We start from the raw sequence: 57,671 nt of genomic DNA on the forward strand, positions 1-57,671 counted from the left end.
GCAGCATTGTGCGTGGACTCCGATTCGGAAACGCTGCGCAAGCTGGTCGAGGGCGTTGATGCTTGTGCCGATCTCGCTGAGATGATTGAGACCGTCATCGTTGAGGAGCCGCCGGTTTCTGTCAGGGAAGGCGGCTTGATCCGCGCAGGCTACGACAGCTATTTGGATGAGCTGCGCGAAGCGAGCGTGAACGGCAAGAAGTGGCTTGCTGAGCTCGAACGTCGTGAGCGTGAGGCGACCGGCATCAAGTCGTTGAAGATTGGCTACAACAAAGTGTTCGGATACTACTTGGAAGTGTCCAAAGCGAACATCGGCATGCTGCCGGAAGGGCGCTATGAGCGAAAACAAACGCTGACGAATGCAGAGCGTTACGTTACGCCGGAGCTCAAGGAGAAAGAGACGCTCATTCTCGAAGCAGAGGACAAAATGGTCGATCTCGAGTATGCCAAGTTCGTCGAGCTGCGGGAGCATTTGACTGCGCATCTGCACCGATTGCAGAAGCTGGCAGAAGTCATTGCAGCGCTTGACGTGTATCAATCGCTTGCAACGGTCAGTGGCGAGCAGCGCTATGTGAAGCCAATTGTGACCGATGAATATAGCTTCGTCGTGCGTGAGGGTCGCCATCCGGTTGTTGAAGCGGTGATGGAGGGCTCGGCATTTATCGCGAACGACACGACGCTCGTGAAGGACGATAGCAATGCTTCGATGCTGCTCATCACAGGTCCGAATATGGCAGGTAAAAGCACGTACATGCGCCAAGTTGCATTAATCAGCATCATGGCACAGATCGGCTGCTTCGTTCCGGCGAAGCATGCGGAGGTGCCGCTAATTGACCGTATCTTCACGCGGATCGGCGCGGCGGATGACCTTATCGGCGGTCAAAGTACGTTCATGGTAGAGATGAAGGATATTCAAATCATGACGGACAAAGCAACGGCGCAAAGCTTGGTCATCATCGACGAGTTGGGCCGAGGCACATCGACAGGTGAAGGAATGGCGATCGCGCAAGCGGTCATTGAATTCGTCCATCACGAGGTTGGCTGCAAAGCACTAGTGTCGACGCACTTCCATGAGCTGGCCCACTTAAGCGAGACGCTGCCGCATCTGGCGAATGCTTGTATGGCGGTACAGGAAACGGGCGATAATGTCACGTTCCTGCGCAAGCTCGTGCCAGGAGCAGCGGGAAGCAGCTACGGCATCTATTGCGCTCAGCTGGCCGGATTGCCTGGCAGCATTATCGAGCGCGCTTATTCGCTGCTTGAGCTGCATACATCGCAAGAGGATGCCGCAGCGGTTGCAGCAGCAGCTGTCGCGTGGAAATCGCCGGCACAGCCGCAGCACGCGGATCAAGCTGCCGAGTCGGCAGCGAAGTACGTCGCGCCAGCGCTGGAGCAAGTGACTATCGCGCCTGCACCTGTACTTGTTGCCGAGGAACCGGCTGAACTTCCGTTGACTTCAGGAGCTGGCGGAGTCGTGCAGCTCTCGATCTTCGAAGAGCCAGTCGTTGCTGATGCGGGCAAACACCGCAAGGGGAATTCTCGCGCCGAGCAGGTAGCAGAGCAGCTGCGCAAGCTCGATCTATTTAATATGACGCCGATGCAGGCGATGCAATTCTTGAATGACATGAAATTAAAGCTTCACGAAGACAAGTAGGAGGTGCTGCGTAAGATGAGCAAAATCCGCGTATTGGACGAGCAGCTTGCCAACCAAATTGCTGCCGGTGAGGTAGTTGAACGGCCGTCTTCCGTTGTGAAAGAGCTTGTCGAGAACGCAGTCGATGCGGGAAGTACGACGATTGATATCGTCATTGAAGACGGCGGTCTTGCGCTCGTGCGCGTCACAGATAACGGTTCCGGCATCGAAGGTGACGATATCGAGACTGCGTTCTACCGTCATGCGACAAGCAAGCTCTCTTCCAGTAAAGATTTGTTCCGAATTGCAAGCCTCGGCTTTAGAGGCGAAGCGCTGCCGAGTATCGCGGCTGTGGCGCGAGTGGAATGCGTATCCTCGCCGGATAATTCGGGTCTTGGGCGCAAGCTGGTTATCGAAGGCGGCACCATTACCGCGAACGAAGAAACGAACGCTCCGCAAGGAACGGACATTAGCGTCCGCGAGCTGTTTTATAATACGCCTGCCAGGCTTAAGTATATGAAGACGATCCAGACCGAGATCGGTCACATTGCCGATTATGTCAACCGGCTGGCGCTAGCTCATCCGGGCATCGCATTCACGTTGAAGCATAACGGCAGCCTGCTGCTGCGTACGCTTGGCAGCGGCGATCGGCTTCAAGCCTTCGCCGCGATTTATGGCACGGCAACAGCAAAGGCGATGCTACCCGTCCAGGGCGAGCATCCAGACTATGAACTGCGCGGCTACATCTCGAAGCCGGAGCAGACACGCTCGAACCGTAATGGCATCACGATCGTAGTCAACGGTCGCTATATTAAGAGCTTCATCATTAATCAAGCGATCATGCAGGCATATCACACGCTGTTGCCGATCAATCGATTCCCGCTTGTTGTCTTGGAGCTTGGCATGCATCCGAGCTTGCTCGATGTGAACGTTCATCCTTCCAAGATGGAAGTCCGTTTCAGCAAGGAAGCGGAGCTGCGAGAGTTCATCGAAGAGGCGGTGAAGCGGGCCCTCGGCAAGCAGCGGCACATCCCAGGTCCTGCGCAGCCGACTGAACGTTCGAAGCCGGTCTATATTCAGGACCGTATCTCATTCCATCAGCCTGAAGCCAGCTTCGGCACAGGCGTAACCGGTTCGCCGGAGACGGCATTCGTGAAGCCGGAGCAGGAACAAGCAGGGTCGACGCGGCCAGCACTGCCCGTTACGGGGAAGGAGATTGCAGCAGCGCTCGAAGTTGCTGAGCAATCATTTGCCGCAGCGCAATCGGATACTACGGCAAGCAGCAGCTATACAGCTGCTCCCCAGCGTCCATCAAGCACTTCGGCTCCAGCTCCCGCGACAACGCTAGGCTCGTCAAACACATTCGGCAATGCTGCAGCAAGCAACCGCGGAACCGCGAACGACTGGCAAGCGCAAGCGATGAGTCGCCAAGCTGTACCGCGGGATGCGACAGAGCGGCTATATGCGCCGCCGAGCGTTCAGCGCGAAGAGCCTGTCGTTCGCGAGTCTGCCGCAGCGGGAACAGCCTATGATGCAGGCGGTAAGCAGATGAGCGATCGCGGTGACGCTCCCGTCTTCCCGGAGCTGTACTGGATCGGCCAGCTGCACGGCACGTACATCATCGCGCAGAATGAGGAAGGGCTCTTCCTCATCGACCAGCATGCTGCGCATGAGCGAATCAATTATGAGTACTATTTTGACAAATTCGCAAGACCGGAGCAGGCTAGCCAGCAGCTGCTTGTGCCGCTGACGCTGGAATTTACAGCTACCGAAGCGAATGCGCTGAAGAACAAGCTTCATCACTTGCTTGAAGCCGGTGTCGAGCTTGAACCGTTCGGCGCACACACCTTCCTGGTGCGCTCTTATCCGGAGTGGCTGCCGGCAGGCGAAGAGCATAATGTCATCGAAGAGATGGCGGAATGGCTGATCAGCGAGCGCGGAGCTGTCGATATCGGCAAGATGCGCGAGAAATCCGCCATTATGTGCTCCTGCAAAGCGTCCATTAAAGCGAATGACAGGCTGACGCGCGAGGAAGGCGAAGGGCTGTTGAAGCGACTCGCGGCTTGCATTCAGCCGTATACATGCCCGCATGGCAGACCGATTGTCGTCCATATGACAACCTATCAGCTGGAAAAAATGTTTAAGCGGGTGATGTCATGATCGTCACCACAACTCATAAACCTACGCAAGAGCAGCTTGCTTACGCGCAGAAGATTGCAGCAGAGCTTGGCGGCAGACTTGTGCCGCGTAAGCAAGACTCGCTAACGCTCCTTCGGGAGAAGTACGGCGATAACCGCCTTCTTGTTGCAGATGAGAAGGGCTTGCGCTATTATGAGGAATCGGAGGAGCCGCTGTATTTTCATCCCAGTATGGCTTATGTCCGGGTGAAACGAATGCGCAAGGGCGAGCGTGATCCGCTCATGACGTTGACAGGCTGCGAGCCTGGCGATGTCGTCGTCGATTGTACGGCTGGGCTTGGATCGGATTCGATCGTATTCTCCTATGCAGTCGGCGCGGCAGGCTCGGTGACGGCAATCGAGAGCGAACCTATGCTCTTTACTGTCGTAAGAGAAGGGCTGCAATCCTATTCCACGGAGCATGCAGACGTGAACGAAGCCTTTCGCCGGATCCAGATGCGCAACACGAATCATCTCGAATATCTGAAGCAGCTTCCAGACAAGAGTGTCGATATCGTCTATTTCGACCCGATGTTCCGCAAGCCGATGCACGATTCGTCTGCGCTTCAGCCGTTAAGAGGACTAGCGAATAACGAGGCGCTTAGCGAACAATCGGTTCGGGAGGCGTTGCGCGTTGCTCGCAAAGCCGTTGTGCTCAAGGAGCATGCAGCAAGCGGCGAGTTCGAGCGGCTCGGCTTCAAGCGCCAGCATATAAACAAAATTGCTTACGGAGTGATCCTGCCAACATGAGCTCAGCATCCAATGATAGCGGCAAACCAAAGCTGCTCGTGCTCATCGGCCCGACAGCAGTCGGCAAAACGAGAATGAGTCTAGATATTGCGAAAACTTGGAACGCCGAGATCATCTCGGGCGATTCCATACAAGTGTATAAAGGAATGGATATTGGCACTGCGAAGATCAAGCCAGAGGAGCGGGAAGGCATTCCCCATCATCTGATTGATATTTGCGAACCGGAGCATCCGTTCTCTGTTGCAGAATTTCAGGAGCGCTGCGGGGCGCTTATTCCGGACATTACGAGCCGAGGCAAACTGCCATTCATCGTAGGCGGAACCGGTCTCTACGTGGAGTCGGTCTGTTATGGCTACGACTTCGCTGATGTCGGCGGGGATGACGAGTTCCGCGAGGAGATGCGTCTCTTCACGCTCTCCCACGGCACCGAAGCGCTTCACGAGCGTCTTCGCGCGGTCGATCCTGTTGCTGCGGAGCGACTGCATCCGAATGATCAGCGGCGCGTCATTCGTGCGCTTGAAGTGCATCATTTGACTGGCGGCACCGTATCCGAGCAGCTCGAAGGACAGAAAAAAGAATCGCCCTTCGAACTGTGTATTATCGGACTTACCATGGACCGCGCAGTTCTGTATGAGCGGATTAATCAGCGCGTCGATGCGATGATCGAAGAGGGGCTGGTTGAAGAGGTGCGCGGGCTGCTCGCCAGAGGGGTGCCCTCGAATGCAGTGTCCATGCATGGACTCGGCTACAAAGAAATCGTTCTCTACCTGGAAGGACATCTGACGCTAGAGGAAGCAGTCGAGATGCTAAAGCGGGACACGCGCAGGTTCGCCAAGCGTCAACTCTCGTGGTTCCGGCATATGAAGGATATTCACTGGATCGACAGTTCGGAAAACTTTAACAAGAATTTGAAATTGATTCATGCTATAATAGCAGGAAAGTTTAGGATGAATCTTGAATATACTTTTAACCAACCTTTTGACGATGGGGGTAAAATACAATGAACAAATCAATCAATATTCAGGATACATTTCTGAATCAACTTCGCAAAGACAGTGTGCCGGTGACTGTTTACCTGACGAATGGCTTCCAAATCCGCGGTGTCATCAAGGCGTTCGACAACTTTACGATCGTCATTGACAGCGAAGGACGTCAGCAAATGGTGTACAAGCATGCGATCTCGACCTTTACCCCACAACGCAACGTTTCGCTAATGCAGATTCAAGAGAACAACGAAGCTTAATTGTTAATGAAAGCAAGATTGAAACTTTTTCAAACCATGTTACGTTTAATTGGATAGCGGCAAGAAAGAGCAACCCTTGCGCTCATGCGGGGTTGTTTCTTTTTGTCACGGCCGAACGCTGCAGTCGTTTCAATATGGACCGTTGCCGTTTACACATATAGGGTATAAATAGAGAGAGAGGATATCTCACGGAAGAACTGGAGGGGACCTTACAGATGACTGAAGGACCACGCAGCACGAGGAGCAGTAAGGCGGAGAAGAAGGGGAAGCCCGGCAAGAAAGGCAAGAAGCGCGTCAATCGCCGGAAGGCAGCGATTTGGTTGTTCTTCACAGGCGCGATAGCAGTCGTTTGCGGCATTATAGGGTATTTGTTAATTATTCTGAACGGTGAACGCATTCTCGCCGAGAATCAAGATAAATTCGTACTTCCGGAAGCGTCCACGATCTATGATTCGCAAGGCAAAGAGGTTACGAAGCTTTATCAGGCGGGCGGTAATCGCGAGAACGTGGAATTCGCTGAGATTCCGGAGCTGATGCGCGAAGCTGTAATCGCGACAGAGGATCGGCGGTTCGAGGAGCACTCCGGCATTGACCTATGGTCCATCGGACGTGCGATTGTAAGAGACGTTGTAGCGCGCAGCGCCGTTGAAGGCGGCAGTACGATTACGCAGCAGCTCGCGAAGAACTTGTTCCTGACGCAAGACAAGACGTTCTTCCGTAAAGCGACGGAAGCCTCTATCGCAGTCGCGTTAGAGCATAAGAAGACGAAAGATGAGATTATTACGATGTACCTGAACCGGATTTATTTCGGCAAAGGGGTATACGGGATTAAATCTGCAGCCAAGTACTACTTCAATACCGACTTGAAAGACTTGCAACTGTGGCAGATGGCGACGCTTGCGGGTATTCCGAAGGCGCCTGGAAACTACAACCCGATTAACAATCCAGAGGATTCGATGGAGCGGCGCGGCGTTGTTCTGAAGCTGATGCTTGATCAGGAGTACATTACGCAGGCGCAGTATGATGAAGCGAAGGCGGTTAAGTACGTTCCGGTTGAGCATCCGAAGACGTCGAGCGATACGTACCCGGCATTCCTCGACTTCGTCATTAACGAAGCTGAGCGCGTCAGCGGTTTGACGGAAGAGCAGCTCCGCAGCGGCGGCTATAACATCTACACGACGCTGAATACGCAGGCTCAATCCGCGGCTGAGAAACAGTTCGAGGACGACGACAACTTCGAGAAGAGTGTCGATGAGCAGCAGGAGCAAGCCGCGATGATTATCGTTGACCATCGGAATGGCGAGATTCAAGGACTTGTCGGCGGTCGCGATTATGTGAAGAAAGGGTTGAACCGCGTACTTGTGCCGCGTCAGCCGGGTTCTTCGTTTAAGCCAATCACCGTGTATGGTCCAGCAATTGACTCAGGTGACTGGTTCCCATGGTCGATCTTGCAGGATACGAAGGCTTGCTATGGCTCCTACTGTCCGACCGATTCGAATAAGATCAAGTACGTCGGTCCGATCCAAATGAAGCAGTCGCTCAAGGAATCGCGTAATGCATCTGCAGTATGGCTTCTGAATGAAATTGGAGTGAAGACCGGACTGAGATTCGCGGACAAAATGGGCTTTACACTCGATAGCACGCAAGACCGCAACTTGGCGATTGGTCTCGGCGGTTTGACGAACGGGGTAACGCCATTCGAGATGGCGAAGGCGTATAGCGCTTTTGCGAATGAAGGCAAATCGGTTGATCCGCATTCCTTGGTCAAGATTACAGATAGTGAAGGCGATCCGCTGTACCAATATAGTGAGCCGAAGTCGGAGCAGTTAATGAAGACGGATACGGCCTACTATATGACGGAAATGATGCAGGCTGTCTTGGAGAAGGGCGGAACAGGTGTTAATGCCCGCCTCGACCGTCCGGTAGCAGGCAAGACCGGTACGACGCAGAACGGTATTCCAGGTCTCGTGAATGGATACAACCGTGATGCCTGGTTTGCCGGTTTTACGCCGGAATGGACGGCCGTTGTGTGGATGGGCTATGATCATACCGATAAGGACCATATGATTAAGAAGAGCAGTTCTCAAGCCGCAGCATTGTTCGGCAAAGTTATGAAAGAAGCGATGAAAGGCGTGCCGAAGGGAAGCTTCGCGAAGCCAAGCGATGTTCAAGAAGAGAAGCCGCCGGTTGGCATTACGAACTTCAACGCCGTCTACGACGAGCAAGCGGCTCTTGTGAAGCTGGCTTGGTCGCCAGTTGAAGGCACAGGCATGACCTACCGAATCTATCGTAAAGAAGCGAGCGATGCTCAGTTCACGAAGCTGATGGATGCGCTCGATGCGACTGGCGTGGACGATATGAGCGTTATGCCAGGAATGAGCTATCAGTACTATGTCACAGCCTATGATCCGTCGAAGGAGATGGAAGGTACGCCATCTGAGACAATCAAGGTGGATATTCCTGAGGTAGAGATTAATCCTCCTCCAACGGATGGCACGCCTGGCAATGGCAATGAGGGCAACCCAGGCAATGGCAACGATGGAACACAGCCTGGCGATCCGGGGAACGGTAATGAGACGCCAGGTAATGGCGGTCAAACGCCAGGAGACGGTGGTCAAACACCGGGCGATGGCGATACGGGAACACCTGGAAACGGCGGTACTCCTGGTGACGGTGGTAACAATGGTCAGACGCCGGGTAACGGAGGCACCGACACGCCAGGTAATGGTGGCGATCAGCCGACTCAGCCAGGAACAGGTGGCGGCAATACCGGTACTAACAATGGTACAGGAGGCACGCCAGGTTCAGGCACGGGTACTGGAGACGGCAATTCTACGGGCGGCGGTCAGAATAACGGCACATTGCCGGTCGATACCCAGCCTGATCAGCCTGGCTCGAACGACCAGAGCGGCGGCACGACGAATCAAACAACGACTACGAATCCTTAATAAGCAGGATACATGGAGGCACATCCGAACATGATGAATCGAACTGCGCTAGTACTCATTCTATCAGCTATGCTAATTGTGGTAGCTGGCTGCGGCAATAAACCGGATAACAATGCGATTCAGAACAATCAAAGCACGGTTAGTGATAACACGAACAATTCGACAACAGGAGGTTCGTCGGACACGGCAAAAACACCAAAACAATGGAAGAAGATGCCGGAGATGTCCATTGATACCGCGAAGACTTACAGTGCGGTCTTCAAGACGAACAAAGGCGAGTTCACGGTTGACCTATACGCCAAAGATGCACCGCAAACGGTTAACAGCTTCGTCTTCTTGTCTAAGGAGAAGTATTATGACGGTGTTCCGTTCCACCGCATCATTCAGGATTTCATGATTCAAGGCGGCGATCCGACTGGTACTGGCATGGGCGGTCCGGGCTATAATGTTCCGGATGAGTTCAATAATGGCCATAAGTTCGAGGATGGCGTTCTTGCGATGGCAAACACGGGCCAGAAGAACACAGGCGGCAGCCAATTCTTTATTTGCACTGGCGCTGGTGCCGATTTCTTGAATCAACAGCCGAACTACACGATATTCGGTAAAGTTTCCGCAGGGATGGATGTTGTACAGAAAATCGCTGCGACGCCGGTTGGTCCAGGCAATGGCGAACAGACAGATAGCAAACCGACGGAAGATGTCCATATCGAGACGATTACCATTACAGAGAAATAAGCTTGGATTTAAGGAGGGGGGCAGCGGATGCTGCTCTCCTTTTGCATTTTGAGGCAAGCAGGGGTTGGTTTATTTTCCTGCTTCGCTGGAATATGGACGTTAAGATGTGGTAAGCTTTTTTTAATAAGGGAAATCTACCCTTCTGCAGCGTTCTGACTGTGGTGTCAGGTCTGCAGGTGTGCTTCCGCGCTGTCCCATTTGGCGCGATCCTAACGGAAAGGTCGTTCCGTATGAAACGAAAATTTTCTGACCGAGCCAATTGGCGCCGCATCCTGCGAAGAAGCTATACGTGCCTTTCGATGGACGCAGACGAGTTCAGAGGACTTGTCACGTTCTACCGCATCCATGAATTGCGTGAACCGCTTTGGAAAGAATACAACGGGCGCAGATTATGCCTCGCTGACCGCGGATATTTGTGGATGCAGCACTTCCCGCGTGGTGAACATTTTGTTGTGACGACGATGTTTGATGATAAGAACCGGGTCGTTCAATGGTATATCGATATTTGCAAGACGCAAGGTCTGACGGACCAGCAGGTACCGTGGTTTGACGATTTGTATCTGGATGTCGTTGTACTGCCGACCGGGGAAGTGTTCCTTCTTGATGAAGATGAGCTTGAGGAAGCAGTAAGTCAAGGCACCGTTACGAACAAGGATGCTGCGCTTGCTCGCAAGACTGCGGGAAGGTTGTTGTCCACGATTCGCAACGGACGGTTCCGATATTTCACGCTTAGCCTCAAGCATCGCAAAGCACTTGCTCAGAATGGAGAACTTAGCGAATCATGAAATCAGTTCCAACTACAAAGAAGCCTAGAAAGCGCAGCGTCCGCAGTCGGTACCGGTTTATTCGGTTCCTGCTGCGGATCGTCGCTTTCGGTGCCGCAATCGGTGTATTCTGGTGTGCCTATTTGCTCTATATCATTAATGGCTACGAGGCACCGAAGACGATTCCGAAGGCGGACGCAGCGATCATTCTCGGTGCAGCCCTATGGTCTGACGTGCCAAGCCCCGGCCTGAAAGAACGGCTTGATTACGGATTCAATTTGTACAAGCAGGGGAAATTCGCGAATTTCATATTGTCCGGCGGACATGATCATAACGGTTCTACCTTATCGGAAGCGGAAGGCATGCGCAATTATTTGGCAGCGAAGGGCGTTCCTGCTGAAGCGATGGTGCTTGAAGCGGATTCGCGCAGTACATATGAGAATTTGCTGTTCAGCAAGCCGCTGGCGCGTAAGCAGGGGTGGAACCATCTGCTTATCGTGACGCATGATTACCATGCGCCGCGTGCTCTGGACATTGCGCAGTATTTGGATTATTCGAATGATGTGGTGGCGATTGGCTTCAAGTCGCAAGTACTATCCGTTGCGAAGAATTATTCGCGTGAAGTGCTTGCTTTCACGAAGTGGAAGCTTGATGAGCTGCTGCTGCGGATGGGCGTACAGCTGCCGAATTCGTTCTGAATAGGGTTCTGTAAGCCTGGCTTCGAAAACTGTTAATATGGCTGAAATCACTAGAATACAATGGATTATACGTGCAACTGATGCCGATGATCCAGCGAAGGATAGGTGATGAAGCAGATGGACGATCGAGTCGTATCAACAGGAGGGGGCGGCAGCGGCAGACCTTCGCGGCAGATTAATGTGGTGCTTCGCAGCAGTGAGTCTTTTGCAGCATCGACGAGCAGCTCGGCGCAAGCGCTTGATAGCGAGCCGGTAGCTGCGGCAAGGCCATTATCCGCGAATGATCCATACCTCGAGATCCAGCGGGAGCTTGACCCGATGGTTGGTTTGGAAAGCGTCAAGCTGCTTATTTATGAGATTTATGCGCTGCTGCAGATTAGCCGAATGCGTTCAGACGCAGGCTTGTCAGGCGGCTCGCATGTGTATCATATGATCTTTACAGGCAATCCGGGGACAGGCAAGACTTCAATTGCGCGGATTGTCGCGAAGCTGTTTAACAAGATGGGCGTCCTCTCGAAGGGGCATATGATCGAGGTCGAACGAGCAGATCTGGTTGGCGAGTATATCGGTCACACCGCTCAGAAGACGCGTGATCTTGTGCGCAAAGCGCTTGGCGGCGTTCTGTTTGTGGACGAAGCATACAGCTTGGCCAGAGGCGGGGAGAAGGATTTTGGCAAGGAAGCGATCGATACGCTCGTGAAGGCGATGGAGGATTACCGGAATCAGTTCGTTCTCATCTTGGCCGGCTATCCGCTTGAGATTGAGAATTTCCTGCTGACGAATCCCGGCCTGCCTTCCAGGTTCCCGATCCAGATTGATTTCCCGGATTACTCGATTGATCAGCTCATTCAGATCGCGGAGCTCATGGCGAAGGATCGGGATTACACGCTAATGCCACAGACGATCTTCAAGCTGAGGCAGCATCTTATGCAGGAGAAAGCGATGTCGATGTTTTCTTTCAGCAACGCAAGGTATGTACGCAATATTATTGAGAAAGCGTTCAGGCATCAAGCCGTGCGCCTCTTGAATCAATACTCGAGCAGCTCGCCTGGGAAGCAGGAGCTGATGACTGTTCGACCGGAAGATTTGAAGTGGGAGAAGTAAAAGGCAAGTAGAGAAGGAGTTGCATGGCAAGTATGCGGCAAAGTACGTACGATACAGAAAATGAGCTTCAGGATCGGGCGGTCCTCGTCAGTCTGGTAACGCCAGATATCAAGCGGGGCACCGGCGATCCTGAGCATTCCTTGCAGGAGCTTGTCAGCTTGGCCGAGACGGCGGGAGTTGAAGTGCTCTCTACGCTGACACAGAACAAGGAATCAGTCGATACCAAATGGTTTATCGGCAAAGGGAAGGTCGAGGAGCTGCGTGCGGTTGCTGAGGAGCTAGGGGCTACGACCGCAATCTTCGATCAGGAGTTATCCGGAGCGCAGGTGCGCAATCTGGAAGAGGCACTCGATTTGAAGATTATTGATCGGACGCAGCTCATTCTTGATATCTTTGCTCAGCGGGCGAAGACTCGCGAGGGAATTATTCAGGTGGAGCTGGCACAGCTGAGCTATTTGCTCCCGCGTCTGTCTGGTCACGGAAAGAATCTATCCCGTCTAGGCGGGGGAATCGGAACGAGAGGTCCCGGTGAATCGAAGCTGGAGACGGATCGCCGTCATATCCGGGATCGGATCTCCGATCTGAAGCATGTGCTAGACGAGGTTGTCCGCCATCGGACGCTGCACCGTGAACGTAGGAAGAAGTCTGGCGTACAGCAGGTTGCATTGGTTGGTTATACGAATGCCGGCAAATCGACGCTGCTTCGTGAGCTGACAGCCGCGGATGTTTACGTTGAGAACCAATTGTTCGCAACTTTGGACCCAACCTCGAGAACGCTGGAGCTGCCAAGTGGCAAAGAAGTGATTCTTACCGATACGGTTGGATTTATTCAGAACTTGCCTCATGACTTGGTCGCGGCATTCCGGGCAACACTGGAAGAGGTATGCGAAGCGGATCTCGTTCTGCATGTCATTGATAGCTCATCCATTATGCGCGAGGAGCAAATCCGCGTAGTAGAGCGGATTCTAAGCGATCTCGGAGCGGCCGGCAAGCCGACGCTGATGATCTATAACAAGATTGATATGTGCGAGGATATCGAATCGCAGCTGCTGCCTGCGAACGGACAAGATACGCTCGTCATGAGCGCGTTCAACAAAGATGAATTGCTCCGTTTGAAGCAGACGATTCAAGATCGGTTGACTGGGGATACGAAGACCTTTATGCTGCCGGCTGAACGCGGTGATCTCATCGCTCTTGTGTACCGGACCGGTGATGTCATCGAACAGTCCGTAGATGGCGATAATATGCGGCTGACTGTGCAGCTAAGCAAGCAAGATTATGAAGTACACGGGCATAAGCTGGAAGCTTTCGTGGAACAGGTATAACGAAGGAACTATTGAGGAGAGACATCTATCGTGAGGCAGCATGAAAGTGAAAGTTGGCTGGAATTAACCAAGTGGGCGGAGGCTGCGGAGACGCAGGCCGCCCCTGTTTTTCGTTCTATTGATGGCATCGCTGAGCGCAATCAGTGGAAAGTCATCGCAGCGTTTCAGAAGCACAAAGTAAGTGATTTTCATTTTAATGGATCTACTGGATATGGATACAATGATACGGGTAGAGAAATACTCGATCTTGTTTATGCGGATGTGATGGGCGCGGAAGCTGCTCTGGTTCGGCCGCATTTTGTTTCGGGTACACATACAATAAGCTGCGCGTTGTTCGGCCTGCTGCGCCCAGGGGACGAGCTTCTCTACATTACCGGCAGACCGTACGACACCTTGCATAAGGTCATTGGCAAGCCAGGTGACGGCAAAGGCTCTTTGCAGGATTTCGGCATCGGATATGGGGAAGTGGCGCCGCTCGCTGATGGGGAGATTGATTGGGAGACGGTAGCGGCACGCATGAATGAACGCACGAAAGTGATCGGCATTCAGCGTTCACGCGGCTATGACTGGCGCTCCTCCTACACGGTGGCTCAGATCGGGGACATGGTAAAGCGGATTAAAGCATTGAAGCCGGATGTATACGTGTTCGTCGATAACTGCTATGGAGAATTTACAGAAGAGCTTGAGCCGACTGAAGTAGGCGTTGACCTTATGGCTGGCTCGCTGATTAAGAATCCGGGCGGTGGACTTGCGCCGACTGGGGGCTATGTGGCTGGTACGCAGAAAGCGGTGGACTTAACCGCTTATCGGCTTACAGCACCTGGGATCGGAGGCGAGGTTGGGGCAACGCTCGGCACGCTTCGGGCAATGTATCAAGGATTCTTCTTGGCGCCGCATCTTGTGGGACAAGCGATTAAGGGAAGCGTATTTGGCGCTGCGATGTTCGAGATGCTTGGATTCGAGAGCAATCCTCGTTATGATGCGCCGCGTACGGATCTCATTCAAGCAATCCGATTCGACCGCGCGGAGCAATTAATCGCTTTCGTACAAGGCGTGCAGCGCGCATCCGCTGTAGATGCACATGTCGTGCCAGAGCCATGGGATATGCCTGGCTATGAACATCCTGTCATCATGGCGGCAGGTACCTTCATGCAGGGTGGCAGCTTGGAGTTATCTGCGGACGCTCCTATTCGCGAGCCATATATTGCGTATATGCAAGGCGGACTCACGTATGCCCACGTCAAATATGGTGTTCTGAATGCTTTAACTGTGCTCGCCGAACGAGAATTAGTTGTAATTAAACCTTACACAACTTGACACGTTTTTGGCATGGCGGTACAATGTAAGTATATATCAGATACTGGAAGGTTGATGCGACATGGGTGACGAAATACGCAGAAATATGGCGCTGTTTCCAATCGGCATCGTGATGAAGTTGACTGACTTGACCGCTAGGCAGATCCGTTACTATGAGCAGCATGAATTGATTGTTCCAGCTCGGACAGGCGGGAACCAACGGCTCTTCTCGTTCAACGACGTAGAGCGGCTATTGGAGATCAAATCATTGATTGAGAAGGGCGTTAACATTGCAGGCATTAAGCAAGTGATGAACCCCGTTTCGAAGGAATCCGAAGACGCGACAGTCGTCAGCGAGCTGTCTGAAGTGAAGCGACGCGAGCTGTCAGATGCACAGCTGCACCGTTTGCTGAAACAACAGCTGCTTGAGAAGAGACCGGGCAAAGCTTCGATGATTCAAGGTCAGCTGTCCCGTTTCTATAACAAGAAGTAACACTAACAAACATTCGCCTAAGGAGATGATTTGAGTGAGCTACACCAAAGATGACATCAGACGTATCGCCAAGGAACAGAATGTCCGCTTTATTCGTCTTCAGTTCACCGACTTGCTTGGAACGATTAAGAACGTTGAAATTCCAGTTAGTCAGTTAGAGAAGGCACTCGATAACAAAATGATGTTTGACGGTTCTTCGATCGAAGGTTATGTGCGTATTGAAGAATCCGATATGTACCTATATCCGGACCTTGATACTTGGGTTGTATTCCCATGGGTAGCGGAAGATCGCATTGCCCGTTTGATCTGTGACGTATATATGCCTGACGGCACGCCGTTCGCAGGCGACCCGCGCGGTATTCTGAAACGTGCGCTGAAAGAAGCAGAAGAGCTTGGCTACACAGCGATGAATGTTGGTCCAGAGCCAGAATTCTTCCTGTTCAAGACTGATGCGAATGGCAATCCAACGACAGAACTTAACGACCAAGGCGGTTACTTCGACCTTGCTCCGATGGATCTTGGCGAGAACTGCCGCCGCGAGATCGTATTGACTCTGGAAGAGATGGGCTTCGAGATTGAAGCTTCTCACCATGAAGTGGCTCCAGGTCAGCACGAAATCGACTTCAAATATGCTGATGCAATTAAAGCTGCGGACCAAATCCAGACGTTCAAGCTCGTCGTTAAGACGATTGCGCGTCAACATGGTCTGCACGCGACATTCATGCCTAAACCGCTGTTTGGCGTGAACGGTTCCGGTATGCACTGTCACCAATCGCTGTTCCGCGGCAACGTGAATGCATTCTATGATGAGAGCGATAAGCTTGGCCTTAGCCAAACGGCTCGTTACTACATGGCAGGCGTACTCCGCCATGCTCGTGCGTTCGCAGCGATTACGAACCCTACCGTTAACTCGTACAAGCGTCTCGTACCTGGTTACGAAGCACCTTGTTATGTAGCTTGGTCTGCAAGCAACCGCAGCCCGATGATTCGTATTCCAGCATCCCGTGGCCTAAGCACACGTGTCGAAGTGCGCAGCCCGGACCCTGCGGCGAACCCTTACCTCGCGCTTGCTGTTATGCTGAAAGCCGGCCTTGATGGCATCAAGAACAAGACTCCGCTGCCAGCTCCTACAGACCGTAACATCTATGTGATGACGGACGAAGAGCGTATCGACGAAGGTATCCCGAGCTTGCCGGGCGATCTGAGAGAAGCGTTGACAGAGCTGCTTCGCAGCGAAGTTATCTGCGACGCGCTTGGCGATCACGCGCTTGCACATTTCTATGAATTGAAAGAAATCGAGTGGGATATGTACAAAACGCAGATCCACGAGTGGGAACGCGATCAGTACCTAACACTGTTCTAAAAACGAAAGCCTCGATGCTGAAATGCATCGAGGCTTTTTCTTTGTTTGGAATATTTGCTTCAGCTGCTGCAATTAAATGTCCTTCGACGGCAACGCGACTTCCATTCCCTGTGGTATATATAGCTGAGGCTGTTCACGTGGAACGGCATGCTGCGGTTCATCTTCCTCGTTTAGCACTTCGTCATAAAGCTTCAGGAGCTCATTAGCCGTCAGTTTCAACTCCTGCTCACTCAACGCGTCGAAGCTCGCATTTATATCGCTATCCGTTGGTACACTAAATGTTCGGTGCTTCTTTGCTGCAAATTCGAAGAGTCGATTAATGGTTTCCGTAAATTGCTGTCTCGTCTGCACGTTCATGTGTAACTTCCTCTCGTGTCTGGTTTCACTGATTTGATCTGCTGCTTTCATACGCTACCTGCAAATAATAATGCGAACCCTTCAAAAATCAATGAACACATTTTGATAAGTGTTGATTTAGGCAACATTGTTCACGAGAAATGTGTACATATGCGATTTTCGCTATTCGTTCTTTAGGTTTTTTAAGTGTTTTAGTGTAGTTCAAGCGATATGTACAGCGCTTCATCTCTTCACCCGTGACTTCTGTCCCGCATACAATACATGCTAAGAGGGTATGAGAGAGAAGGCGGCATTCATGAGTGAAATAGTGACAACGGACGGGCAATTTCGGCTGACTGGAGCAATACTTCGGAAGGTTGCGGGGATTATGATTCCGTTCTATCGAAAGATCGCGTGCAATTATTCATTTGCGCTAAAATGGTCAAAGGCGGTTCGTACAACGGACATCGATACGTTAGCGAAAATGTTCAAGTCTGTTGCGCCTTCGGCAAAGCTGAGCAGTTTATCATCGAACGGAATCGGATATTTCTTTGACTTTGAATTTCCGGATCCGATAATCCAATATTCCGATGGGTTAACGATCCCGCCGGGAACGACGCAATTTACATTCTCGACGCCGATTCACCGAATGATCGCCAGAGCGATATTACCATTCTATTGCGCTCTTCGAACCTCGAGCGCATACGCAGCAGCCGTCGCGAGAGCAGTTAATAATCGTAACATCAAACGGCTGAGATGGTTGGTGCGCCGCAAGGTTAGAACGATCGCTCTCAAGCGAATTCTAATCGCCTTCTCAGGTGTTGCATTGAACTTTAAGTACAAACGAAGTAAGTTTACGTATCAAAGCTTGTTATTTCGGGAGCTTGTAGGTTAAGTGACATTCTGTGAGAGGATATAGAGAAGGGCCATCTGAGGTGCTGCAGCAGCACTTCAGATGGCCCTTCGTGATAGATCGAATTAATGAATGTCGCGGAACAAGCCAATAACCTTGCCGAGAATGGATACGTTGCGAAGGCGAATTGGCTCCATCGTCGAGTTCTCCGGTTGAAGGCGAATATGATCCTTCTCCTTGTAGAACGTCTTGACCGTTGCTTCATCTTCTTCAGTCATGGCGACAACGATATCGCCATTATTAGCTGTTTGCTGCTGACGGACGATGACATAGTCACCATTATGAATGCCAGCTTCAATCATACTTTCACCTATAACATTAAGAATAAAGACAGTGTCATCGCCGACTTTATCCGCAGGAAGCGGGAAGTAGTCCTCGATGTTCTCAGTTGCGGTAATCGGTACGCCCGCCGTTACTTTACCGATGACAGGCACTTTGGATATTGCGAGCGGGAAAGGGATGATATCGCTATCGTCGCCGTCCAAGATCTCGATTGCACGGGGCTTCGTCGGGTCGCGGCGGATAAGGCCTTTCTTCTCAAGGCGGTCAAGATGGCCGTGAACGGTCGAGCTGGAAGCAAGTCCAACTGCTTCGCCGATCTCGCGAACAGAAGGCGGGTAGCCTTTCTCGCGTACTTCCGTCTTAATGAATTCTAGTATCGCCTGCTGGCGGTTTGAAAGTTTCGACACCGGAATCACTCCAAAGTTTCATTTGTGTCAAATTATAGCACAGAACCGGAGTTCGTACAAACATAAGTTCTTAAAAACACAAGTTCGCGTATTTTTACGAACAAATGTTCCAAAAAGGCTTGACCACAAACAAATGTTCGTGTTATTCTGAATTCAACGATAACAGAACAAACGTTTGGGGTGCTGGAGAATGATGACAACGATATCTTCTTACTCAACTACTTATAAAGGAAACACGACAAATAACCGTACAGCGAAGCGTGTAAGAAATGACGCTAGCAAACAACGTCTACTAGTGAGACTTGCTGTTGCAGTATTGCTGTTCGTATTGCTGTTCACGGGGCTGACGCTGATGACGAGTTACGCAGGTAGCGAGCATCCTTCTGCTCCGACTGTACTGGAGCAAGTCGTTGTAATCGGAGCAGGCGATACGCTATGGGATATTGCTGGCCGAGTACGTGAGGAAGGACAAGACATTCGTGAAGTGGTGTATAGCTTGAAGAAGCGGAACAACTTATCGAACGCTACGCTGCAAGCGGGACAGTCATTAATCGTTCCTGTTGAATAACATCTATCATTTAATGTACGAACGAGTAAGTTAAGCCTGAGCGACCGAATCGCTTGGGCTTTTTCTATCTCTAATAAGACCTCTGTTACCTTGACAATGGCTCCTTATTAATGTCAAAGTAAAGGGTGACATGTTGACCTCAGGTAGGGAAAGGAGTGCAGTAGAAATGAACGCTATAGACAAAGTCATTGCCCGTATTAACGAGCTTTCTCGCAAAAATAAATCCGTCGGTTTAACACCGGAAGAGCTTGTAGAACGAGACGAGCTTCGCCGACAATACTTGGACAACTTCAAGAGCAATTTCCGCAATCAACTGGATACCATTAAATGGGCGGAAGATGAAGAGAACGGAGAGAATGGCGGAGGTTCGATTAAGCACTAAAAGACTTCGATCATGCAGGAGGGGACGAGCGTGGAATTTCGGTTACTAGGCAGAAGCGGCTTGGCTGTGTCCGAGCTTTGTTTGGGAACGATGACGTTTGGCAATACAACTAGCGAGACAGATTCCATTAGTATGGTTCACCGGTTCATGGAGCAAGGCGGTAATTTCCTGGATACAGCCAACGTATATGTAGGCGGACGTTCAGAGGAGATTGTCGGACGAGCCATTAAAGACCGTCGCTCGGATGTTGTGCTTGCAACGAAGGTTCGATTCGCAACATCGACGAATCCGAATGGCGTTGGCGTATCTCGCAAGCATATCTTGGATGCAGTCGAAGCAAGCTTGAAGCGGCTCGACACGGATTACATAGACCTCTATCAAGTACACGTCTGGGATCATGCGACACCGATCGAAGAGACGCTGCGTGCGCTGGATGATCTTGTGACTGCTGGTAAGGTCCGTTATATCGGCTGCTCTAATTTCTTCGCATGGCAACTGATGAAGTCGCTTGCGGTTAGTGATTGGAACCGCTATGTTCGCTTTATTTCCATTCAACCTCAATATAGCTTGGTTAGCCGCGAGATGGATCGCGAGATGATCTCGCTGTGCCTCGAAGAGAACGTTGGAATTATTCCATGGGCACCGCTCGGCGGCGGATTCTTAACAGGCCGCTATGGGTCAGAAGAGCCAACTAGCGGACGTCTCACTTCCAAAGTGGGCGAGAGCTCCTGGGCGAATCGTTCGTCCTCGAATAACTTCAAAGTACTTGAAGCAGTCAAGCAGGCAGCGAAGGAACTGGACAAGACACCAGCGCAAGTCGCATTGGCATGGCTGCTCAGACGTGAAGGCATCACGTCGCCGATTTTCGGCGCAAGTACGCTTGAACAGTACGAAGAGAATATGGGTGCAATCGGCTGGAACATGCCGGAAGAGATTTGGAAGCAGCTCGATGAGGTTAGCGCATTGCCTAGCGAATATCCGAACCGGTTTATCGCTAAGTTCGCTCGACCTCTGTAATGAACGTGCAACACTACTAACGTGAATATTTATTGTAGGAGGAACATCCTTGTCAAGATCGTGGGAACGTAAAGTACAGAAGAATCAATCTCAAATTAACAAACAGCGGAAGAAGCGCGGCCAAGCTCCGCTGATGTCCGCATCATCAAGCGCACCATCCGTCGATACATACAGAGGTCGCAGCTATCTAATGCCAGCGTTCCTGTTGCTGTTCATTCTGTTCTATGTAATCGTGACTGTAACTTCGGAGAACTTCAAGGAGACAGGTTCGATGTTCTGGGTAACAATCGGCTGTTACGTCGTATTGGCACTGCTCTTTGTTCTTCGCCGCCCTTACCTTGGGGTAGGCAGTGATTTTGTCCGTTCCCGCCGGTTCACAGGCGATCGTTCCATCTATGTGAGCAACATTAAAGCGATCAATGTCCAGAGTGGCTATGTCGTGATCGAGCAGCTCAAAGGCGGTAACTGGGTGTTCTCTCGTCTCATTAACCGCTATCCGACTGAGCAGATTACAGAGCGCTTGCGTTCGTTTGCCAGTCAGCATGGTATTCCTTTTACAGAAAAATAAACATACGAGAGTGGAGTGCAAATCATGGCAAAGCAAGCAGTTCTATTTGATCTAGATGATACGCTACTATGGGATGATCGCAGTGTGCAGGAAGCGTTCGACGCAACTTGCGAAGCGGGGGCAGCTCAGACAGGCGTAGACGCGAAGGCGCTTGAAGAAGCGGTTCGCAGCGAAGCGCGTGCGCTCTACGAATCGTATGAGACGTTCCCATTCACGAAGATGATCGGCATTAATCCGTTCGAGGGACTGTGGGCGAACTTCCTCGAAGGCGAACAACAGGAATTCCGCATGCTGCAGGAACTTGCTCCTGGGTACCGCCGCGATGCTTGGACGCGCGGCTTGAAGTCGCTTGGGATTGATAATCCGGAGCTCGGCGCACAGCTAGCAGAGCAATTCCCAGCGGAGCGTCGTAAACGTCCTTACGTGTACGAAGAGACTTTCGCTGTCCTCGATCAGCTGAAGGGGAAGTACAAGCTGCTCTTGCTGACCAATGGCTCGCCAGATCTGCAGCGCGAGAAGCTTGCTGGCGTACCTGCGATTGTGCCGTATTTTGACCACATCATCATCTCGGGCGAATTCGGTAAAGGCAAGCCTGCCGCTGAGATCTTCCACCACGCGCTTGAGCGTCTCGGCGTCGAGCCGGAGCATGGCGTTATGGTTGGTGACAAGCTGACGACTGACATACTTGGATCGAATACGATTGGCATGACTAGCGTGTGGATTAACCGCCACGGTATGAAACGGACAGACGAAATCATTCCAACTCATGAAATCAAGCATCTCGAAGAACTGCTGCCGCTGCTCGTGTAATGCAGTTGCCGCCACCTAATAGAAGAAGACCCGCCGTTATGGCAGGTCTTCTTCTTCATTGACAGTCAATTGTTATTCAAACGACGGATCTTCGATATTCGTAGCAATCCAGCCATCCTTCTCAATGAAGAGGCGAACCGCGATAATTTCACGGTTGTCCATCAGCGTGAAGAAATGCGCTCTGTCCTCAGGAACGGAGATAACGTCGCCAGCTTCCAGCTCAACGTCGAAATAACCAGTCTCCTCGTCGCCTTTAATAATAAAGATGCCACGGCCAGATACAATACCGCGAATCTCATCTTCGGTGTGCGTGTGAATCTGCTCGAATTTCTTCAGCAGCTCTTCGATGTTCGGAGTCGCGTCCGAGAGGGAGATAACATCCCAAATTTGATAGCCGCGGCGCGCTGCAAGTTCACGGATCTCTTCATCGAACGTGGACAGAATCGTTTGCTTCTCTTCGTCGGATAGAACGAATTTGTTATGAAGCTCTGCAGGAAGCTTGCTTGCATCCCAATGCTCATACAATACTTCTTGGTTGTCTAGAAACGCGCGAACATTCTGTTCACCGGAGATACGCTCGTTCGTGTTGCGAATACGAATTTCAGCCATCGCTCTAATCCCTCTTTTCACAAATTCATAAATACCAATAGGAATAATTATAGAACAATTTGATTGCCCTGTCGACAGCGCTGCACGCTACCTGCAAAAGGTTCTTTGCACTTGCGGTGAATTCTGGTAGAGTATAGGGAAATGATTTTTCTTAACGGAAAGGAAGGCATCCATGACGAAACCCACAATAAAAGAAATGCTCGAAAGACGCATTCTTATACTAGATGGTGCTATGGGAACGATGATTCAGCAGGCTGATCTCGGACCGGATGATTTTGGCGGTGATGAGCTGGATGGCTGTAATGAAATGCTCGTTCTAACGCGTCCTGATGTCATTCAAGGCATTCATGAAGCTTATTTGGAGGCCGGTGCGGATATTCTGGAAACGAACACGTTCGGTGCGACAGCTGTTGTACTGGCGGAGTATGATATTCCGGAGAAAGCGCGGGAAATCAACCTTGCGGCTGCTAGGATCGCTCGCGCTGCAGCGGATAAGTTTACAACGGCGGACAAGCCTCGTTATGTTGCAGGCGCACTCGGTCCGACGACGAAGACATTGTCTGTTACAGGCGGAGTTACGTTCGATCAACTCGTAGAGGACTACTTTGAGCAAACTGCTGCACTTATCGAAGGTGGCGTCGATGCGATCCTTCTCGAAACCTCCCAAGATACGCTTAACGTGAAAGCAGGCACAATCGGCATTCATAAAGCATTTGAATCGACGGGTATCACGCTCCCGCTCATGATTTCTGGTACGATTGAACCAATGGGGACAACACTTGCCGGTCAAAATATCGAATCCTTCTATATCTCGCTTGAGCACATGAACCCGATCTCCATCGGCCTGAACTGTGCGACAGGTCCAGAGTTTATGCGCGATCATATCCGCTCGCTCGCAGGCATTGCTCGTTCGGCTGTCAGCTGTTACCCGAATGCAGGCTTGCCGGATGAGAACGGAAATTACCATGAGTCGCCGGCTTCGCTTGCGAAGAAGATTGCGGACTTTGCCGAGCAAGGCTGGCTGAATATTGCCGGCGGCTGCTGCGGTACGACGCCTGCTCATATTCGCGCGCTCGCGGAGACCCTCTCGAACTATGCGCCTCGTACGAAGCTAGGAGAGCATCCGCCAGCAGTTTCCGGTATCGAGACGGTATATATTGAAGAAGATAACCGTCCGATTATGATTGGTGAGCGTACGAACATTTCCGGATCACGGAAATTCAAACGTCTCATTAAAGAAGAGAAATTCGATGAAGCTTCGGAAATCGCCCGCGCACAAGTGAAGGGCGGCGCACATGTCATCGATATCAACTTGCAGGATACGGATATTGACGAGGCATATGCGGTTCATAAGTTCATTCCGGAAGTTGTAAAGAAAATCAAAGTGCCGCTCATGCTCGACTCGACGTATGATCACATTATTGAGCTGGGCCTTAAATATTCGCAAGGTAAAGCAATCATTAACTCCATTAACCTTGAGGATGGCGAATCGAAGTTTGAGAAGATATTGCCCCTCATTCATCGCTACGGCGCAGCTGTCGTCTGTATCCTGATTGACGAGCGCGGACAAGCGGTATCGCGTGAAGCGAAGATGGAAGTGGCGAGTCGCTCGTATGAGCTGCTTACTGAGAAGTATGGGATGAACCCGGAAGATATTATTTTTGACCCGAATATGTTCCCAGTCGGCTCTGGCGATCCACAGTACATCGGTTCTGCGGTTGAGACGATCGAGGGTATCAAGATGATCAAGGCGAAATATCCGAGAGCGAAGACGATTCTTGGCCTAAGTAATATCTCCTTCGGCTTGCCGGACGCTGGCCGCGAGGTTCTTAACTCCGTGTATCTGTACCACACGACCAAAGCGGGTCTTGATTACGCGATTGTGAATACGGAGAAGCTGGAGCGTTATGCATCCATTCCAGAGGATGAGCGCCGTCTTGCGGAAGATCTCATCTTCAACACGAATGATGAAACATTGGCGGCTTTCGTCGCGGCGTTCCGTGAGAAGAAGGTCGAGAAGAAGGAGAAAGTATCCAACTTATCGCTCGAGGAGCGTCTTGCTTCGTATATCGTAGAAGGCACGAAGGAAGGGCTTTACCCGGATCTCGATGAAGCGCTGACCAAATATGCACCGCTTGATATTATTAACGGTCCGCTGATGCTGGGCATGAGCGAAGTCGGTCGTCTGTTTAATAATAATGAACTGATCGTAGCGGAGGTTCTTCAAAGCGCCGAGGTCATGAAAGCTTCGGTTACGCATCTGGAACCGCACATGGAGAAGGCTGATTCTGCGGTCAAAGGGAAGATCATTCTTGCTACGGTTAAGGGCGACGTGCATGATATCGGCAAAAACCTAGTAGAAATCATCCTGTCCAATAATGGCTACAAAATTATAAACCTTGGCATTAAAGTCGCTCCTGAGCAGCTTATCGAGGCTTACCGCAAGGAACCGGCAGATGCGATTGGCTTGTCCGGTCTTCTTGTGAAATCCGCTCAGCAGATGGTTGTGACGGCACAGGATCTGCGCAATGCCGGCATTGATGCTCCTATTCTTGTAGGCGGCGCTGCGCTTACTCGCAAATTCACGAAGAATCGGATTGGTCCTGAGTATGATGGTCTTGTGTTGTATGCGAAGGATGCAATGGATGGTCTTGATATCGCGAACAAGCTGATGAATCCAGATTCTCGCCGTGTCTATCAGGAAGAGATGGAGGCGTTCAAAGCTTCCGGAGGTGCCGAAGAAGAAGAGAAGAAGAAGCTGCCTGAGCTGTCTCGTGCGGTGAAGTCTTCGATTAACCAGGACGCGCCGGTGTATATTCCGCCGGATACGGACCGTCACGTGCTGCGTAACGTGCCAATTCCGCATATCGTGCCGTATATCAATATGCAGATGCTGCTTGGTCACCATCTCGGATTGAAAGGCAATGTCGATCAACTGCTCGCCGAAGGCAATGAGAAAGCCGTTAACTTGAAGGAAACCGTTGACGGCATACTCGCTGACGCAGCGAAGGGAATGCTGCAAGCACACGGCATGTACCGTTTCTTCCCAGCGCAATCTTCGGGCAATGATATTATTATCTATGATCCGCAGCAGCCTGGCGTTGAGATCAAGCGCTTCTCATTCCCAAGGCAGCAGGTTGAGCCTTACCTCTGTTTAGCGGATTACTTGAAATCCGTAGAGAGCGGCATTATGGATTACGTCGGCTTCCTCGTTGTTACAGCCGGTGAAGGCGTTCGTGAGAAAGCGACTGAATTGAAAGACAACGGCGACTACTTGCGTTCGCATGCGCTTCAATCGGTTGCGCTTGAAGTGGCGGAAGCAATGGCTGAGCGCGTTCATCATCTGATGCGCGATACATGGGGCTACCCGGATCACCCGGAAATGACGATGAAGCAGCGTCACGGAGCCCGTTACCAAGGTATCCGCGTTTCGTTCGGCTATCCGGCTTGTCCGAATCTTGAAGATCAACAGCCGCTGTTCGAGCTGATGAAGCCGGAAGATATCGGAGTACTATTGACCGAAGGCTTCATGATGGAGCCTGAAGCATCGGTATCGGCGATGGTGTTCGCACATCCGCAAGCGCAATACTTCAACGTTGATAAGGCTTAGCATATAGTAACGCATACCCACCCTCCGAAAATGTCGGTTAATCCGTCTTTCCGGAGGGTATTGTTATAGGCGAAGATTGGAGGGAAAGCAAGTGAAGCTTACGTTTCTCGGAACGAGCGCAGGGAGGCCGACCAAATCGCGCAATGTAACGTCGATTGCGTTGTCGCTGCCTGATCCGTTCTGCGGATTTTGGCTGTTTGATACAGGGGAAGGGACTCAGCATCGTCTGCTTGCGAGCGGGCTGAAGCTGAACAAGCTGGAGCGAATATTCATTACGCATCTGCATGGTGATCATTTGTACGGCTTGCCGGGACTGCTTAGCAGCCGTTCGTATTTCGAAGGCGCTGGACCGCTGCAGATTTATGGACCAGAGGGGCTGAAGGCTTATCTGGATGTTATTTTCCACCATAGCGGCGTTCATCTGAACTATGATCTCGAGGTTATTGAAGTGCAAGAAGGCGTAGTTGTGGAAGATAGCCGGTTTATCGTGGAAGCCGCTGCGCTCGAGCATCGCATGCCTTGCTTTGGCTACCGAATCACAGAGAAGTCTCAACAGGGACAGCTGAACCTGACCTTGCTAGGCGAGCTTGGCGTCAAGCCCGGTCCTGCTTATGGCAAATTAAAGCGCGGAGAAGACATTATGCTCGAGGATGGGCGTCATGTCTGTTCAGCTGAAGTAGTGGGACCTCCAATCAACGGTCGGATCATCACTATTCTTGGCGATACGAAGCCATGTGACAATGCGGCCCTGCTTGCGCGCGGCGCAGATTTGCTCGTGCATGAGGCAACTTTCGCAGGTGGCATGGAGGAGAAGGCGGAGGCGTATGGGCATTCGACCATTCGCCAGGCTGCTGAGATTGCACAGAAGGCAGGCGCGAAGCGGCTTATCGTGACGCATTTTAGCTCGCGTTTCGACGATGAAGCAGTTGCGGATATGGTTGATGGGGTTAAACATCTGTTCGCGAACATTGAGCCTGCTGCGGATTTTGCCGAGTTCATCGTGAAGCGCTAACGCTAGCAATGCTTACAAAATCATCATCATTCTGAAATCATCTCTTTACAGTCTGCTGTTACTCTATTGGCGATAAAGCATTATAGTGCAGACTCGCGAAGGGATGATGATGGATGGATACTGGAAGTCACCTCTTGTTTGGCACGACGCTAGCAGGCCTCTCGCTCGCGGATCCGACAGTTAGTGCGCATCCTGATTTGCTTTATGCGATATTAGCAGCGACGCTGCTAGGCAGCCATGCTCCTGATTTCGATTCGGTCATGCGGTTAAAAGGCGGATCGGCGTACATTCGCAACCATCGCGGATTAACACACTCGTTGCCCGCGCCGCTTGTCTGGGCGCCACTCATCGGCTTGCCGATTGCTTGGCTCTTCGGTGTTCAGCAATGGAGCTGGATCGTTATTCTATGGGCGTTCATCGCAGTCTGCTTCCATATTACGCTCGATCTGTTTAACGCCTACGGCGTGCAATGCTTGCGACCCTTCACGAAGCGATGGCTGCATCTCGATGTGTTATGCCTATTCGATCCGTATCTATTCGCGATGCACGCAGCTGCTGCGATTCTCTGGATAACAGGCGCCGTGCCGAGCCCAGAGAGGATGTTTCTCCTCGTCTATGCGTCAACGCTGCTCTACCTGCTATGGAGATATCTCATCTCCCGATCGGTAATCAGAAGCTTATGCCGCGCGTACCAGGTGAAGGGCGAGCAAATCACTCTAACGCCGACCTTGTTTGGTATGGCATGGCAGTTTGTCATCGACACAGGCGAGGCGTTCATCAAGGGAAACTTGAACCGCAATGTCGTCCATGAAGAGGCGCAGATGTACAAAAGGAGCCCGGAGAGGCTTGCAGCAGCGGCAGAAGCGACGATTGGGGTAGACGGCGTGCAAGCCTTTCATCATCTTGCTGCTTGTATCCATGTGAACGTTGAAGAGCAGTCGGACGGCTACTTGGTGATCTGGAGCGATGTTCGTTTCTGGCATAAGAAGCATATGCCGTTCACCGCTGCCGTGAGGTTGGATCGGAATTTGAATGTCCTTCATGAACGGGTTGGCTGGAACAAGAAAATGTGGGAGCCGCCTTTTGTATAAGAATAGCGCCGTCTTTGTTTGTCCGATAGGGCAAGCGAAGACGGTTTTTTTGCTTTTATGCATACATTGGGGCTTTTACTGATCGGCATTGAAGGGGTATAATTACGAGAACAACCGTTCTATAGAAAAGAGTTGAAACGATGACTTTTAGAAAGAAAAACTTGTCAGAGGTTATCCAGGAACTTAGGGCAAATGAAAATATAGTGAACTGGCACGAAATCGAACCACAGGAAGCTCGGTACAGGGAAATGCCGGAAGCTATAGATCCGCGAATAAGAGCCGCTTTTGCCAAACGTGGGATCGAGCAGCTGTATTCCCACCAGTACACATCCTTTGAAGCGGTCGCAAAAGGAGAGAACATTGTAGCGGTCACGCCGACGGCTTCAGGCAAAACCATGTGCTACAACTTGCCTGTGCTGCAAGCGATCGCGAAGGATGATACAAGCAGAGCGCTTTATCTTTTTCCGACCAAGGCACTCTCTCAGGATCAGAAGAGCGAACTCAATGAAATCATTGATGAAATGGGAATCGACATTAAGAGTTTCACCTATGACGGCGATACTTCGCCTGCTATTCGTCAGATTGTACGCAAGGCCGGGCATATCGTGATTACAAACCCGGACATGCTGCATTCCGGGATATTGCCGCATCACACCAAATGGGTTAGCTTGTTCGAGAATCTAAAGTATGTCGTTATCGACGAGCTGCATACGTATAGAGGTGTTTTCGGGAGTCACGTAGCGAACGTGCTGCGCCGTCTCAAGCGCATATGCAAGTTTTACGGCAGTAATCCCACATTTATTTGCACATCTGCTACAATCGCGAACCCAAAGGAATTGGCGGAACAATTGACTGGGCAGCCGATGCGCCTAATTCAAGATAATGGGGCACCTAGAGGCAGGAAGCATTTTGTATTCTATAACCCGCCGATCGTCAATAAGGCACTTAATATAAGAAAAAGCGCATCCGTGGAAGTGAATCATCTGGCGACGGAGTTTCTTAAGAACAAAATTCAAACCATTGTCTTTGCGAGGAGCCGGGTTCGAGTAGAGTTGATTCTCAGTCATCTGCAGGAACTGGTGAAGAATCAGATTTCTTCTAAGTCCATTCGAGGCTATCGGGGCGGTTACTTGCCGAACCAGCGTAGAGAAATCGAGAAGGGATTAAGAGCCGGGGAGATCTTGGGCGTAGTAAGCACGAATGCATTAGAGCTTGGCGTAGATATCGGCCAGCTGCAGGTGTGCGTTATGAACGGCTATCCAGGAAGCGTTGCAAGCACTTGGCAGCAGGCAGGACGGGCAGGACGCCGTCATGGCGAAGCCCTCATCGTGATGGTAGCTAGTTCGACTCCGATAGACCAATATATCGTAAACAATCCCGATTATTTCTTCGAACGCAACCCGGAATCCGCGCGGATCAACCCCGAGAATCTTATCATCCTTGTTGATCATTTGCGGTGCGCCGCGTATGAATTGCCTTTCAAGGACAGCGAGGAATTTGGGACGCTTGACGTAACGGATATCATGGACTATCTGGTAGAGGATCGGATCCTGCATAAGAACGGTGACACGTATTACTGGGCCAATCAGTCTTTCCCGGCGAATACCATTAGCTTGCGCTCTGCTTCGCAGGAAAACGTAGTCATCGTAGACCAATCGAATGTCGCGGATGTAAGAATTATCGGGGAAATGGACCGTTTTAGCGCCATGACCTTGCTGCACGACGAGGCCATCTATTTGCACGAAGGGGTTCAATTCCAAGTCGAGAAGCTGGACTGGGACCACAAGAAAGCTTACGTTCGCGAGGTGGACGTCGAGTACTATACAGACGCTAACCTGGCTGTACAGCTTAAGGTACTGGAAATAGACCGAACCGCCAATCGGAATAAGGCCGCTCTTCATTATGGAGATGTTTCCATAAATGCGATACCTACTATATTTAAGAAAATCAAACTAACGACCGGAGAGAACATCGGCAGCGGTCCAATTCATCTTCCGGAAGAAGAATTGCATACCAGCTCAGCTTGGCTCGAGTTAAAGGAAGTAGACCCTGAACTAGGCGTGAAGACGTTGGAACAGTTATTGCTAGGCATTGCAAACGTGCTGCGGCATATCGTGCCTGTTATGGTCATGTGTGATCGCAATGACATCCATGTTGTATCCCAAATTAAGGCTTCGCATTCCGGGCTTCCTACCGTGTTTCTTTACGATCATTACCCTGGCGGTATCGGACTGGCTGAAGAAGTGTATAAGCGCTTCGACGAAATTAAGGAAGCAGCAAAGAACCTTATCGGAAAATGCGTATGTGAGGACGGGTGCCCGGCATGTATTGGAACAGAAATAAATGGTATAAATGGAAAGCGAAGAAGCATCCAACTACTAGCGCAGCTTTAATTCTTAAGGAAGCAGGCGTGTCATCATGAGCGGGCTGCGCGATAAGCTGCTAAGGATGCGCAGCAGCGCGGCTGCTCAAGCAGAACGGCTTGCGGGGATGGTTACGGATGAAAGGGAAGAAACGCTGGATTCGGCAGCAGCTGTCACGAATGAAGAGTTGCCGCCGTCATCGGCGCCTGCCGCTGCCGACTCGGCATCTGAGTTGTCCGCTGACTGGGAAGAGCTGAATGTTCGCATCGTCGAATCGACGGAGGGCACTTTCCTTGTCCGAGAGACCCGTTATCCGCTGATGCACCGTCACGGCATTCATCGGCTGGAGGAACTGGAAGAAACGCAGCTGTATCTGGACGTATTCCGTAAGCCGGAGCAGTCGCGGCTGGACTATACCAACCTCCTATTCCTCGATCTTGAGACGACGGGGCTAGGCGTGGGCACCGGGAATGTGCCCTTCATGGTCGGTCTTGCTTATTTGCAGGAAGACGTCTTCGTCGTCGAACAGATGCTGATTCGCCATCCTGCAGAGGAACGAGCGATGATCGGCTACTTGTGCAACTTGCTGCCAAGCTTCACGCATCTCGTCACCTATAATGGCAGAACCTTCGATTGGCCTGTCCTTCATAATCGTTTTATACTAAATGGTTTCCGCTCCTTCGAGTGGGAACCGATTCATGTTGATCTGCTGCACCCGTCTCGGTCTATTTGGCGTAATACGCTTGTTTCCTGCAAGCTAAGCCGCGTTGAGGAGGAACGGCTGGGCATCACGAGGGAAGACGATGTGCCTGGTTCGATGGCGCCTGAGATCTATTTTCGATATCTCGCAGATGGGAAGCCGCAGCCGCTGCTTGGCGTATTCGAGCACAACGAAATAGATATGCTATCGCTCGCCGTACTGGCAATCCGGTTCGGTCACTTGCTGAGCGGCGGGCTTGGTAAGCAGGTTGCACTGCCAAGTGAAGCGGAGGAGCTGCTTCGCACAGGTCTATGGCTTGAGCGGATGGGGAAGACGGAGCTTGCAGAGCCACTATATGCGCTTCTGGAAGAGCATCCTCGAATCTCTCCCAAATGCTTGTGCATGCTCGCGGAGCGGGACAAGAAATGTGGAAATTGGGAGCGTGCTGTGTTATTGTGGCAGAAGGCTGTGCAAGATGCAGAAGCTGCCAATTGGCCGGATTATGAGGCTCATATCGAGCTTGCGATGTATTATGAGCACCGGACGAAAGAGCTTCAAGCTGCGCTCTCGCTAGCAGAGGAAGCGCATTCGATCGCGCTGCGACGGAACTCTGTGCTCCGGGTGCAGAGCAAACGCAGAACAGAGCTTGACCTTATTCATAAACGGATAGATCGATTACGCGGCAAACTGCGCAAGAAAGACAAGCAACTAGAATAGGAGTGGACGATTATGGGCGCTTCGCAAACGCTTCGCGGTCTGCTCATTGATTTGGACGGAACGCTTTATCATGGCGGCATCATGATTCCTGGTGCCGATGAACTTATTCAGATGCTCCGTGAACAGGAGCTAGGGTATTTATTCGTAACAAACAATTCGACTGCAACCCCTGAGGTTGTGGCAGAGCGGCTGCAGGCGATGGGGATTCCCGCAAGCACGGAGGATGTGTGCACCTCGGCGCAAGGAGCGGCAGCCTACATTGCGCAGCAGCAGCCGAATGCACGCGTGCATGTCATCGGCGAATCAGGCTTGCGTGCAGCGCTCGAAGCTGCAGGTCTGCAGCTCGTTGAAGACGAACCGGACATTGTCGTGCAAGGCATCGACCGGCAGCTAACTTACGATAAACTCGCCAAAGCGGTGCAATTCATACGCAGCGGCGCACGTTATATACTTACGAACCCGGATTTGCTGCTGCCTTCCGAGCATGGCCTCATTCCAGGAGCAGGCTCGATCTCTGCTCTGCTTCGCGCAGCGACAGGCGTAGAGCCTACAGTGATTGGTAAGCCATCTTCGATATTGATGGATTTTGCACTTCAGCGCATGGGACTGGATGCGGATGAAGCGTGGGTAATCGGCGATAATCCGGCAACCGATATTGCTGCGGGACACGCAGCAGGCTGCAAATCGATCCTTGTTTTAACCGGACTCGCAACTGGCGACAATTATAAAGAGCTGCTAGCCCGTGCAGGCTGCGAAGCAGACGTCATTATTCATGACTTATATCAATTAAAGCAATATATTAGTGATCAGCTGGCGCGTTCTTAAACGCCGATAGGAAGGAAGTTGTACGATGCCGGAATATCCGGAAATGGAACATTATCGCTCGATGCTGGCACAGCGCATATCTGGCCAGCCCATTGTGAAGGTCGCCGTCACCAGAGAGAAGTCGATCAACGTACCCGTAGAGACATTCGAAGCGGAGCTTGTCGGCCGAACGGTCTGGTTCGTCGAGCGCCGCGGCAAAATGCTTCTCTTCCATCTCGATAACGGGAAACGACTGCTGCTTCACCTCATGCTTGGCGGGCTAATCCGCTATGAATCGAATATTCCGAATGATGACGGTACGATGCCGGAGCGGTCTGATCGGTCTGTCCAAGTGACGATCGGTTTCCCGCTTGGCGACCTGTGCTTCATTGGCCTCCGACTCGGCTATTTGCATCTTCTCTCCGTGAAGGAGGCGAGTGCGAGACTTGCCGATCTCGGACCGGAGCCATTCGACAAATGGCTAACATTGCCGAAGTTCATCGAGCGGTTCAAAGGCAAGCGAGGTTCGCTGAAGACGGCTTTTGTCGAGCAGCGCGTCATTGCGGGCATCGGCAACTGTTATGCGGATGAGATCGCTTTTGTCGCGGGTGTGAAGCCGTCAGCACGGATTTCGGATATCGAGTCCGAAACGTGGGAGCGTATCTATAATGCCATGCATAGCACGCTTAATCGCGCTGTAGGGTATGGGGGCTATATGGAGCTGCCGCTCACAAACAATGATACGGTGACCGGCGGGTACAATGAGCATTGCCTCGTGTATGATCGCGGCGGCGAGCCGTGTGTCAACTGCGGGACACCGATCACGCAAGAAGAGCTTAATTCACGCAAAGTGTTCTACTGCAGCCAATGTCAGAAGGACAGGTGAGCCGGACGTATGCGAATCGGCTTTCATGTATCGACGAGGGGCGGTTACGCGCAAGCGGCGCGCACGGTGAAGAAGCTTGGCGCGAATGCATTTCAATATTTTCCGAAGAATCCGCGCAGTCTTGCTCTCAAGACGCCTGATTTGAAGGATGCCCAGAGGTGTGCCGCATACTGCCGGGAGAATGGATTGGTATCCATCGCTCACTCGCCTTACTTGACGAATGTAGCGTCAGAGGACGCTGAGATTCGGGCGAGGACGGTGCTGTCGCTGCTGAACGATCTCGAGATCGCGGAAGCTTGCGGGTCGCTGGGAGTGGTCGTTCATTTTGGCGTCTACAAAGGAACAGATCCTCTTGAAGGCTACCGCAATGCAGTGCTGACGCTCAGCGCGGTCACATCGCAGTGGCAAGGCAGCGCGAAGCTGCTCATTGAGAACCAAGCCGGCGATTCGACGTTCATGGGGACGACAATGGAGGAGCTGGCGCAAATCCGCAGCCTGTCTATGGATTCGCACAAAATCGGCTTTTGCCTCGATACGTGTCATCTGTTCGCAAGCGGCGTTTGGGATGGAAGCCCGGATGCCGAATGGTTCCACAAAGCGAAGGAGCTTGGCGTGCTTGAGCATCTGATCGCCGTGCATCTGAACGATTCGGTTTACCCAAGCGGGGAGAAACGTGATCGACATGCGCGTATAGGCGAGGGATACATTGGCGAAGCGGGCTTAAGCTGGCTGCTCAAGCAGCCGCTTCTTGCAGAGGTGCCTTTCGTTCTTGAAACATCGTCAGATGCTGACGGTACACATCGGCAGCAGCTTGACCGCATTCGGCGTCTAGGGGAGAGTTGAAGGTTGATTAACGTTTATTTGGATGATTTTCGGCCATGTCCCAAGGGATTCGCCCTTGCCAAGACAGCTGAGGAGTGCAAGCTGCTTCTGGAGCATGAGGAAGTGGATATTCTGTCGCTTGATTTCGATCTCGGCTGGGGACAGCCTACCGGTCTAAGCGTCGTGCAGTATATTGTCGACAGCGGCCGGTATCCGCGCACTTGTTATTTTCATACTTCAAGTCCTGCTGGGCGTATGCGGATGATACATTTACTTACTCAGCATGCGCCATTACATATTACCATTCATCACGGTCCGATGCCGGGGTGAGTGTGGCTTCATACATATGGGAGGGTATACTGTGATTACGTTAAAGGACATTACGTTCCGCCGTGGGGATCGGCAAATACTTAGTGGCGTTAATCTTCAGGTGAACAAAGGCGAGCATTGGGTCATCCTCGGCCGCAACGGCTGTGGGAAGACGACGCTGCTCGAGATGATGACGGGGTACCAGTTCCCGACTTCGGGTACAATTGATGTACTCGGCAATCGTTTCGGCGAATGTGATGTGCGGGAAGTGCGCAAGGAAGTCGGCTACATCAGCCAATCCATTATTGAGAAGCTGACGCTGCGTGACCCGGTATGGGAAGTAGTCGCAACAGGAGAGTATGCCTTCCTCCGTTTCTATCAAACGATCGACGAGGACGTTCGTCTGAAGGCTCTTCGTCTGCTTGATGAAGTTGGGCTCTTGCATACCGCAGAGCAGACGCTCGCGACACTTTCCCAAGGTGAACGCAAGAAGGTAATGCTTGCTCGCGCGCTTATGTCGAATCCGAAAATTCTCATTATGGACGAGCCTTGTGCAGGTCTTGATCTCTATGAACGCGAGAAGCTGTTAATTGATCTTGGCCGATTGAGTAAGCGCGACATTACTGTGGTATACGTTACGCATCATATGGAGGAAATTATCCCGCTGTTCACGCATGTTGCACTCGTGCAGGATGGACAGATTCTGTCAGCGGGACCGAAGAAAGAAGTGCTAAGCAAAGAATGGCTGAGCCGTGCATACGACTGGCCAGTTGAAGTAGAATGGGCGGATGACCGCCCGTGGATTCGGGCATTACCAGGAGGCATATTGAATTGAGTCATTGGATAGGGACAGCGAATCACGGCTTTGCATCGCTTGCGATGGAAGAACTGCGCCGGTTCGTTAATGGTATTAAATTCACCCAGCTTATCGCGGGTGAAGTATTCAAGATGGAAGTACCGCTTGAACGTGAGGAGCTGCTCGAGCTTCTCCGGAAGAATGAACCGATCTTCCTGCGGCACATTCAGCATATAGAACGTGCTTTGCCGATTCAAGGCAGTGCAGATGATCTGCAAGCATTGTCTGATCTGGTTCGCCACGCACGCACGCGCGTTGTGGATCAAACCGTAGCGGTGCATCTTCGCCGCGTGGAGAAATCGCCGTTCATGTATTCCGCTGCCGATACGAAGTCGGTTCTGGATGCAGTCTTAATGGAGCTCGGCGCTGAGACTGTGATGCAGTCGCCTGACATGATCCTGTCGATCTTCGCGGGAGCAGAGGAGCTCTATGTCGGCTGGGGAACTCCGGCTGAACAGCTGTCCGATTGGCCTGGAGGCGCTGTGCGTTTTCAACGCGAAGAAGGGCAGATTTCGCGGGCGAAATTCAAGCTGCTCGAGGCAGAGCGTGCGTTCAAGCTATACTTTGAGACCTACCGGCAAGCGGTCGATATCGGCGCTGCGCCAGGCGGATGGACTCAGCTGCTGCTTGAGCGCGGACTGCGTGTAACCTCCATCGACCCGGCTAATCTACATCCGTCACTTTCGGCCTATCCAAGGCTGACAGCGATGAAGAAGAACGCGTCGGATGTGAATTTTGAACCGGGAACGTTCGATCTTCTCGTCTGCGATATGAGCTGGAGCCCGATGCAGATGGCGAAGCTTGTGCTTGAGAAGTCGGACGCACTGGCGGATGGCGCGACCGCAATCATTACACTGAAGCTGATGCATAAGAAGCCGCTTCAGACGATCCGCGATGTCATCGCGAAGCTTGAGAGCGCCTTCGAGCTGAAGCGGGCGAAGCAATTGTTCCACAACCGTGACGAAATTACGTTATACTTGGTAAAGAAGTAGCGCGACTATATAACGAACATGGGAAAGCATCCCGATTGAATCGACTGCCCGGCAGTTGTTCATTCGGGGTGCTTTTTGTGTTTATGGATCAGGAGGGATTGAAGACATGAACGACATGGCACGGAATGAACATGCAGTTCGCAGCTATGAGTCTGGCGACATCATCGGCGGGCGTTATCGGATCATTGGACGTATTGGACGCGGAGGAATGGGCGAGGTATATGCAGCTGAGGATCTCCGTCTGCAAGGCAAGCTTCGGGCTATCAAAGTGAGCCTTATTAACGCCGGTCACCCATCAAGCAGTGCTGAAGAAGCAGGACTGCTTATGCGTCTGAACCATCCGCATCTACCGCTTATCATAGATTATTTTTCGCCGGATCAGTACGGTCATGAGCTTCTGGTCATGGATTATATCGAAGGCATGACTCTACAGGCATATCTGGCACAGCACGATGGAATCATACCTGCTGCCCAGGCAGCAGATATAGGCATGCAGCTGGCGGATGCGCTGCATTACCTGCACACGAGGGAACCGGCCATTATTCATCGTGACTTGAAGCCTACGAACGTGATGATCGACCGGAGCGGCTTTGTGCGCTTGATTGATTTGGGCATTGCGCGGGTATACAAGCCTGGGAAGGAACAGGACACGGTGAAGCTGGGTACCCCGGGCTTTGCCGCTCCTGAACAGGAAGGTGAGCAGCAGAGTGATATTCGCACGGACATATTCGGGTTAGGAGCGCTGCTCTATTACATGCTTAGTGGCGGGAGAAAAGTGGCTATTCATGCTGGAATGCCGCCGAATTCTGCTCTTCGCGAATTGACTCATGTACCCAAAGAACTAGCATCCGTAATCAGCCGGATGATTGAACCGCATCAGAGCCTCAGGTATAGCAATGTCAAAGAAGCACAGAACGAGCTTGCGAAATGTCTTTCCATCCTGCCATCTATAAGCGCAGGTTGCGATGAACGGGCTCAGGCCTCCCGAAAGCAGAACATTATCGTTGCTTCGTTATCGCCAGGGGCGGGCGGGACCTTCGTTACATTGACGCTTGCTCACTTGCTTCACGCGCGCCAAATCCCTTGTGCGGCGATTGAGCATCCCGAGCTGGAGCCGGAATGGCATGCGCTTCTGGCGCAGCCGGCACAGCAGCACACCGCCAGACTCACAGTGCCAATGTACCGCAGTTTCTACTCGTCCGCGTCGCGTCATCTCCAATGGTTCGCGCTCGAACCTGCGCTCTTGCAGTCAAACCTCGACTCTGCTATGCAATATAAGATACTGTGCGCATCCATTGCAGCACCGGTCCAGCTGACGGATGTCTCTAGCAAATGGACTTCCCCCGCAGGGTCGTCTATGGCGTCCGACATGGCTCGGGAGATGGAGTTAGAGTTGATTCAATGCGACATGCTTGTATTCGTAGTTGATCCTACGGTGTCCAAATGGACCCACCATCGTATGAAGACGGCCGAACGTATCAGCTATGAGCGTGACAAGGCAGGCCGAGAGACTTACTGGCTTGCGAACAAAGCCATGAAGTTCCGTTATCGCAGCGAATGGATCAGTGCAATGCCGAAGAAACCATTATGCGAAATCCCGCTGTTGCCGGCTGAGAATTGGGTGCAGCAGCAATGGTCAGGGGAATGGGCGACCGCGATTCGAAGCTGGCTTCCACAGCTAGAACGTGCTCTAAACCCGCTCATAGCACGGATCGACAAGGCTCGCTAATGCTTGCATTGGCTCATCTGCTTCTTTATGATAGTGAAGAAGTCTACTACGAAGTGGGTGCGAACCAAGAATGAACGAACGCATTCTAGTCATCGAAGATGAAGATGGCATTGCGCGAGTCCTCCAATTGGAGCTGGAACATGAAGGTTATGTCGTCGGTCGCGCTGCTGATGGCAGGAGCGGCCTTGAGCAAGCGACGAACGGCGAATGGGATATGCTGCTGCTGGATGTGATGCTGCCTGAGCTGAACGGTATTGAAGTGCTGCGCAGAATTCGCCAGTCCGGCAATCCGATTCCGATTATTTTGCTGACTGCACGTGATACAATTCCCGATAAAGTAAGCGGCTTTGAGCATGGCGCTAATGATTATATTACGAAGCCATTCGCAATGGAGGAGCTGCTGGCGCGAGTCCGCAATCTGCTGCGAATCTTCCAAGCTCAGCCGAAGGAAGTGGAGAGCCCGGATGTGCTTAAAGTGGCAGACCTGTCGATCGAGCTGCGTACGCGCAAGGTGTATCGCAAAGATGTGCTGATCGAGCTCACGCCACGTGAATTCGAGCTGCTCGTTTACTTGGCGGAGCATCGGAATGATGAGAAATCGCGGGAAGATATTTTGTCAGAAGTATGGGGCTATGATTTCATCGGCGAGACGAATCTTGTTGATGTGTACATTCGATATTTGCGGCAGAAGATTGATAAAGGCTATCGGCATAAGCTCATACATACCGTGCGCGGCGTCGGCTATATGCTGAAGGAGCCGGATGCATGACGCTGCGAAGAAGGTTTACGTTCTTTACCATCTTTTGGCTGATCTTCATTCTCATCTTGTTTAATATATTCGTCTATTTATTTGTAATCAAAATTACGATGAGAAGCGAAGATCAGCTGCTTACGAATAAAGTGAATATCCTGCTCGAGGATAGGCGGATCAGCGAACCGACGCAGCTGTCGAACGCAGATTTGCTTCGGGATTATTATAATGTCGATGAGTTGATGCGCATTGTGAACAGCAGCGGCAAGATTCTTAATTCGCAAGGGTCCGATCCCGAGCTGCTTGCGCTGAAGCCCGTGTTTACAGATAAGCACGATACGGGCATGTTCTTCATCGAAGGACGAAGAGTGCTCTATATGAAAGTGCCGCTCTACAAGAACAACGAAGTGATCGGCACGCTGGAGATTTATCGCAAGCTGCAGCTGCTGGACAGCTACTTGCAAGTGCTTGTCATTGCGCTGACGATTACGAGTATCGGCGCGATTCTGTTCGCCATCTTCGGGACTTATTGGTTTACCTCCAGGCTCACCTCGCCGATTCAACATATGGTCCAGACGATGAGGGAGATCGACAGAAGCGGCAAGCTGCGACAGATAGAGCTTGCGCAGCGCGATCAGTCTGCCGAGCTGCTGCAGCTGGCGCGCGCGTTCAATCAGATGATTAACCGGCTTGATCGGCAGTTCGAGCGGCAGAAGCAGTTCGTCGCTGACGCATCGCATGAACTGAAGACGCCGCTTACGGTTATTAGCAGCTACGCCGGCATGCTGAAGCGATGGGGGCGCGATGATGCGAATATTCGCGATGAAGCGATTGAAGCGATCAGCAAGGAATCGCAGCGCCTGCAGAACTTGACGAAGTCGATGCTGCAGCTGGCGCAAGCGGAGCAGGAAGACTGGCTCAACATCGAGAGCTTCAATCTCGTACAGCTGGCGGATGAGACTGCGGATATGCTGCATTTGACTTTCCAGAGGATGATTCGGGTACATACGGGCAAGCAGGATGTAAGGCTGAACGGCGACAAGGACAAGATTCGCCAGCTGCTCGTTATTCTGATCGATAATGCCATTAAATACAGTAAAGACGCTATCGATATTACGTTATCGATAAACAAAGGTATCGTTCGACTGTCCGTGTCGGACAAAGGGATCGGTATTCCTGAGGATGAGATGCCGAATCTGTTCGAGCGGTTCTACCGCGTCGACGGGGCGAGAAGCCGGACCACCGGGGGAGCAGGCCTTGGCTTATCCATTGCCAAACGGATCGTCGATCTGCATGAGGGCAAGATCGACGTGTTCAGCAAGCCGGAGCAAGGGACGACGATTTCGGTCGCGCTGCCGCAGAAGAAATAAACGAATAGGGGATGCCAAATGAGCAGTTTACGTGTAAGCGCCGTGCAATACAAGCTCGCGGATATTGAGAGCTTTGAAGATTTTGCCGCGCAATCGACGCACTATGTGAGGAACGCTTCGGAATACGGCGTACAGTTCGTCTTGTTTCCGGAATTTTTTACGACGCAGCTACTCTCGATCGGAGATGAGCAAGGCCGCCCGCTTTCAATTGAGCGGTTGCCAGAGTTTACAGACCGCTATATCGCGCTGTTCCAGTCGCTTGCGGCTGAGTACAACATGCACATCATCGGCGGCACGCATGTCATTGATGTTGGCGGCGGCAAGCTGAATAATGCAGCGCATCTCTTCTATCCGGACGGCCGCGTCGAGCGGCAAGCGAAGCTGCATATGACTCCGACCGAGCGTGATGAATGGAACATGCAGCCTGGAGATGGCTTGCAAGTGTTTGATACGGAGTTTGGCACAATCGCGATGCTGACTTGTTATGATATCGAGTTCCCAGAGATCGTTCGGATGGCGAGAGCTAAAGGCGCTGATATTATTTTCTGCCCATCTTGCACGGATGACCGCCATGGCTTCTACCGCGTTCGCTATTGCTGCCATGCTAGAGCCGTCGAGAATCAAGTGTATATCGTCACGACAGGCACGGTCGGCGCGTTGCGCAAAGTTGATTTCATGCGTGCGAACTTCGGACAAGCTGCCGTTATTTCGCCTAATGACATTCCGTTTCCTCCAGCAGGCATCATGACCGAAGGCATTATTAACGATGACATGCTTGTTGTGGCTGACCTCAACGTTCAGCTTCTGCATGACGTTCGCGCAGCCGGTTCTGTAACGACTTGGCGCGACCGTCGCATAGATCTGTACGGCGATTGGAAGTAAGCATTGACGGAAAGGGAGGAGACTTTCGCGAGATGCGTAAATCGTTAATCGTCTACTTGAACGGCAAGCCAATCGAGATCATCATTCGCAATTACACGGCTGCAGATATCGAAGGCATGATTGAGATCCAACGGGTAAGCTTCCCGCCGCCATTCCCATCCGAGCTGTGGTGGAATGAGGAGCAGCTCAAGCAGCATATTGAATTGTTCCCGGAAGGTGCTATCTGCGCGGAGATGGACGGCAAGCTCATCGGTTCTATGACTGCGCTTCGTGTAAGCGAGGAGCAGTTGAAAGGCGGACATAGCTGGGAGTCCATCACCGGCAGCGGCTATATTACGAATCACGATCCGCATGGCTCTACGCTTTATGTTGTGGATCTATGCGTCATTCCGGAGCTGCGCAAAGCCGGAATCGGCAAGTGGCTCATGCTTACTATGTACGACGTTGTTGTTCATTTGCGGCTGGCTCGTTTGCTAGGTGGCGGACGGATGCCGGGGTATCATAAAGTGCAGGACGAAGTAACAGCAGAGCAATACTTGCAGGGGATTGTCGATGGGAAGTTTAATGATCCCGTCATCTCATTTCTGCTAAGGTGTGGCCGGATGCCGGTCGGTGTAGCGGAGCATTATTTGGAAGATGAGGAATCCTGCGACTATGCTGCTCTAATGGAATGGCGCAATCCTTTTATAACCTAAACTATATCACTGAGAGGAAGTATTGAACTTGGACTATATCCGTATTAAATCCATTCATGATCCGCTGTTTGCAAGCATGCACAAGCTGCTTGAAACCGTGTTCCCGCCTGAAGAGGTGTATGCCTATGAGAAATGGGAGGGTCCGCTTCAGGACGACAGCATCCACGTATACGTCGCTGTGCATGAAGGAGAAGTGGTCGGTACGACTGAATACCGATACTATCCGAAGCTTCGCGTTGCGATGACGGACTTCACCATTATCGGACGTGCGGGACTCGGCATTGGACGCTTCCTGATGAAGCGCAGAAGCGCTGACTTGGCAAGCCTAGCGGCAGCTAGCGAGACGGAATCGCTCGGCATGTTCGCTGAGATCTATAATCCTGCGCTCGCTCAGTCTGACTTCGGCGGTATCTACCCGATGAGTCCTTTTGTTCGCCGCGAGGTGCTGTCGCATATCGGCTACATGCGTCTGGATTTCCCATATGTGCATCCGTCTTGGGAAGAGGACGGCGCAGCTGTGGGCGGCTTGGACTTCTGCTTCCTGCCGCAGGACGAAGATAGAACAGAGTTGCCGGCTTCACTCGTCACTGATTTTCTAACCGAGTACTATTCTGCGCTTCCGAATAAGCCGGATGAATGGTATGCAATGATGGAGCAGTTGAAGACGAAGACATCGATTGCACTGCTGCCTCTGTAGGCCTCTGTAAGGCTGTTTATTTACCCAAAGGAGTGATTTTCATGACCCTATCTATCACCTTCTGGGGAACAGGTGATTCCATGGGGGTTCCACGCGTGTATTGCTCTTGCGCTGTCTGCGAAGAAGCGAGAGGAAGCGGTCTGAATCGTAGATTTCGCTCGCTTGTCCATCTGGCAGATGAAGAGTTTGGCACGATGCTAATCGACTGCGGCCCGGATTGGCGCAGCCAGATGGAAGGGGCATCGCTCAAGCAGATCGATACGATGCTAATTACGCATGCGCATTTCGACCATATCGGCGGACTGCCGGAGTGGGCGGATTTGAATAGATGGCTTGGACGCAGAGGACGGGCATATGCGATGCAAGACGTCATTGAAGCGATCAAGCGCCAATACCCGTGGCTGACGAACCAGATTGATTTTCATCCAATCGATGGTCTGCTGCAGTTTGGCGGGTGGGAAGTGCTGTGCTGGCGCGTGAATCATGGCAAGAATGGACATGCTTACGCATTCCGTTTCAGTCATGCGGCTACGGGACGTGCTTTCGCGTACTGTTCGGATTCAATTGCGCTTCAAGGCGAGGAGCTTGTGCCCCTTGCAGGGCTGGATCTGCTCATTCTCGGAACGAATTTCTACAAGGAACCCTTTCCGTTCGAGTCGAGATCAGTGTACGATGTGACAGAAGCGCTTGAACTCATCGAGGAGTTTAAGCCAGGCAGAACGTTGCTGACGCATATGTCGCATGATATAGACCTTGCACATGATTATGCACTGCCCGAAGGCGTCGCTTATGCCCGAACGGGGATGACCGTTGTTGTATAAAATAGGTATAGGCGATTGTACGCTTGACTTCGTCATGGTTGGAAAGCTATAGTAAAAGTAACTTTATGCAGCAAGGGGAAATTTTAATGTCGGTTATGGTTCTTAACTTCTAAATTGGATAAGACTTGGAGCCTGAAGTGCTTCAAGTGGCGATAAGCTGAAACAACATTTGCACTTTGTTAATAAATTTGTGGTAATCCCACAGGTTTATTTCATCGTGAAGTTGTCATGCTTCCGCCGACCAATGAGTTAAGAACATGACAATTTCCGCCTGCTGGACGGTAAATTAGCGTGCTCTTGGAGCACGCTTTTTTCATTGTAGGGACTTCTATGCTCATGCCGCGTGGGTGGTCCGCTTCAGTGAACAATTTATCGTCATTAACGAGACAGGAATGGGAAGCGTGATGCGCTTTCCGTTCCTGTTTTTTTTATGTTCAAATTTATATTGCAAAGGATGGATCATGAACAATGAATAACCGTACAATGACGAAATTAGAATTCGATAAAATCAGAGATATGCTGCTATCCTACACGGTATCAGGTCCAGGAAAAGCACTTGCGGAGCGGCATCAGCCAAGCTCGCAAGCAGGTCAGGTTAGCGCGTGGCTGACGGAGACGGCTGAGGCTGTCCGTTTGCTGGCAACCGGAGCAAGCGTACCGATCTCGGCGATGGAAGGCATGGAGAGCTTCATGGCGCTACTCGGCAAAGGCAAAATCTACTCTGAGCTTGAGCTGGGCAGTCTCGCCGTATGGCTCACTTCAGTGGCGCAAATGAAGAGGTATATGGCGAGCAAGCAGATGACGGCTCCAACTATCAGCAGCTATGCTGATTCGATGCATGATTGCCCAGAGCTGCTGCAAGAGCTGGATCGTTGTATCCGGCACGGTGTGCTGACCGATCTGGCGTCGCCTGCGCTTGGCGATATTCGCAGACATCTGGCTGCTGCAGAGGATCGGATTGAGCGCAAGCTGAACCAGCTGCTTGGCAAATACAAGTCCGCGCTGCAAGATCCGCTAGTCAGCAAGCGTAACGGTCATTTCGTACTTCCTGTGAAACGCGAGCTGCGTAAGCAAGTGCCGGGCACCGTCTGGGATGAATCGGCGAGCGGTCAGACTCTGTTCGTTGAGCCGGTCGATGTCGCCGACCTGCAAGTAGAGTGGCAGATGTGGAAGTCCGAGGAGGAGCGGGAGCGGACGGCTATCCTATCGCAATTGTCCGATCTCGCAGAGGAACAAGGTCCGAAGCTGAAGTGGAATGTGGAAGCGATGGCTTCGTTTGATTTCATCTTCGCGAGAGGGAAGCTGGGCCGCACTTACAATGGCATTGCTGCGGCGATCGCCGAGAAGCCTTATGTGCGGCTCGTTGGAGCTCGCCATCCGCTCTTGGGAGAGAAGGCAGTGCCGCTGACGGTCGAAATCGGCGGAGAGTGGCGGCAGCTTATTATCACTGGGCCGAACACGGGCGGCAAGACGGTCGCACTCAAGACGATCGGCTTGTTCGCGCTTATGACGCAAGCGGGCCTGCTGATCCCGGCGCAGCCAGGCACAGAGCTGGGACTCTTCCAATCGATTCAGGCCGATGTCGGCGACGGTCAGAGCATCGAACAGTCGCTCAGCACATTCTCCGCGCATATGGACTGCCTGAGCGAAATGCTTCGCGGGGCGAATGCAAGATCGCTCATTCTGCTCGATGAGCTCGCGGCTGGAACAGACCCGGGCGAAGGCATTGCGCTCGCCATTGCCGTCCTCGAAGAGCTGCTCCAGCGGGGCTCTCTCGTTGCGGCTACGACACATTTTAACGAGATTAAACGATTTGCCGCTCGCACGAAGGGATGTACGAATGCAAGGATGGCATTCGATGCAGAGACGCTGAAGCCAATCTATCAGCTGGAAGTCGGCGAGGCGGGAGACAGTTACGCCCTTGCTATCGCAAGACGGTTCGGCTTGCCGGAGAAGGTCGTTCAGCGAGCTGAAGAGCGGCTTAGAGCAACGGCGCGATCTGCCGCAGGATCTATAGTTGCAGAAGATGAGTTGGCATTTGAAGCAATTGAAACAAAGCCTGTTCCTGAGCGAGAGAACAAAGCGAAGCGCCCGAAAACAGCTCAAGCGAGTGAAGAGCCGCAAGATGGGGCGAAGAAGCCATTCGAAATCGGCGATTGCGTGTGGATCTATCCGCTGAAGCGAACCGGGATTGTCTATCAAACAGCGAATGAGCGCGGGGATGTCGTTGTTCAAGTTCAGAAGACGAAGATGACCTTCAATCGCAAACGGCTGTCGCTCTATATCCCAAGCAAGCAGCTATATCCGGAGGGCGAATATGATATGGATATCGTGTTCGAATCGAAGGAGAACCGCAAAGTTCGTCATCAGATGAAACGCAAATATGCGCCGGGACTGACAATCGTCACGCCGCCGGACGAACAGAAGGGTTAATCTAGTCGCGCACATTCCGCGCATACAACAACAGCCAGCTCCTCGCACCTACGCGGCGGAACTGGCTGTTTCTATTAATACGCTCTAGTCGCGGCTCTCAATCACAAGCAACAATCCTTCTCTCAGCACAATCGAACCTTGCCCTCCAAGCAGCTTGTTACTGATTCCGAGAGACTGTCCGATCTCAAGCGTTGCATCATGAAGCGGATACTGGAATCCAGTCAGCGTAATGCCTGTCACTCGTTCGGTCAAAGGCAGGAGCGAGATGTAAGTGTAACCTTTGTTAATGAGGTTAATTGTCCCTGCTGATGCAAGCTGAATGCAATTATTCTCGTCTATAATTGCGGCAGAAATTCCTTGCTGCTGCGCCATCCGAAGCAAATGTACATTTGCAAGCGAATGATCGAAGCGGGTTCCGAGAGCGCCAACCATAACGATATGCTGTGGATTCCGGGACAACGCGAGACGCCAAGCAAGCTCCGTATCGGTGTAATCTTTATCGATCGGGTCGTAATCATGCGTTTCACGGCTCATCTCGCGGATGAAAGCAAGCTGCTCAGGCGTCACCGAATCGAAATCGCCAAGCGAGATATTGGGCTTATACCCGTTCTCCGCTAGGAATAGCGCACCTGCGTCTGCACCGATCAGCAGATCGCCGTCCTCTATGAGATCGAACGCCCAACTACCCAGTCGGCCACCGGTAAAAATAACGATACGTGTAGGTTCCATTTGCTCCATCTGCCAGCCCTTCGGTATATGATTTGCGTCGCAGTGATTTTCGCTTTAGCCAGTATACTTCTGATTGCCGTGCGTTGACTAGCTTAGATTCGGTCATAATGAATGAAGGTAATGCTTGAAGAATATGAAGACCGCGGCTACAATGAGTAAGGATTATTATGAATCGGGGAGACACGCGGGGGCATCATGAGATGAATATTCAGATGGACATGGATATTTTCACGGTATTCAGCATTATAGGGACGATAGCGTTTGCCGTGAGTGGAGCCATCGTTGCGATGGAAGAAGAGTATGATATTTTGGGCGTGTATGTGCTGGGATTAGTTACAGCTTTTGGCGGAGGCGTTATTCGTAATCTGCTCATTGGCGTACCGATCCCGACGATTTGGACACAGGGCATGCTGCTGAAGACAGCGGTCGTTGCGATGACAATCGCGTTTATTCTGCCCGTCAGGTGGCTCAAGACGTGGAAGAAGAGCGAAGCGTTCTTCGATGCGATCGGATTATCGGCGTTTGCCATCCAAGGAGCACTGTACGCGGCGGGTAAGTATCCGCTGAGCGCAGTCATGGTTGCTGCGATGCTGACGGGTATCGGCGGCGGTATGATTCGAGACGTTCTGGCTGGGCGGAAGCCGCTCGTGCTGCGGGACGAAATCTACGCCGTGTGGGCAATGGCGGCAGGCGCTGTCATCAGCCTGGGATGGTTCCATACGCCGGCGCAGCTGTTGATCTTGTTCGTGGTCGTTATTATTTTCCGCATGCTGTCCGTTCATTATGGCTGGCGCTTGCCGCGCCGGTCATTGAAATATGCGCTGGCTCAATCGGTTCATACCGATGAGAAGAGAGCCGCCGCTGCAAATCAAGAGCAAGTCGAAAGGAAGCAAAATGATTAACGTATTGTTTGTATGTCTCGGCAACATTTGCCGCTCGCCGATGGCGGAAGCCGTATTTCGGCATCAATTGAAGGAACAGCAATTGGAGGATCGTATTTCGGTCGATTCGGCCGGAACGGGCGATTGGCATCTCGGCAAGCCGCCTCACGAAGGCACGAGGAAGCTGCTAGACGAATACGGCATCTCGTATTCGGGCATGCGTGCCAGACAGGTGCTCATCCAGGATTATCAGTCGTTTGACTATATTATCTGCATGGACAGCAACAATGAGCGCGATGTGCGCCAGCTGTTCGGCAATAAGTCGGATGGTCATGCGAAGGTGTTCAAGTTCATGGATCTGCTGCCGGAGAAGACGGGCGATGACGTGCCGGACCCTTATTACACAGGTAATTTCGACGAGGTATATGGACTGGTATCCGAAGGCTGCGCGAAGCTAATCGAACGAATCGGTGCGGAGCAACGCGAATTTATATAAAAGACAAGAAGACCGTATTCCTTGAAATGTTAGGAGTACGGTCTTCTTTCTGTTTATTGGGTCTAAGCCTCTTCATGCAAAAAAGTGCGAAGCGCATCCGGGATGTGCTGCTGCCAGAAACCCCACACATGATCCCCATTGTGCTCGCTGTATGAGATGCGGGCTCCTTTGCTCTCTAGAATCGCTTTCATCTCGCGGTTAATAGCTACGAAATCATAGATTTTGCCGCTGTCGGACTTAAACGCCGTTTCTTGCAAGCCTACGATCATGAATAGCGATAACTGGCTTAAATCAGCAGCAGCCTCCGCAATTGCCCGCGACGCGGGATAAAAGGCACCTGACAAGGAAATAACTTGATCGAACAAATCCGGATAGGAGAGGGCGATGTGAAGGCTGACTGTTCCACCTAGTGAATCGCCAGCAAGAATACGAGCGCTCTTCTCGCGTCTAGCCGGATATCTGGACTCGATATATGGAATGAGTTCGTCGCCGAAGAACGCTACATAGCCGCTGTGGCGATCGCCATTAGGCGCATATTCTGACGTGCGGTGCGCGAGATCGACTTCGACGCCAACAATAATAAACGGCTCGATCCCTTCATCGAGAATGAGCTGGTTCGCCGTTGTTGCAATCCGACCGAAGTTAAAGAATTGTTCACCGTCCTGACAGTAGACAACAGGGTAGCTGAGCAACTCGTTATAGCCCGGCGGCAAATAAATCCGTAGATTTCTCTCACCTTCCGGCAAATACCGACTGGGAATAACATCCTTCACAATCGTCCTTTTCAAATAACGCTCATCAGTCATGAATAAAACTCCTTTGTCCTTGCATGGTTTGTACGTGTTGTGGGTAAACAAAAGGGAGGCGGTTCTGTGTAGTTTTTACAAGTGTTTCCTGTTCTACCCCTGTTGTATTATCCTGTACTAGTGCATTGATAGTTCTGTTACATATACAATTTAGCAGGATGATAGATGAAATGTTGCAAAATACAACGGTTTATACTGTTTTATGCTTTGACCATTTCGGTTAAACAGGTTTATAATCATTCTATAACAGAGATACTCGTTTTTTCAAATATTCAACTGAGGTGAACAATATGAGCAAGCTGCCTTACGAAGTTCAGACGGAGCCTGTCACTCCACTTTCCGTTCTGTCGCCCGAGGGAGAAATCGTCAATGAGGCGATGATGCCGAATTTGTCGGATGAGCAATTGAAAGAAATTATGTATCGTATGGTTTTCACACGCACATGGGATGAGCGTGCAGTTAATTTGGGAAGACAAGGACGCCTTGGCTTCTATGCTCCTGTATCCGGTCAAGAAGCATCCATGGTCGGCAGCGAGTACGCGCTGAATAAAGATGACTTCGTCTGCCCGGGCTACCGTGATATGCCACAAATCGTATGGCACGGTCTTCCGCTCTACCAAGCATTCCTATATTCCCGCGGTCATCAGCACGGCGGTCAAATTCCTGAAGATGTGCACGTATTGATGCCGCAAATCATCATCGGCGCACAGATTCTGCACGCAACAGGCGTTGCAATGGCGTTCAAGAAGAAGAACGAGAAGCGCGTAGCAATCACTTATACAGGTGACGGCGGTTCCTCCGAGGGCGATTTCTACGAAGGCATGAACTTTGCCGGCGTATTTAAGCTCCCAGTTATTTATGTTGTACAAAATAACGGCTATGCGATCACAACGCCATACGCGAAGCAAACTGGCGCATTGTCCGTCGCACATAAAGCAGTAGCAGCGGGTATCCGCGGCATTCAAATCGACGGCATGGACGTTCTTGCTGTCATCAAAGCCGTTCAAGAAGCAGCAGAGCGCGGCCGTAACGGCGAAGGCGCGACGCTGATCGAAATGCTGACATACCGTTTCCGTCCGCACTCCATGGCGGATGACACATCGAAGTACCGTACGAAGGACGAAGAAGCAGAGTGGGCGTTGAAAGATCCGATCACTCGTTTCGCGAAGTTCCTCGAGAAGAAAGGTCTGTGGACTGAAGAAGATACAGCTCGTGTGAAAGAAGAAGCGAAAGCGACTGTAAACGAGCACATCAAGAAAGCAGAGCAAACCGAAAAAATGACAGTGAACGGCTTGATCGACTCCATGTTCGAACATACACCGGCACACCTGGAAGCGCAAAAAGCCGATTTTCAATAATGGGATGATAACAGAAGCAAGCTAAGGAGGAACTCGCGACAATGGCTCAAATGAATATGAAAGAAGCGATCCGCGATGCAATGCGCGTGGAGCTGAAGAATGACCCGAACGTGTACGTCTTCGGTGAAGATGTTGGTAAGGTCGGCGGCGTATTCCGTGCGACTGAAGGACTTCAAGGAGAATTCGGCGAAGATCGCGTATTTGATACACCGCTTGCTGAATCTGCAATCGCAGGTATGGCAGTAGGTATGGGGCTTCAAGGCTTCCGTCCCGTAGCGGAAATTCAATTCGTCGGCTTCATCTACGAAGCGATGGACCAAATGTTTATCCAAGCAGCTCGTATGCGTTACCGCTCCGGCGGCCGTTACAACTCGCCAATCGTATTCCGTACGCCTTTCGGCGGCGGCGTTAAAGCGGCTGAGCTGCACACGGATTCGCTCGAAGGCTTGGCTATCCAAACGCCAGGTATCAAAGTAATCGTGCCTTCCAACCCGTACGATGCGAAAGGTCTGCTCGTTGCGGCAATCCGCGACAATGACCCTGTATTCTTCATGGAGCACTTGAACTTGTATCATGCATTCCGTCAAGATGTGCCTGAAGAGGCGTACACAGTCGAGATCGGCAAAGCGAACGTGGTTCGTGAAGGTTCCGATGTGACAATCATCGCTTACGGCCTGATGGTTCACACTGCGGTTAAAGCAGCTGAAGAGCTCGAGAAAAGCGGCGTGAAGGCTGAGGTTATCGACCTTCGTACATTGCTTCCGCTCGATATCGACACAATCGTAGCTTCGATTAAGAAAACAAACCGTGCGATCGTTGTGCAAGAAGCACAAAAAACGTCCGGTGCAGCAGCAGAAATCATTGCTCAAATTAACGAGCACGCGATTCTTCACCTGGAAGCGCCAGTACTCCGCGTAGCTGGTCCTGATACGGTTTATCCGTTCGCGCAAGTTGAAGACGCTTGGCTGCCTAATCCGGCACGGATTGTGAAGGCTGTTAATCAAGTGATGAACTTTTAATCATAGACATCAGGTTGTGAAGGAGGTCACGGAACGTGGCAAAATTCGAATATCGTTTCCCGGAGCTCGGCGAAGGTCTGCATGAAGGCGAAATCGTCAAAATGCACATTACGCCGGGTGCTACGGTAACGGATGAAGATATTATCATGGAAGTGCAGAACGACAAGGCGATCGTAGAAGTTCCTTGTCCTGTAAACGGCAAGGTGCTTGAAGTGCTTGTTAAGGACGGTCAAGTATGCCACGTCGGCGATATCGTTGCGATTATCGACGCGGAAGGCGAATTGCCTGAGCAAGCGGCACCTGCCGGCGACAGCCACAGCAATGCAGCACCGGCAGCTCCAGCACCGGCGGCAGCAGCTCCGGCTGCGGCACCTGCGCCAGTACAAGCAGCAGCTCCAGCGGCACCTGCAGCTCCGGCAGCAGCGCCAGCTCCTGCGAAAGCAGCAGGCGGTCTTGTGCTTGCTACACCAAGCGTGCGCAAATACGCTCGTGAGAAAAGCGTAGATATCAGGGCAGTTGCGGGATCGGGCAAGAATGGCCGCATCACTCGCGAAGATATCAACGCATTCGCAGCGGGCGGCGGCGCAGCGGCTCTTGCAGCGGCAGGCGCAGCGGTTGAAGCACCTGCAGCGGGCGAAGCGAAAGCAGCTAGCGCTCCAGCAGCGGCTGCACAAGTTGTTGTGGGCGATCGCGTAGAAGAGCGCGTGCCGTTCAAAGGCATCCGCAAAGCGATTGCGAACGCAATGGTGAAGTCGGTGTATACAGCTCCTCACGTTACAATCATGGACGAAGTCGATGTAACGGCGCTTGTTGAGCTTCGTACGAAAGCGAAGCCTCTAGCAGAGAAGAAAGGCGTTAAGCTGACTTACCTGCCATTCATCGTGAAAGCACTCGTAGCTGCATGCCGTCAGTTCCCGGTTATGAACGCGATGCTTGATGAAGAGAAACAAGAAATCGTCTACAAGAAGTACTACAACATCGGTATCGCTACAGATACGGACAACGGCTTGATCGTTCCGGTTATCCACGATGCTGATCGCAAGAATGTTTGGATGGTTGCTGACGCAATCAAAGACTTGGCGACACGCGGCCGCGATGGCAAGTTGACGCCAGCTGAGATGAGAGGCAGCACGATTAGCATTACGAACATCGGTTCCGCAGGCGGTATGTTCTTTACTCCGGTAATCAACTTCCCTGAAGTTGCAATTCTGGGTACTGGCCGTATTTCCGAGAAGCCGGTTGTGAAGAATGGCGCGATTGTCCCTGCTTCCGTAATGGCACTTTCCCTAAGTTTTGACCACCGTCTCATCGACGGCGCAACAGCTCAAAACTTCATGAACTACATTAAACAGCTGCTTGCTGATCCGCAATTACTTGTAATGGAGGTCTAAAACGATGGTAGTAGGAGACGCTTCTCTAGATATTGATTTGCTCGTTATCGGCGCTGGCCCAGGCGGCTATGTGGCAGCAATTCGTGCCGCACAGCTTGGTCAAAGCGTGCTCGTTGTAGATAAACAATATGTTGGCGGTGTGTGCTTGAACGTAGGCTGCATCCCTTCCAAGGCGCTCATTTCCGCGTCGCACCAATATGAATCCATTGGCCACGCTTCTTCCTTCGGTATCACAGCATCCGATGTGAAAGTGGAATGGAGCAAAGTGCAGGAGTTCAAGAACGGCGTCGTTAAGAAATTGACTGGCGGCGTTGGCGCCCTGCTTAAAGCAAACAAGATCCAATTCTTCAGCGGCGAAGTGATGTTCATTAACGAGAACGAAGCTCGTGTATTCAATGAACAAGAAGCACCTCGTTACCGCTTCAAGAACTGCATTATCGCAACTGGCTCCCGGCCAATCGAGCTCAAAGCATTCCCTTACAGCGGGCGCATCGTGTCTTCGACAGAAGCGCTTAGCCTGCCGGAAATTCCGAAGAGCCTCGTTGTTATCGGCGGCGGCTACATCGGCGTAGAGCTTGGCCAAATGTACGCTCGCTTCGGCACGAAGGTTACTGTAATCGAAGGCTCCGATTCGATTCTCCCAGGCTTCGACAGCGACATGTCTGCACTTGTTGCGAAGAAGCTGAAGGGCTCCAAAGCGGAAATCGTTACAGGCGCACAAGCGAAGAGCGCAGCTCAAACTGACAACGACGTAACTGTAACATACACAGTTAACGGCGAAGATAAGACAGTTACTGCTGACTACCTGCTCGTAACGGTTGGCCGTCGTCCAAACACGGACGGTGAGCTTGGCCTTGATATGATCGGCGTGAAAATGACGGATCGTGGCATGGTTGAAGTTGATGAGCAATGCCGTACCAGCATTCCGCACATCTATGCAATCGGCGACATCGTTGCAGGCCCTGCGCTTGCGCACAAAGCAATGTACGAAGGCCGCGTAGCTGCTGAGGCGATTGCTGGACAACCAAGCAAGATCGACTACAAGTGCATTCCGCTTGTTGTCTTCTCCGATCCTGAGCTCTCGAGCGTAGGCTACAGCGAGAAGGAAGCGAAGGAGAAAGGCTACAACGTGAAAGTGGGCAAATTCCCGTTCAACATCAACGGACGCGCACTGTCCCTCGGCGTGAACGAAGGCTTCGTGAAGATCATTGCTGACGCGGATAACGGCCTTGTGCTTGGCGCGCAAATCGCGGGTATCGAAGCTTCCAACATGATTTCGGAGCTTGGCCTAGCTATCGAAATGGGCGCAACGCTTGAAGATATCGCCCTGACGATTCATGCTCACCCAACGCTTGGCGAGATCGTGCTTGACGCAGCGGAAGTTGCTCTTGGTCATCCGATCCACGCAATCTCCAAATAATCCAGTTTCACTTGATACGAGAAGAGGTCACGCCGCAGCTTACTGCAGCGGGCCTCTTTTCTACATAGATGACGATTTGATAATTCTTCTCATCCCTCAGCAAGGTGGTGCACCTAGCAATGTCAACTGAAACAGGCAGCAAATTAACAAGCGAATCCAGATCGACGATGATGCAGCTTATTTTCCCGCTTGATACGAATTATCATGGTACGATGTTCGGCGGTAAGGTCATGGAGTACATGGACAAAATCGCAGCGATTGCAAGCATGCGTCATGCACGCGGACCTGTCGTGACGGCATCGACGGACAGCCTTGATTTTGTTGCGCCGATAAAGGTTGGCGACATGATTGACGTCGAAGCATTCGTTACGTGGACCCATAAGAGCTCGATGGAAATCTACGTTAAAGTTCAGACGGAGAATGTATATACGGGCGAGCGGAAAACGGCAGTCACTGCATTTTTCACCTTTGTAGCGCTTGATGAGAATGGGAAGCCGACCAGAGTCCCAACCATCGTACCTGAGACCGAAGAAGAGAAGCAGCTCCATGCGTCTGCGCCTGATCGATATGATCTAAGAATGCAGCGAAAACAGGACAGACAAAAGGGCAAATAAATGGTATAATCTTGGGATAGGTATCGTTAAGAGGAAGGGGAATGACTGCAAGTGAGAGCTTATTTAGACTTGCTTCGCGATGTGCTGGAGAACGGTGTAGAGAAAGAAGACCGGACCGGGACCGGAACGAAGTCCGTATTCGGGCGCCAGCTTCGGTTCGATTTAAGCAAAGGCTTTCCTCTCGTTACGACGAAGCGAATACATGTGAAATCCATTATCCACGAGCTGCTCTGGTTCTTGAAAGGTGAAACGAATGTAGGTTACCTGCAGGAGAACGGAGTACGGATTTGGAATGAATGGGCGGACGAGAACGGCGACCTTGGGCCTGTGTATGGCTCGCAATGGCGAGCTTGGGAGACGCCTGATGGCCGTAAGATTGATCAGATCGCAGCTGTTGTCGATTCCATCAAACGTAATCCGGATTCCCGTCGCCATATTGTAAGCGCGTGGAACGTGGCTGAGATTGATAATATGAAGCTGCCTCCATGTCACTTTGTATTCCAGTTCTATGTTGCGAATGGCAAGTTGTCCTGTATGCTGACGATGCGTTCATCGGATACTTTTCTTGGGCTGCCGTTCAACATTGCACAGTATGCGCTTCTGACGCATATGATTGCACAGCAGTGCGATTTGGAAGTCGGCGAATTCATTTATTCAGGCGCGGATGTTCATATTTACAGTAATCATATCGAACAAGTTGAGCTGCAGCTGACGCGTGAGCCTCTCCCGCTGCCGACGCTTCATATAAAAAGGAAGCCGGACTCGATCTTCGATTATCAATATGATGATTTCGAAATTGCAGACTATCAACATCATCCGACGATCAAAGCGGAAGTCGCGATTTAAGGAGCCGGAATTCAAACATGACAATTACGATGATCGCTGCAATGGCTCGGGGTAGAGTGATTGGCGTTAACAATGGCATGCCTTGGCATTTGCCGGCTGAGATGGCGCATTTTCGCCGTTCAACCCTTGGACATACGGTCGTTATGGGCCGCAAAACGTTTGAATCCTTCGGAGCACGTCCGCTCCCGAAACGCCGAAATGTCATCTTGACGCGGAGTCATGACTTTGCGCCAGAGGGCTGTGAAGTTGTTCACTCGGTTGAAGAGGCCATTGCAAAATACGGTGCAGGCGAGGCGGATTCCGATGAGCTTATGATTATAGGCGGGACGGAGATTTATAAGCAGTTTCTTCCATATGCAGACAAGCTGCTGCTGACCGAGGTGGATGCGGAAGTTGAAGGCGATGCGCATTTCCCTGATTTTGACCTTGGTGAGTGGTCTGTTAAGAGTCGAGAGCCTTATGCGAAAGATGAGAAGAATGCCTATGACTTCGAGGTCGTCACTTATGTAAGAAATTAGCAGGTGTCGGGTTCCTCAAATTGGAAATGACGTACAATAGGTGAGAAAGTGCAAATGATTGTACGGAAAATCCATTTATAGTGATGAGCCTGCTTGCTACGATATTACAAATAGTTTATCAGGTTTATAATGGGAAAGTTTGATATTGAATAATAGACTGATTCCCGATATAGTTTTAGAGAGATATTGTGAACATTCGGAATGGGAAAATGGATGGAGGAAAAGCAATCATGTCTACACCTACTGGATTTATGGACTACAAACGCGAGCTGCCGGCAGACCGCGATCCGCTTGAACGGATTAAGGATTGGGAAGAATTTCATAAACACTTTAGCGATGATCAATTGAGAACCCAAGGCGCGCGCTGTATGGATTGCGGAACGCCTTATTGTCATACAGGCATGGAATTGGCGGGCGGAGCTTCCGGCTGTCCAGTGAATAACCTCATTCCGGAATGGAATAACTTGATCTACCGCGGTCTATGGCGCGAAGCGTTGGATCGTTTGCATAAGACAAACAATTTCCCTGAGTTTACAGGTCGTGTTTGCCCGGCTCCGTGCGAAGGCTCGTGTACAATCGGACTGATCGGCGATGCGGTTACAATTAAGACAATCGAACAGTCGATCATCGACAAAGGCTTCGAGGAAGGCTGGGTTGTACCACAGCCGCCGCTTATGCGCACAGGCAAGAAAGTTGCAGTTGTTGGCTCCGGTCCTGCTGGTATGGCTGCCGCGGCACAGCTGAACAAGGCTGGTCACACAGTAACGGTATATGAGCGTGCGGACCGCATTGGCGGCTTGCTCACATACGGTATCCCAACGATGAAGCTGGATAAGAAAGTCGTTCAGCGCCGCGTGGACCTGATGGAAGCGGAAGGCGTTAACTTCGTAACGAATGCTGAAGTCGGCGGCAACGTACCAGCAGAACAATTGATGAACGAGTTCGACGCCATCGTTCTTTGCGGCGGCGCAACGAAAGCTCGTGAAGTCGATATTCCAGGACGTGAACTGAATGGCGTTCATCTTGCGATGGACTACTTGAATGGCACGATTAAGAGCTACCTGGATTCGAATCTGGAAGACGGCAACTACATCTCGGCAAAAGATAAAGACGTCATCGTGATCGGCGGCGGCGACACAGGTACTGACTGCGTAGCGACAGCGCTTCGTCACGGCTGCAAGTCGGTTACACAATTCGGTACAGTAGGCAAAGCTCCTCTCACTCGCGATAACGAGAAGAACCCTTGGCCGCAATTCCCGAACGTGTACACGCTTGATTACGCGCAAGAAGAGGCGAAAGCCCTTTACGGTTCTGATCCTCGTGCATTCTCCGTGCTGACGAAGAAATTCGTAGGCGATGAGAATGGCAACCTGAAAGAGCTGCACACGGTTCAAATCGAGCGTACTGTTGATGAGACTGGCCGCAGAATTTATACTGAAATTCCAGGTACAGAGAAAGTGTGGCCTGCTGATCTCGTTATGATTGCTGTTGGCTTCGACGGACCTGAGCAAACATTGGTTCAGAAGCTTGGTCTTGAAACAGACCGCCGTTCGAACGTGAAAGCGGCATATGGTCAATACAAGACAAGTGTAGATAAAGTATTCGCTGCAGGCGACATGCGCCGTGGACAAAG

General features: G+C 51.6%; 54 protein-coding genes (2 of these 54 only partly in view). 49 read left to right on the plus strand and 5 right to left on the minus strand.

The features are described from left to right. The 14 genes from mutS to glnA all read left to right on the plus strand — a co-directional run. Positions 1 to 1,653 carry the 3' portion of a DNA mismatch repair protein MutS gene (gene mutS, locus AC0YNX_RS03140; protein ID WP_475814177.1) on the plus strand. 1,116 nt of this gene lie to the left of the window's left edge, so 1,653 of the gene's 2,769 nt are visible here — the last part of the coding sequence; its start codon lies beyond the left edge, outside the window; the stop codon is at positions 1,651 to 1,653. A gap of 15 nt (positions 1,654 to 1,668) precedes the next feature. After that, positions 1,669 to 3,792 (plus strand): DNA mismatch repair endonuclease MutL, encoded by a 2,124-nt coding sequence (mutL, locus tag AC0YNX_RS03145; protein WP_475814178.1) that lies wholly within the window; start codon positions 1,669 to 1,671, stop codon positions 3,790 to 3,792. Then, on the plus strand, positions 3,789 to 4,559 hold the full coding sequence (locus AC0YNX_RS03150; RefSeq protein ID WP_475814179.1) for a class I SAM-dependent methyltransferase: 771 nt from the start codon (positions 3,789 to 3,791) through the stop codon (positions 4,557 to 4,559). The genes mutL and AC0YNX_RS03150 overlap by 4 nt, the downstream gene beginning before the upstream one ends. Then, positions 4,556 to 5,563 (plus strand): tRNA (adenosine(37)-N6)-dimethylallyltransferase MiaA, encoded by a 1,008-nt coding sequence (miaA, locus tag AC0YNX_RS03155; protein ID WP_475814180.1) that lies wholly within the window; start codon positions 4,556 to 4,558, stop codon positions 5,561 to 5,563. The genes AC0YNX_RS03150 and miaA overlap by 4 nt, the downstream gene beginning before the upstream one ends. After that, a complete protein-coding gene (gene hfq, locus AC0YNX_RS03160; protein WP_090573234.1) occupies positions 5,560 to 5,802 on the plus strand; it encodes an RNA chaperone Hfq in 243 nt (80 codons plus the stop codon). Before miaA ends, hfq begins: the two co-directional genes overlap by 4 nt. Before the next feature lie 215 nt (positions 5,803 to 6,017). After that, positions 6,018 to 8,750 carry a transglycosylase domain-containing protein gene (locus tag AC0YNX_RS03165; protein WP_475814181.1) on the plus strand — a complete coding sequence of 911 codons (2,733 nt, stop codon included), beginning with the start codon at positions 6,018 to 6,020 and terminating at the stop codon, positions 8,748 to 8,750. 33 nt (positions 8,751 to 8,783) lie between these two features. Further along, positions 8,784 to 9,485, plus strand: a complete 702-nt coding sequence (locus tag AC0YNX_RS03170) for a peptidylprolyl isomerase (RefSeq protein ID WP_475815170.1) — start codon at positions 8,784 to 8,786, stop codon at positions 9,483 to 9,485. A gap of 230 nt (positions 9,486 to 9,715) precedes the next feature. Beyond that, the gene (locus AC0YNX_RS03175) at positions 9,716 to 10,270 is read left to right on the plus strand and encodes a ribonuclease FAU-1 family protein (RefSeq protein WP_475814182.1); all 555 of its coding nucleotides are present in this window, start codon (positions 9,716 to 9,718) and stop codon (positions 10,268 to 10,270) included. After that, positions 10,267 to 10,947: a YdcF family protein gene (locus AC0YNX_RS03180; protein WP_475814183.1), complete on the plus strand. Its 681-nt coding sequence runs from the start codon at positions 10,267 to 10,269 to the stop codon at positions 10,945 to 10,947. The genes AC0YNX_RS03175 and AC0YNX_RS03180 overlap by 4 nt, the downstream gene beginning before the upstream one ends. Positions 10,948 to 11,064: 117 nt before the next feature. After that, on the plus strand, positions 11,065 to 12,051 hold the full coding sequence (locus tag AC0YNX_RS03185; protein ID WP_475814184.1) for an AAA family ATPase: 987 nt from the start codon (positions 11,065 to 11,067) through the stop codon (positions 12,049 to 12,051). A 32-nt stretch (positions 12,052 to 12,083) separates the two neighbouring features. Then, positions 12,084 to 13,376, plus strand: coding sequence for a GTPase HflX (hflX, locus tag AC0YNX_RS03190; RefSeq protein ID WP_475814185.1), 1,293 nt, complete (start codon positions 12,084 to 12,086; stop codon positions 13,374 to 13,376). 57 nt (positions 13,377 to 13,433) lie between these two features. Beyond that, positions 13,434 to 14,693, plus strand: a complete 1,260-nt coding sequence (locus AC0YNX_RS03195) for a methionine gamma-lyase family protein (RefSeq protein WP_475815171.1) — start codon at positions 13,434 to 13,436, stop codon at positions 14,691 to 14,693. A 61-nt stretch (positions 14,694 to 14,754) separates the two neighbouring features. Then, entirely contained in the window at positions 14,755 to 15,165 is a 411-nt protein-coding gene (locus tag AC0YNX_RS03200) for a MerR family transcriptional regulator (protein ID WP_116192470.1), read from the plus strand. Between the two features lie 34 nt (positions 15,166 to 15,199). Continuing rightward, positions 15,200 to 16,528 carry a type I glutamate--ammonia ligase gene (gene glnA, locus AC0YNX_RS03205; protein ID WP_475814186.1) on the plus strand — a complete coding sequence of 443 codons (1,329 nt, stop codon included), beginning with the start codon at positions 15,200 to 15,202 and terminating at the stop codon, positions 16,526 to 16,528. Positions 16,529 to 16,600: 72 nt separating this feature from the next. Here the strand turns inward: glnA and AC0YNX_RS03210 are convergent, their stop codons facing one another. After that, complete coding sequence (locus AC0YNX_RS03210; RefSeq protein ID WP_475814187.1) at positions 16,601 to 16,885, minus strand: hypothetical protein; 285 nt, start codon at positions 16,883 to 16,885, stop codon at positions 16,601 to 16,603. A 295-nt stretch (positions 16,886 to 17,180) separates the two neighbouring features. Between AC0YNX_RS03210 and AC0YNX_RS03215 the strand changes: the two genes are divergently transcribed. Beyond that, the gene (locus tag AC0YNX_RS03215) at positions 17,181 to 17,759 is read left to right on the plus strand and encodes a hypothetical protein (protein ID WP_475814188.1); all 579 of its coding nucleotides are present in this window, start codon (positions 17,181 to 17,183) and stop codon (positions 17,757 to 17,759) included. Between the two features lie 83 nt (positions 17,760 to 17,842). Here the strand turns inward: AC0YNX_RS03215 and lexA are convergent, their stop codons facing one another. Beyond that, a complete protein-coding gene (lexA, locus tag AC0YNX_RS03220) occupies positions 17,843 to 18,466 on the minus strand; it encodes a transcriptional repressor LexA (protein WP_475814189.1) in 624 nt (207 codons plus the stop codon). A gap of 190 nt (positions 18,467 to 18,656) precedes the next feature. Here lexA and AC0YNX_RS03225 point away from each other — a divergent pair, with 190 nt between their 5' ends. From AC0YNX_RS03225 to AC0YNX_RS03245, 5 genes are all read left to right on the plus strand, one after another. Then, positions 18,657 to 19,034, plus strand: coding sequence for a LysM peptidoglycan-binding domain-containing protein (locus tag AC0YNX_RS03225; protein ID WP_475814190.1), 378 nt, complete (start codon positions 18,657 to 18,659; stop codon positions 19,032 to 19,034). 166 nt (positions 19,035 to 19,200) lie between these two features. Further along, complete coding sequence (locus AC0YNX_RS03230) at positions 19,201 to 19,416, plus strand: DUF896 domain-containing protein (RefSeq protein WP_475814191.1); 216 nt, start codon at positions 19,201 to 19,203, stop codon at positions 19,414 to 19,416. 30 nt (positions 19,417 to 19,446) lie between these two features. Further along, the gene (locus tag AC0YNX_RS03235; protein ID WP_475814192.1) at positions 19,447 to 20,433 is read left to right on the plus strand and encodes an aldo/keto reductase; all 987 of its coding nucleotides are present in this window, start codon (positions 19,447 to 19,449) and stop codon (positions 20,431 to 20,433) included. Positions 20,434 to 20,482: 49 nt separating this feature from the next. Continuing rightward, on the plus strand, positions 20,483 to 21,001 hold the full coding sequence (locus AC0YNX_RS03240) for a hypothetical protein (RefSeq protein ID WP_475814193.1): 519 nt from the start codon (positions 20,483 to 20,485) through the stop codon (positions 20,999 to 21,001). Between the two features lie 24 nt (positions 21,002 to 21,025). Continuing rightward, complete coding sequence (locus tag AC0YNX_RS03245; RefSeq protein ID WP_475814194.1) at positions 21,026 to 21,811, plus strand: HAD family hydrolase; 786 nt, start codon at positions 21,026 to 21,028, stop codon at positions 21,809 to 21,811. Between the two features lie 72 nt (positions 21,812 to 21,883). Here the strand turns inward: AC0YNX_RS03245 and AC0YNX_RS03250 are convergent, their stop codons facing one another. Beyond that, the gene (locus AC0YNX_RS03250) at positions 21,884 to 22,420 is read right to left on the minus strand and encodes an acireductone dioxygenase (protein ID WP_475814195.1); all 537 of its coding nucleotides are present in this window, start codon (positions 22,418 to 22,420) and stop codon (positions 21,884 to 21,886) included. A gap of 172 nt (positions 22,421 to 22,592) precedes the next feature. On the opposite strand from AC0YNX_RS03250, the gene metH reads away from it, so the two are divergent. From metH to AC0YNX_RS03345, 19 genes are all read left to right on the plus strand, one after another. Then, positions 22,593 to 26,030: a methionine synthase gene (metH, locus tag AC0YNX_RS03255; RefSeq protein ID WP_475814196.1), complete on the plus strand. Its 3,438-nt coding sequence runs from the start codon at positions 22,593 to 22,595 to the stop codon at positions 26,028 to 26,030. A 91-nt stretch (positions 26,031 to 26,121) separates the two neighbouring features. Beyond that, entirely contained in the window at positions 26,122 to 27,042 is a 921-nt protein-coding gene (gene rnz, locus AC0YNX_RS03260; protein ID WP_475814197.1) for a ribonuclease Z, read from the plus strand. Between the two features lie 113 nt (positions 27,043 to 27,155). Continuing rightward, positions 27,156 to 28,133, plus strand: coding sequence for a metal-dependent hydrolase (locus AC0YNX_RS03265; protein WP_475814198.1), 978 nt, complete (start codon positions 27,156 to 27,158; stop codon positions 28,131 to 28,133). Between the two features lie 140 nt (positions 28,134 to 28,273). Continuing rightward, complete coding sequence (locus AC0YNX_RS03270; protein ID WP_475814199.1) at positions 28,274 to 30,526, plus strand: DEAD/DEAH box helicase; 2,253 nt, start codon at positions 28,274 to 28,276, stop codon at positions 30,524 to 30,526. A gap of 25 nt (positions 30,527 to 30,551) precedes the next feature. Then, the gene (locus AC0YNX_RS03275; RefSeq protein ID WP_475814200.1) at positions 30,552 to 31,913 is read left to right on the plus strand and encodes a ribonuclease H-like domain-containing protein; all 1,362 of its coding nucleotides are present in this window, start codon (positions 30,552 to 30,554) and stop codon (positions 31,911 to 31,913) included. Positions 31,914 to 31,925: 12 nt separating this feature from the next. Then, entirely contained in the window at positions 31,926 to 32,738 is an 813-nt protein-coding gene (locus AC0YNX_RS03280) for a TIGR01457 family HAD-type hydrolase (protein ID WP_475814201.1), read from the plus strand. 25 nt (positions 32,739 to 32,763) lie between these two features. Next, the gene (locus AC0YNX_RS03285; protein ID WP_475814202.1) at positions 32,764 to 33,603 is read left to right on the plus strand and encodes an Fpg/Nei family DNA glycosylase; all 840 of its coding nucleotides are present in this window, start codon (positions 32,764 to 32,766) and stop codon (positions 33,601 to 33,603) included. Between the two features lie 9 nt (positions 33,604 to 33,612). Then, on the plus strand, positions 33,613 to 34,446 hold the full coding sequence (locus AC0YNX_RS03290; RefSeq protein WP_475814203.1) for a deoxyribonuclease IV: 834 nt from the start codon (positions 33,613 to 33,615) through the stop codon (positions 34,444 to 34,446). A gap of 3 nt (positions 34,447 to 34,449) precedes the next feature. Further along, entirely contained in the window at positions 34,450 to 34,755 is a 306-nt protein-coding gene (locus tag AC0YNX_RS03295; protein WP_475814204.1) for a cyclic-phosphate processing receiver domain-containing protein, read from the plus strand. 31 nt (positions 34,756 to 34,786) lie between these two features. Then, positions 34,787 to 35,569 (plus strand): ABC transporter ATP-binding protein, encoded by a 783-nt coding sequence (locus AC0YNX_RS03300; protein WP_475814205.1) that lies wholly within the window; start codon positions 34,787 to 34,789, stop codon positions 35,567 to 35,569. Then, complete coding sequence (locus AC0YNX_RS03305; RefSeq protein ID WP_475814206.1) at positions 35,566 to 36,582, plus strand: SAM-dependent methyltransferase; 1,017 nt, start codon at positions 35,566 to 35,568, stop codon at positions 36,580 to 36,582. The genes AC0YNX_RS03300 and AC0YNX_RS03305 overlap by 4 nt, the downstream gene beginning before the upstream one ends. A 106-nt stretch (positions 36,583 to 36,688) precedes the next feature. Next, entirely contained in the window at positions 36,689 to 38,311 is a 1,623-nt protein-coding gene (locus AC0YNX_RS03310; protein WP_475814207.1) for a serine/threonine-protein kinase, read from the plus strand. Between the two features lie 70 nt (positions 38,312 to 38,381). Beyond that, on the plus strand, positions 38,382 to 39,080 hold the full coding sequence (locus AC0YNX_RS03315) for a response regulator transcription factor (protein ID WP_475814208.1): 699 nt from the start codon (positions 38,382 to 38,384) through the stop codon (positions 39,078 to 39,080). Then, the gene (locus AC0YNX_RS03320; RefSeq protein WP_475814209.1) at positions 39,077 to 40,432 is read left to right on the plus strand and encodes a HAMP domain-containing sensor histidine kinase; all 1,356 of its coding nucleotides are present in this window, start codon (positions 39,077 to 39,079) and stop codon (positions 40,430 to 40,432) included. Before AC0YNX_RS03315 ends, AC0YNX_RS03320 begins: the two co-directional genes overlap by 4 nt. An 18-nt stretch (positions 40,433 to 40,450) precedes the next feature. Continuing rightward, positions 40,451 to 41,314 carry a carbon-nitrogen hydrolase family protein gene (locus tag AC0YNX_RS03325; RefSeq protein WP_475814210.1) on the plus strand — a complete coding sequence of 288 codons (864 nt, stop codon included), beginning with the start codon at positions 40,451 to 40,453 and terminating at the stop codon, positions 41,312 to 41,314. 32 nt (positions 41,315 to 41,346) lie between these two features. Then, positions 41,347 to 42,009, plus strand: coding sequence for a GNAT family N-acetyltransferase (locus AC0YNX_RS03330; RefSeq protein WP_475814211.1), 663 nt, complete (start codon positions 41,347 to 41,349; stop codon positions 42,007 to 42,009). A gap of 28 nt (positions 42,010 to 42,037) precedes the next feature. Beyond that, positions 42,038 to 42,706 (plus strand): GNAT family N-acetyltransferase, encoded by a 669-nt coding sequence (locus AC0YNX_RS03335; protein WP_475814212.1) that lies wholly within the window; start codon positions 42,038 to 42,040, stop codon positions 42,704 to 42,706. Between the two features lie 41 nt (positions 42,707 to 42,747). Beyond that, positions 42,748 to 43,527 (plus strand): MBL fold metallo-hydrolase, encoded by a 780-nt coding sequence (locus AC0YNX_RS03340; protein WP_475814213.1) that lies wholly within the window; start codon positions 42,748 to 42,750, stop codon positions 43,525 to 43,527. 468 nt (positions 43,528 to 43,995) lie between these two features. Then, positions 43,996 to 45,960: an endonuclease MutS2 gene (locus AC0YNX_RS03345; RefSeq protein WP_475814214.1), complete on the plus strand. Its 1,965-nt coding sequence runs from the start codon at positions 43,996 to 43,998 to the stop codon at positions 45,958 to 45,960. 84 nt (positions 45,961 to 46,044) lie between these two features. Here the strand turns inward: AC0YNX_RS03345 and AC0YNX_RS03350 are convergent, their stop codons facing one another. Further along, positions 46,045 to 46,689: a thiamine diphosphokinase gene (locus AC0YNX_RS03350; RefSeq protein ID WP_475814215.1), complete on the minus strand. Its 645-nt coding sequence runs from the start codon at positions 46,687 to 46,689 to the stop codon at positions 46,045 to 46,047. A 218-nt stretch (positions 46,690 to 46,907) separates the two neighbouring features. On the opposite strand from AC0YNX_RS03350, the gene AC0YNX_RS03355 reads away from it, so the two are divergent. Both AC0YNX_RS03355 and AC0YNX_RS03360 read left to right on the plus strand, forming a co-directional pair. Continuing rightward, positions 46,908 to 47,591, plus strand: coding sequence for a trimeric intracellular cation channel family protein (locus AC0YNX_RS03355; protein ID WP_475815172.1), 684 nt, complete (start codon positions 46,908 to 46,910; stop codon positions 47,589 to 47,591). Then, the gene (locus AC0YNX_RS03360; RefSeq protein WP_475814216.1) at positions 47,584 to 48,066 is read left to right on the plus strand and encodes a low molecular weight protein-tyrosine-phosphatase; all 483 of its coding nucleotides are present in this window, start codon (positions 47,584 to 47,586) and stop codon (positions 48,064 to 48,066) included. The genes AC0YNX_RS03355 and AC0YNX_RS03360 overlap by 8 nt, the downstream gene beginning before the upstream one ends. 62 nt (positions 48,067 to 48,128) lie before the next feature. Here the strand turns inward: AC0YNX_RS03360 and AC0YNX_RS03365 are convergent, their stop codons facing one another. Further along, on the minus strand, positions 48,129 to 48,872 hold the full coding sequence (locus AC0YNX_RS03365) for an alpha/beta hydrolase (RefSeq protein WP_475814217.1): 744 nt from the start codon (positions 48,870 to 48,872) through the stop codon (positions 48,129 to 48,131). 290 nt (positions 48,873 to 49,162) lie between these two features. Between AC0YNX_RS03365 and pdhA the strand changes: the two genes are divergently transcribed. From pdhA to AC0YNX_RS03405, 8 genes are all read left to right on the plus strand, one after another. Further along, positions 49,163 to 50,230 carry a pyruvate dehydrogenase (acetyl-transferring) E1 component subunit alpha gene (pdhA, locus tag AC0YNX_RS03370; RefSeq protein ID WP_475814218.1) on the plus strand — a complete coding sequence of 356 codons (1,068 nt, stop codon included), beginning with the start codon at positions 49,163 to 49,165 and terminating at the stop codon, positions 50,228 to 50,230. Between the two features lie 41 nt (positions 50,231 to 50,271). Then, entirely contained in the window at positions 50,272 to 51,249 is a 978-nt protein-coding gene (locus AC0YNX_RS03375) for an alpha-ketoacid dehydrogenase subunit beta (protein ID WP_475814219.1), read from the plus strand. A gap of 35 nt (positions 51,250 to 51,284) precedes the next feature. After that, positions 51,285 to 52,640, plus strand: coding sequence for a dihydrolipoamide acetyltransferase family protein (locus AC0YNX_RS03380; protein ID WP_475814220.1), 1,356 nt, complete (start codon positions 51,285 to 51,287; stop codon positions 52,638 to 52,640). Positions 52,641 to 52,644: 4 nt separating this feature from the next. Next, positions 52,645 to 54,060: a dihydrolipoyl dehydrogenase gene (lpdA, locus tag AC0YNX_RS03385; protein ID WP_475814221.1), complete on the plus strand. Its 1,416-nt coding sequence runs from the start codon at positions 52,645 to 52,647 to the stop codon at positions 54,058 to 54,060. A 119-nt stretch (positions 54,061 to 54,179) separates the two neighbouring features. Continuing rightward, positions 54,180 to 54,674, plus strand: a complete 495-nt coding sequence (locus tag AC0YNX_RS03390) for an acyl-CoA thioesterase (RefSeq protein WP_475814222.1) — start codon at positions 54,180 to 54,182, stop codon at positions 54,672 to 54,674. A 51-nt stretch (positions 54,675 to 54,725) separates the two neighbouring features. Continuing rightward, entirely contained in the window at positions 54,726 to 55,520 is a 795-nt protein-coding gene (locus AC0YNX_RS03395) for a thymidylate synthase (RefSeq protein WP_475814223.1), read from the plus strand. A 17-nt stretch (positions 55,521 to 55,537) separates the two neighbouring features. Beyond that, entirely contained in the window at positions 55,538 to 56,038 is a 501-nt protein-coding gene (locus tag AC0YNX_RS03400) for a dihydrofolate reductase (RefSeq protein ID WP_475814224.1), read from the plus strand. A 230-nt stretch (positions 56,039 to 56,268) separates the two neighbouring features. After that, on the plus strand, positions 56,269 to 57,671 hold the 5' portion of the coding sequence (locus AC0YNX_RS03405; RefSeq protein WP_475814225.1) for a glutamate synthase subunit beta. Its footprint extends 85 nt past the window's final position; only the first 1,403 of its 1,488 coding nucleotides appear in the window; it begins with the start codon at positions 56,269 to 56,271; the stop codon falls past the right edge of the window.

The sequence above is a fragment of the Paenibacillus sp. J31R98 genome, assembly GCF_056269245.1.

Bases quoted from the DNA above. Each gene is read 5' to 3' on its own strand.
- mutL (WP_475814178.1), top strand. From the start codon at position 1,669: ATGAGCAAAATCCGCGTATTGGACGAGCAGCTTGCCAACCAAATTGCT.
- AC0YNX_RS03150 (WP_475814179.1), top strand. From the start codon at position 3,789: ATGATCGTCACCACAACTCATAAACCTACGCAAGAGCAGCTTGCTTAC.
- miaA (WP_475814180.1), top strand. From the start codon at position 4,556: ATGAGCTCAGCATCCAATGATAGCGGCAAACCAAAGCTGCTCGTGCTC.
- hfq (WP_090573234.1), top strand. From the start codon at position 5,560: ATGAACAAATCAATCAATATTCAGGATACATTTCTGAATCAACTTCGC.
- AC0YNX_RS03165 (WP_475814181.1), top strand. From the start codon at position 6,018: ATGACTGAAGGACCACGCAGCACGAGGAGCAGTAAGGCGGAGAAGAAG.
- AC0YNX_RS03170 (WP_475815170.1), top strand. From the start codon at position 8,784: ATGAATCGAACTGCGCTAGTACTCATTCTATCAGCTATGCTAATTGTG.
- AC0YNX_RS03175 (WP_475814182.1), top strand. From the start codon at position 9,716: ATGAAACGAAAATTTTCTGACCGAGCCAATTGGCGCCGCATCCTGCGA.
- AC0YNX_RS03180 (WP_475814183.1), top strand. From the start codon at position 10,267: ATGAAATCAGTTCCAACTACAAAGAAGCCTAGAAAGCGCAGCGTCCGC.
- AC0YNX_RS03185 (WP_475814184.1), top strand. From the start codon at position 11,065: ATGGACGATCGAGTCGTATCAACAGGAGGGGGCGGCAGCGGCAGACCT.
- hflX (WP_475814185.1), top strand. From the start codon at position 12,084: ATGCGGCAAAGTACGTACGATACAGAAAATGAGCTTCAGGATCGGGCG.
- AC0YNX_RS03200 (WP_116192470.1), top strand. From the start codon at position 14,755: ATGGGTGACGAAATACGCAGAAATATGGCGCTGTTTCCAATCGGCATC.
- AC0YNX_RS03210 (WP_475814187.1), bottom strand. From the start codon at position 16,885: ATGAACGTGCAGACGAGACAGCAATTTACGGAAACCATTAATCGACTC.
- AC0YNX_RS03215 (WP_475814188.1), top strand. From the start codon at position 17,181: ATGAGTGAAATAGTGACAACGGACGGGCAATTTCGGCTGACTGGAGCA.
- AC0YNX_RS03225 (WP_475814190.1), top strand. From the start codon at position 18,657: ATGATGACAACGATATCTTCTTACTCAACTACTTATAAAGGAAACACG.
- AC0YNX_RS03230 (WP_475814191.1), top strand. From the start codon at position 19,201: ATGAACGCTATAGACAAAGTCATTGCCCGTATTAACGAGCTTTCTCGC.
- AC0YNX_RS03245 (WP_475814194.1), top strand. From the start codon at position 21,026: ATGGCAAAGCAAGCAGTTCTATTTGATCTAGATGATACGCTACTATGG.
- AC0YNX_RS03250 (WP_475814195.1), bottom strand. From the start codon at position 22,420: ATGGCTGAAATTCGTATTCGCAACACGAACGAGCGTATCTCCGGTGAA.
- metH (WP_475814196.1), top strand. From the start codon at position 22,593: ATGACGAAACCCACAATAAAAGAAATGCTCGAAAGACGCATTCTTATA.
- AC0YNX_RS03265 (WP_475814198.1), top strand. From the start codon at position 27,156: ATGGATACTGGAAGTCACCTCTTGTTTGGCACGACGCTAGCAGGCCTC.
- AC0YNX_RS03270 (WP_475814199.1), top strand. From the start codon at position 28,274: ATGACTTTTAGAAAGAAAAACTTGTCAGAGGTTATCCAGGAACTTAGG.
- AC0YNX_RS03275 (WP_475814200.1), top strand. From the start codon at position 30,552: ATGAGCGGGCTGCGCGATAAGCTGCTAAGGATGCGCAGCAGCGCGGCT.
- AC0YNX_RS03280 (WP_475814201.1), top strand. From the start codon at position 31,926: ATGGGCGCTTCGCAAACGCTTCGCGGTCTGCTCATTGATTTGGACGGA.
- AC0YNX_RS03285 (WP_475814202.1), top strand. From the start codon at position 32,764: ATGCCGGAATATCCGGAAATGGAACATTATCGCTCGATGCTGGCACAG.
- AC0YNX_RS03290 (WP_475814203.1), top strand. From the start codon at position 33,613: ATGCGAATCGGCTTTCATGTATCGACGAGGGGCGGTTACGCGCAAGCG.
- AC0YNX_RS03310 (WP_475814207.1), top strand. From the start codon at position 36,689: ATGAACGACATGGCACGGAATGAACATGCAGTTCGCAGCTATGAGTCT.
- AC0YNX_RS03315 (WP_475814208.1), top strand. From the start codon at position 38,382: ATGAACGAACGCATTCTAGTCATCGAAGATGAAGATGGCATTGCGCGA.
- AC0YNX_RS03320 (WP_475814209.1), top strand. From the start codon at position 39,077: ATGACGCTGCGAAGAAGGTTTACGTTCTTTACCATCTTTTGGCTGATC.
- AC0YNX_RS03325 (WP_475814210.1), top strand. From the start codon at position 40,451: ATGAGCAGTTTACGTGTAAGCGCCGTGCAATACAAGCTCGCGGATATT.
- AC0YNX_RS03330 (WP_475814211.1), top strand. From the start codon at position 41,347: ATGCGTAAATCGTTAATCGTCTACTTGAACGGCAAGCCAATCGAGATC.
- AC0YNX_RS03340 (WP_475814213.1), top strand. From the start codon at position 42,748: ATGACCCTATCTATCACCTTCTGGGGAACAGGTGATTCCATGGGGGTT.
- AC0YNX_RS03345 (WP_475814214.1), top strand. From the start codon at position 43,996: ATGAATAACCGTACAATGACGAAATTAGAATTCGATAAAATCAGAGAT.
- AC0YNX_RS03350 (WP_475814215.1), bottom strand. From the start codon at position 46,689: ATGGAACCTACACGTATCGTTATTTTTACCGGTGGCCGACTGGGTAGT.
- AC0YNX_RS03355 (WP_475815172.1), top strand. From the start codon at position 46,908: ATGGATATTTTCACGGTATTCAGCATTATAGGGACGATAGCGTTTGCC.
- AC0YNX_RS03360 (WP_475814216.1), top strand. From the start codon at position 47,584: ATGATTAACGTATTGTTTGTATGTCTCGGCAACATTTGCCGCTCGCCG.
- AC0YNX_RS03365 (WP_475814217.1), bottom strand. From the start codon at position 48,872: ATGACTGATGAGCGTTATTTGAAAAGGACGATTGTGAAGGATGTTATT.
- pdhA (WP_475814218.1), top strand. From the start codon at position 49,163: ATGAGCAAGCTGCCTTACGAAGTTCAGACGGAGCCTGTCACTCCACTT.
- AC0YNX_RS03375 (WP_475814219.1), top strand. From the start codon at position 50,272: ATGGCTCAAATGAATATGAAAGAAGCGATCCGCGATGCAATGCGCGTG.
- lpdA (WP_475814221.1), top strand. From the start codon at position 52,645: ATGGTAGTAGGAGACGCTTCTCTAGATATTGATTTGCTCGTTATCGGC.
- AC0YNX_RS03390 (WP_475814222.1), top strand. From the start codon at position 54,180: ATGTCAACTGAAACAGGCAGCAAATTAACAAGCGAATCCAGATCGACG.
- AC0YNX_RS03400 (WP_475814224.1), top strand. From the start codon at position 55,538: ATGACAATTACGATGATCGCTGCAATGGCTCGGGGTAGAGTGATTGGC.